This window comes from Qipengyuania oceanensis (assembly GCF_009827535.1).
Lineage (GTDB): Bacteria > Pseudomonadota > Alphaproteobacteria > Sphingomonadales > Sphingomonadaceae > Qipengyuania_C > Qipengyuania_C oceanensis.
Genome location: NZ_WTYN01000001.1, coordinates 1 through 57,279 on the forward strand (window position 1 = coordinate 1; position 57,279 = coordinate 57,279).

The following is a 57,279-nucleotide window of genomic DNA, read 5'->3' on the forward strand; positions in this document are numbered from 1 at the left end:
GCCCTATCCTTCGAAAGCTTCCTCAACCTCGCAGCCGCCCGCCTATGGCTGAAATCTTATGTCAACACGGCCTAGTTTTCAAAAGCTGGAGTGGAATTGGAAAGGCGGGCCACGCGACCTCTGGCAAGCTGTGATTCAATTCCGCGCGTCAGGTATCAGGGCGAAGCGCCCAACCGCCGCACCTTCGCTCGTCGCGCTAACTACCAGTCAGGTGCCGGTTATCCCGTGGGAGCGTCGCTACATGACGATGCGCGAGTGTGCACGCCTGCAAAGCATGGGCGAACTGCCTCACCTGCCCGAAAACCAAGGGGCTGCGCACAAGGCGCTGGGCAACGCCGTCAATGTCGATGTGATCCACGCCGTTGCGACAGCATTGCTGCCGCCTATCGACGAGGGCGATGACGACAGGCTTCTCCATCTTGCACAGGTGGAGAGCAGCCTTGCCGCCTGAGGACGCCGCAGGCCAATCAGTCGCTGCCGTTCCGATCCGCCCAGGCGTGAGTGTTCTCTCGATCCTGCGCCACCTGAATTACAAGACGTGGTTTGCGCTTGCTGAATTCGTGGACAATTCGGTGCAGAGCTATCTCGCGAACAAGGACCGCCTTGAGGCGATCCACGGCCCAGACTTTCGCCTGAAAGTCGGAATCACCGTCGAGAACACCGCGCCAGCGCGTATTGTGATCCGCGACAATGCCGCCGGGATTGCACTGCGCGATTTTCCTCGCGCCTTCCGCCCCGCTGCCATCCCACCAGATCGCAGTGGCTTGTCTGAATTTGGCATGGGCATGAAAAGTGCCGCGTGCTGGTTTGCACCACGTTGGTCGGTGCGCACCAAGGCGCTAGGCGAAGATGCCGAGCGGACAGTCAGGTTTGATGTCGCGACCATCGTGCGCGACCAACTCGAAGAACTCGACATCGACGATGCGCCAGCGCAAGCGGACACGCATTTTACCGAGATCGTGCTCGACGATCCATTCCACCTTCCAGTTGGACGCACCCTTGGAAAGATCAAGGATCACCTCACCGATATTTACCGCGTTTATGTGCGCGACGGCGTCCTCGAGCTTCGGCTGAATCGCGAATTGCTCGAATACACGCCACCTCGCATCCTGACCGCGCCAAATGTGCGCAAGCCCGATGACGGAGCGAGGGAGTGGCGGCAGGACATTCGCTTTGACCTGGGCGGTGGCCTGACAGCACACGGCTTCGCAGGCCTAATGGACCCGATGAACACCAACCGATCAGGCTTTGCGCTGTTCCGACGTGGACGCCTGATCGAAGGCAGCGGCGATGAGGGCTACCGACCGCCCTATATTTTCGGCCAGCCGGGCAATTTTCGCTGGCGCAGGCTCTTTGGCGAACTTCACCTTGAAGGCTTTGATGTCAGCCACACCAAGGACGGCTTTCGCTGGGACGAAAACGAGCAGCCATTCCTCGAATTGCTCCGCGACGAACTCGACAAGGACGAACTGCCGCTGTTGCGGCAAGCGGATTTGTATCGTGTGCAGGCCGCGCGCAACGAGCTTGCGGAGGCGGCGCAAAAGGCGATAACGCGCGCAGTCGATGCCATGCATGCAGGACTGCCCGAGGCACTTCCCGGCGTCGCCAGCGAACCGCCCGTTGAAACCCCCGCAGCACCCTTGGTGCCGGAGCCCGCAATCCTTGCGGCGAGGGAACTTGCAGTCAATTTCCGCGATCAGAAATGGTTGCTACGTGTTGAACTCACCAGTGATCCCGCACAGGGCGAATGGCTAGCGGTGAGCGACCAGCCAGCACAAGCCGACAGTGTTCAAGTGCTTGAAATGCGTCTCTCGCTTGTGCACCCCTTTATGGTCAGCTTCGCGCAAACCGACCCCGAAAATGTCGAAGCATTGTTGCGCGTCGCGGCAGGATTGGCCTTGTCCGAAAAGCTCGCGCGCGGCACGGGCGTCAGGTTAGCGGGCACTATTCGCCGCAATCTCAACGAGTTGTTGCGCGCAGCACTCGCGAAACCATAGGTTGCTCGAATGACGAACGGTTCAGCAGTCATTACTCCCCTTGATGTGGCACATCGGCCCGGTGCCAATTGGAACCCGCATATCGGCGACGAAGCCCAAGAACTTGTCACCCGAAAGCTCGGACACGAGAGCCAGGAGGCGCGCAACGCCGTCCTTAGTTCAGCCGCTTCGATACTTTCAAAGTGTGTCGATCCACGGGCAGAGACCGGAAGCGAGACTGGCCTCGTTGTTGGCTACGTGCAGAGCGGCAAGACATTGTCGTTTACGACCGTCATGGCGCTGGCGCGTGACAACGGATTTCAACTCGTCATCGTGGTTGCGGGCACCTCCAAACTGCTCTTGAAGCAATCGACCGACCGCCTTCGCAAGGACCTCCAAATCGAGGAGATTGAAGGCTCACTGCAATGGAAACTCTACACCAACCCTCTGGACAACGAGACCAACCGCAGGCATTTCCAGCAAACGCTGGCTGAGTGGAACGACCCCGATGTGGCGCAAAGTGAGCGCGCCACCATTCTCGTGACGGTCATGAAACAGCACCGCTGGCTGAGAGCCTTGGTCGGCCTGTTGCAAAATCTTGAGCTGGCTGGTGTTCCAACCCTCATCATCGACGACGAGGCCGATCAGGCAAGCCTAAATACTTTGGTCAGGCAACAGCGTCAGAGCACCACCTATCAGCGCCTGCTCGACGTGCGCGATGCTGTCCCGCATCACAGCTTCCTGCAATATACAGCCACCCCGCAAGCCCCGCTGCTCATCAACATCATTGATGCTCTTTCCCCGAGCTTCGTCGAGGTGCTTGAACCCGGCACGGGCTATGTCGGTGGGCAGTCGTTTTTCTCCGGCAATATGCCTCTGGTGCGCGTCATCGACCCTTTGGACATCTCAACCGACGACAACCCGCTTGTCGATCCGCCCGAGCCGCTGCGCGAAGCTTTGCGTGTCTTTTTACTCGGTGTCGCAGCTGGATTAGTCGAAGGGCAGAGTGCACGGAATCCGCGCCGCTCCATGCTGGTTCATCCTTCGCAGCGCACCGATTCCCATGCGGAATACTGGCGCTGGATCAGCGGCATGTTTGATGACTGGCAACGCATTCTTGAGCTTCCGGACACCGATGCGGACAAACAAGATCTGCTCCAGGAGTTTCAGCAGGAATACGCCGACCTGGCCGATACGGTAGAGAATCCCCCTGCGTTTGTGGAACTTGCGCGTCGCCTACCGCGCGCTTTTCGCAAAACCAAGATCGAACAGGTCAATGCACGGGGCGGCAAAACCCCTGAGATTGACTGGAGCCAGTCATACGGCTGGATATTGGTAGGCGGTCAGGCAATGGATCGCGGCTTCACCGTCGAAGGCCTGACGGTCACTTACATGCCGCGCGGCCCCGGTATCGGTAATGCCGATACCGTCCAGCAGCGCGGTCGCTTTTTTGGCTATAAGCAACGTTATCTCGGTTATTGTCGAGTCTATTTAGAGCAAGACGCCCTTAATGCGTTTGAGGACTATGTTGCGCATGAGGAGGACATGCGTCGTCAGCTTCAAGAGGTTCAGCGAAGGGGCGACCCACTGAGCGCGTGGAAGCGTGCTTTCGTTCTATCGCCCGACCTTCAGGCCTGTCGCCGCAACGTAATTGACTACGACTACGTGCGTGGCAACTACGCCAATCAATGGTTTTATCCTGGAATTGCCGAAGCACCGGAGGAAGTGCTCGAGTCCAACCGGAAGGGCGCCGAGCGATTCCTTGCCAGCATCCCGCTCTCGGTAGACCCTGACCTTGCAGACCGCGAACCAGCCCAGAGACATAGGGTGTGTCGCGGCCTGTCCCTTGCGCATGTTGTCAGCGATCTCATCGTGCCTTTCAGGGTCACGGGTGCGGCCGACTCGCGCAACCTAGTTGGCCTTTTGCTCCAACTCTCGAAGGCGTTAGAAGACAACGGCGACGAGCAGTGCACCGTCTATCATGTTAGTCCCGAATTTCCGCGTTCACGCGCGATCGACGCCAACGGCAAGATGAATGAACTGTTTCAGGGTGCAACGCGGCTCGTGGGCGGTGGCTATAGCTACCCTGGCGACGCGGCGTTTCGCGATGGTGATACAGTGACGGTCCAACTCCACTCGTTGCGGCTGCGGCGTAACAATGCGGTGGTCGCCGAAGACGTTCCCGTCATCGCGATCTGGGTTCCACGACGCCTCGCATTGGCATGGGTTTCCCAGCACCAGCATGAGCAGAATGACTGATACCTCGCTGACCGCATTGCTTGACGCGATCGAGCCGTCAACGCGAGATGCAGGCGAAGGGACATTCCGCGTTATCGCCATACCCGGCTGTGACCGGCACTACGTTGGATGGAACACTCAGGGGCATCCATGCCTTTTGCTCGGCAGTGAGCCAGGCGCATTCTATGCGCCTGTGCGGTTGGCCTTGCTTGAGGCGCACTTTGGCAATCTACACCGCATCCATCCGGTTAATGGCGCTCAGCGCGAGGAGTTGCTGTCAGTCATCACCTGCACATCCCAAGACATGCAGGCGCAAACCTACTTTCTCCATGTTTGTGAGACGATCCTGCGCATCGTAGGAGCCCAGCCTACTCTCAATGCTGTTGTGCAGTCAGTGCAGCGACTAATTGAGATATTCCGCAGCCTCTCGCGCCCTCCTAAACGCTCCCTCAATGGCCTCGCCGGAGAGCTTTTCCTGATCGCCGCCAGCCGTAACCCAGCCGCCTCTGTAGCCGCATGGCGCAGTTCGGATGTGGACCGTTTTGATTTTTCGAGCGGCAATGTGAGACTGGATGTCAAAGCTTCTGCGGAGAGGTTGCGCATCCATCACTTGTCAGCAGAACAGTGCCAGCCTCCATCTGGAACTGTCGGACTGTTGGCATCTGTGTTCATCGAAGCGAGCGGTGGCGGTCAATCGCTGCGCGAACTAGTGGAGCAAATCGAAACACTATTGGTTGGCGACGCCAATCTAATCCTGAAGGTACAACAGACAGTTGCAGAGACGTTGGGCGATGGATTGGCGTCGGCGTTGGCAGCAAGGTTTGACGATAGGCTGGCGATCACATCCCTGCGCTTCTTTGACTTGGCGACGGTTCCAGCCATCCGCGACGGAATCCCAGCCGAAGTAAGCGGGGTGCATTTTCGATCTGATTTGTCGCAGACAAATCAGATGGAAGAACGCGAGATCGGTAAGGTGGCAGAGTTGGCGTTAAATTTCCTTCCTCGATAGGCACCATCGTCCCATGTGACCATGCCAAGCAGAGCGAACCTTGGAAGCATCGACCAGCCAGATGGCGCGTGCCCAGAAAAACTTGCTGTGAATTAGAATACCGTTTTACGGCTAGCTTCACGCCCTAGAGGTCAATCCAGCGTCGCTGGCCTCGGTCGAAGAGCGCAAATCCGATGGGGCCAAATTCAAGCAGGCGGGGCAGATTGCAGATCGTGTCGTCCGGCATGTCGGCCATACCGTCCAAGAAGCGCAGAAGCCTCACCTTACCTGGTCGGATGCTCAGCTCCGTAGTGAGCACCGATGCAGCGACATCTGGGTTGGGTGCGATCCCGAATACATTTCCGCCTTTGTCGTCGATGGTGCGGTAGAGCTTCAACTGCTGAACCGGCGTCCTAGGTCACCGACCAGCCACGCTTTTCGTCCCAGGCAAGCATACCGATCACCCCAAACTCGATGAGCTCTTCAATTTCGTGCTTCTGCCTGTCGGTCAAAGAGGTCGCCAGGGCAACCTTGGCATATTTCGTCTGCGGCGCTTCCGTTGGTTTCGACCAGAATTCGATCGCCATTGCGACATCTGCATTGGGGGCTAGAACGAAACGCGGTTGTGCGCGGTCCCTCTGGACCGAGAAGAGCTGGACTTCGGGATGCACTTGGCCATGAATGAACCAGCCAATGGTCGGATGGCGACTGGCGAAGCCTGTCGGTCCATGCCGCAGCAATTGTCCCAAGCCGCCGGATTCTTGCTCCGGCATTTGATCATCGACGCGCGTGACACTGATCCGCGTGACGCGCCGTCTAGAGGTCTTCTCGTGATCCTTGATAAAGTCGATAGCGGCTCGGGTTGTGGGAGCGGTGACATAAGCCATCATCGTACCATGAGAGCCGAGGATCTCGGCGGAATATAGGTTCATACGCATAGTGACATCCTTCTTTTGAGTGATGTCTCAGCGTATTCGAGACCCGTGTTGGATGCGGGCGGGAAATGGTACAGAAACCGTCTGTTTTTAGTCCTCGTGCTTCCTCATTACTCTGGCGACTTGAGTTGGACTCCATCGACCACCCCTTGGGGCTGGGAGCCTCATTTGGTTAAGTCGCTCGGCGATACCACTAAGGCTCGTCACTCCGCTGGTCTGAATACGCGCAATCGTCTGCATTGTCCGATGGTTTCGGCTATCGGCAGCAAGCCGCCGAGCCTCCGCACTAGCTACCGGCCCGAGCTTCAAGTTTCTGGGATCTCCGCGCATGCCACCCAATCTTTGCCCTGCTGCCTTGGCGTTCGAAAGCGCGGCAGAGATGCTTTGGCCGCGTCGAAGGCGCCGCGAGTGGTCCTCATTATAGAGCTTCCAAAAATGGTCTCGGCAGAAATGGGGGATGTCGGCTGCAAGCACTGAGATCCCTTGGCCGTGAATCCTTTGCAGCCACTTGATTTGATTGCGCATGCGGAGGAGTCTACCGAACACCAAGGTCGCATTCCTTGCTTTGCAGGCGGCGATTGCCGCTTCCAGTTCCGGTCGCTCGCCGTCGATCAGAGGTTCGGTCTCAACGTAAACAGCGATTTCACGCGCCGGCCTGTCTGAGACGAGCTTCGCGATGGCTCTCAGCTGCGCCAAACTGTCGAGTCGAGTGAACGGACGATCGGAGACTCTTAGATACGAAATATACTTCCCGCGGAGCTTCAAGCGAAACGGGTTTTGGTCATGAGAAGTTGCCATAAACGTAAAGCGGGGGTCTTTTTACGACGATGTACGAAGCCGATGCATCTCTAGGAAAATACAGGTGAAAATGAAAGCCTGTCACGCCACTCCGCCGGATCAAAACCGGAACGAAATTTGCCATGCGACGTCACGAAAAATATGCGCAGAATAAGTGGCTCCTCAAGCGGGAGCAAGGTGCTCCTGCCAACATAGGAGTTACGATTATGACTAATATTCCTTACAAACTTTCCTGCGATCCATACGACGGAGCAAGACTGGCCTATTTCGCTATTCATCCCGATCATACCGATGCCGATTGGGATGATTACGTTCACCGGATTTCTGCGAGGCCAAGCGGAGTGTTCGATAATTTCTGCGAACTCGCGGAGCTTTGCCGCGAGGCGCTCGAGCACGCCGGTACAGGTACTGACGACAGCTTGGCAATTAGCTACGCTCATGGCGCTTTCGGGGCGTTCAATCTGATCTTTGACGGCCTCGGCGATGTGATGCCGATCAGTGCCCGTGTATCGCATCACTTTGAGCGTTATCGAGTTAGCCTATTGCGTTCTCCAGAGCGTCACCAGCACGAGATTTAGTCCCGCCGATGGATGGCGCTGAATGAAAAACCCCCGGGATTTTGGCGCCATCCGGGTTGCTTGAGCGAGCCGTTTCTAGGACTTTAATAATTTCAGCGGACAGGTAAGCACAAAGCTTCTGAGTGATATGTATAACTGGATATGCGGTGATTGAAAATTTTTTGGACTTCGAATTCTTTTTAGTTTATTCAGTGAAGTCGTCATCTTATTCCCGTTCGCTGACTTTTCGCAGCCTCTCGTATAGCTGGACTGGCCCCAACAGCACATCGTGCAGCCCCTCACGCACCATCGCCGAGCTCAGTGCTTGCGAACTCATGTTTTTGTGCCCGCCCCCATCCAAAAAAAATCTGCGCCCCGTCGCTGAGCTCCTCACACTTAGCATCTGTCGCGCCCTACAGCTATCGACCGCTTTGCGCCTCAATTTCGGACGTTCAGGCTCTCCCAGCGAATGCCTGAAAGCGGACCGGCGGCTTTGCTCCGGCAATGAGCACCGCTAATGTCCGCTATTGGGTGGAAAGCGGACATCAGCCACTCAATCTCGCTGCCTGCGAAGATAGACCACATAGCAGTAGCTTGTCACAAGAATGAAGATCGCGGCTGAAGCTGCCACAGCACTCGCTTGCTGAAATCCGGCGCGGTTCATCCCCTCGCCAAATAGGATGACCGCAATCATGAGCGACCAGCTAAATAGGCCCCACGCTGCCGGTATCGCGAGCAAAAGGCTAACAGGCCTTGGCCAGATGCTCCCGGTATCCCGCTTTGCTTCCACCCAAAGCAGGAAGGCCAAAGCCAATGGCCCGCAAACTAGGGCTATTGGAAAGAAGGGGTCGAGCATTGTCTAGCTTGTCGCAAAAATCGTCAACGTCAGCAATTGGGTCGTTAGCGGACGTTCGCTGATTTTCCCGCTCGAATGTCCGCTAATGGGTGGAAAGCGGAAGCTAGAGGCGGTTTGGGTTTTCGGGATTGGAAGCACGGCGCTGCCACAAGCCCCAAACGGTCTGAACGACATTCACAACGAGCAGCAGTGTCAAGACAGGCCAAAGCCAAGTGTCGGAGATTCCCTCCAGCAAATGGAAGTGGAGGCAAGCCCAGAAGGCACCGAAGAACACTAGGGTGCTCAACCAGAGATAAACCGAATTGCGTGCGTCTTCGCTCATCAACCTCGCCCAACCATGCCCACAGGAAAGTGGCATGCATATTCAATGTCCGCAACTGGGTCGTTAGCAGACGTTCACTGATTCTCTCGCCCGAATGTCTGCAATCGGGTCGTTAGCGGACGTTCGAGCGACCCAGACCTGGGCCAGTCTGGACGACGGCATTTACATTGTTCACGCTATCGCTATCGAAGCAGACGGTCCTCGGCTCTCAGTCCGCAACAGGAGCCAGAACTGAAAACCCCGCCACATGCTCTGGCGGGGTTTTCTTCATCCGGCTCATGCCAATCCGCCTTGCTGGATTTCCGAGTTCCGCACACCGCACTTCTGGCACCGAAATCGACGCGCTGCCTGATCAACCTTGATCGGCCACCGTCGGCGGAGAAACAACCAGTAAAGGTTCGTCGGATCGAAGCTGATCTGGTGTCCGCACGATCGGCACCTGACGCCCACCAGCACCCCGTGATGCATATAGTCAGCGATGGTGTTGAGGCGAATCGAGGACACCCGTTCAAGTAGAACGAATGCGGAACATATGGCTGGGTTGTTTTGCCTCTGTGTCAGAAGGGGCGTCCGGTTTGTCCCGTGGTCTCGATGGTGAAGGTGCCATCGCCATTGTCGCGCACTGGCAACCCGCCTTCGGTCGCGAGCCGCTCCATTCCTGGCGCAGTCGACTTCGGATCAGCGGCCTCAGCAGCATCTGTTTTCGTGACGAACTCGAGAACGCGGAAGACAGCGCCATCATTCATTCGAATATGAAATTCGTTCTTGAGCAATTCCACGTTTGTCTCCCAAGGCATGGTTATTTGCTAGAGCATTACACGCACCTATAGCATAAGTGCACGAGACTTCGCGGGCTTTGGATGCCGAGCGTCTCGCTTTAAACTGGCGATGATGGTGTTGTGACTGTTTCGCAGTTTCGTTTACGCCCAGCGACTGCGGCCCAGACCGTGCTCTAACCTGAATCAGCGCGCTTAGGACAGGTCAGCCGGATGCACGCTCCGCAGGCCATCGCCTTGCCTCGAAGCAGTAAGCTAAGTCGAGGCAAGGCGTTTCCAGAAAGCTGTTTCCGGTAAGCTCGTTCTAGTAAGTGTCGACCTGCCAGCCGTCGCCGTCCCAGACGGGAAAGCCAATGGGGCCGAACTCCAACGTGCGCTCCATGTCTGGGATCTGCTCGTCGGCAAGGCCAAGAATGCCGTCGTGAATGGTGCATTCGATCTGTCTACCGTTAGACAAATCCCACTGCGAGCTGGCCAAGAACAGGGCGACATCCGGGTTCGGGGCGATCACGAGCGTTTCGCTGTTCATCGTATCGATGCGGTAGAGTTTCAGCCGATGCACAGGACCGGTGTGTGTCATCCAGCCGACCGGCTTGCAGAAGCTGGCAAGACCAATGGGAGCATTCATGAGCAGACCATCAAGTCCCAGTCGCTCATCGCCGTCGAGCTCTCCGTCGATGCGTCGTAGCGTGGCTGGCTCCTGGGGCAGGCCGAGCGCTTCGAAATGATCGCGTAGGAATGCTTCAGCTCGCGCTTGGTCTGTAGCGACGATGCAGGTCTCGTGCGGAATGTCAGCGCCGACGAACAGGATCTCGAACAATTGCAATTTCATCTTGAACTACCTTTCTTCGTTGGTGGTGCTCGATGATTAAACGCTGTTCTGGATGGATGCGGGTGGCTTCGTGCTGGCCAAAGCCAATTGGCACAATGCGTGCTTCTCTTCTCGGTGTACGCCTTCTTCGCCACCTTTGCGGCACACCGGACCTCGCTTCAAATTTTAATCGAACCCCGAGGCATTTTGTAATCTGTTTGGATGGGATGGCATAAAATGAAGGGAGCTTATCTAATGTAAGACTCCCATTTAGCATGTGGACGTATTTTCTAGATATTAAAGACCGCAGAAAACCTACGTTCTCGGAGTTCGTATCGAAGTAGGGCAGTCACTGCCGGCGTGGACGAGGGGTGTGAAATCTAGACCCTAGCGACATGCATGAACGAACTCATTTTCTAGACGGTTGTAATGCGGCTCTGTGGACTAGCCACCGCTTGGGAATTCGTTCTGACGGTCAAGGGGAGGGAGCAGGATCTCGTTGCGCCAATGCGCTCTTTCGAGCTTTTCAATGCGCTGCAGATCCTTGGCAACACGGGAAGAAAGCGAACTGTGGTTCTTGCTTGTATTGGATCGCCCAGTTCTCGCGATCCACCGCGCTATGCTCGGCGCGTTGTCCTTCGTTTTCATTGCTCTGAGAATTTCCCTGCCAAGCCACACTTCGAGCAGTTCTTTAAGTGATTTCTGTGGAAGTCGGCTCAAAACGCGAGGGCATTCAGGATCCTTGCGAAATTCGACGAGAGCGACGGCTCTTTTTATGGCCGCCTTCTTCAGCAGCTCCTCGTCGAACTCGTCAATTTCGCCGTTGCGCCTGGCTCTACGTCTGTTCTGTGCTTGACGCTCTTTGTCCTTTTCCCGAGCGATCCGATCCTTCTCCGCGTATGCTGTCGCGACGTGCTGATCATTTGCGGAAGTAAAATGCACCTGCCGTAGTTCGCGGCAAAGTTCGACCCAGGAACGTTGCTGGCCTGAACCTTTGTAGTTCGGCATGCTGAACATGCTCGGCCCGCCCTCTTGCAGCCACGAGGTCCAGGAGCGCTCAAGGCTGGGAACTGATTTGAGGCGGTTCGTGACAACCCAACGGCAAGCGTCTTTCGCTTTGCACGTGTGGCATCGGCCTGCCGGCATAGCACCACGCCCTTTTACATAACGCGTGGCGTACTCGTACCGAAGCAAAGCGGTCGCAATTCCAAAGCACGGTCGTCCAACTAGTGGTTTGGCCTTCGTGATGTTTCCATCGACGACAATGAGATCTCCGACACGATAGTCGGGATTCTCGAAGCGTAGGCTCGTGCCGCCGGGGTTCCATGCATCGTCGCGCAGCCAATGTCTTATCTTGGCGAGGTAATCGAGATGATCAAGCTCTCGTACGGTGAGCGAGGGGCGATGTTGGAGCGGAATTGCTCCGGCGTCATTGAAGGTCATATATGTTGCGGTAATATCTCTTGGTCGCATGCGCTAAAAAGTTGAATCGATCAACCAGCCTATAATTTGCGGCTCGATTAAAACGCAAGTTTTACAGCCATTTGCCTGATTCCAGTTGAAGGGCAGAAGATAGCTGCGAAGGTTGATCAACCTGATTAACACCCAGCGTCGTGCATATTGACGTAGCTACGTAGACGTCCATAGAGGCTCCATGGCTAATGAAATTAAACGTGACAATGCATACTGGCTTGGGCGCCTCGAAAAGGACGGTCGGACCGATCTTCTCGGTATGATCAATGATGGTGACATCACCGTATACCGCGCGACCATTGACGCGGGGTATCGAAAGTCAAGAGCGGCATCTTCAAGGGCGGAGCAAATCTCATACCATTATTCACGTGCCACCCTTGCCGAGAAGAGGCGCTTCATCGCCGATAACTGGTCTAGCGTCGCACGCATTGTCACTGATTTTGCGCGACGGAAAAGAGAAAGCGAAGAGGCGCAAAAACCCAGCGCGTAGGCTGAGAAAGAGCCCGACTGGGAAGTCTGGATGAGCTAGAATAGCGGGATAAACCAACCGCTTAGGATTATGCTCAATGACTACCCCCACTGACGTCATAACCATCTCAGAAGCCGCACAGATCTGGCTTGCCAGGTGTGAGCTAGAACGGCTCGAACGCGCTACGCTTCACTCTTATCGCGGGCATGTGAAGAACCACATTGAGCCGAAGATAGGGCATCTGCTGCTCACTCAGCTCTCGGCAGTCCATGTTCGCGATTTTCTCGATGCGATGCTTCGTGACAGCACACGGGCTATGGCAAAGAAGTGCCTGACCACCCTCCGCTCCATTATAAGCACTGCCCAGGAGCGAGGAGTGGTCCAACACAATGTTGCCCGCGATGTGAAACTGCGGCGAGCAGAACGTCATGACCCTGATCGCGTTTTTCCGACCAAAGATGAGATCAAAGCTCTGATCTCGAACGTACCGGAGCGACATAAACCCCTGATCATGACGGCCATGCTTACTGGTATGCGTATGTCGGAGTTACGGGGCCTCACATGGGCGGCAATCGACTTCCAGCGCAACCTTATTACGGTCCGGCAACGCGCCGATCGCTACTGCGAAATGGGCAACACGAAGAGCAGGTCTGGTCGTCGTGAGATCCCAATGGGACCACAGCTCGCCGGCGTGCTGAAGGCGTGGAAGGTTGCATGCCCAAAGGGTGATCTTGACCTGGTGTTCCCGAACGGCGTGGGCAACGTTGAGACACACTCGAACATCTATAACCGCATTTTCAAACCACTCGTGCTCAAATGCGGCATCGTGGATGGGGAGGGCGCTCCGAGGTTCTCACTGCACGCCATGCGTCATGCTGCCGCTTCGCTGTTCATTGAGCAGGGGTGGCCGCCGAAGAAGATCCAGGCGATGCTGGGACACTCGTCAATCACCATGACGTATGACGTTTATGGGCACCTATTTCACGACCCCGCGAAGGACGTCGACCTCATGGGCGAGATGGAGCGGGGGCTGCTTGCTGCATGAGCCTCTAGCCTTGCACAGCATCACGTGAGGATACCTAAAACTCGCGCTTGAGCGGAAGACGAGCAACCTCTCTTTTAAGCTTCTCGATGGTTTCTGCAGGATTTCCGTTGAGGGCTGAATCTAAAATAGCAACGAGGTCTTTATCAAATGCCGCATTGTTGATCGGGGATCCTTGGGGAGCAATCACAAAGTTATAAGGCGTTACATATCTGACCCTGAGTTCAGTTTGACCAATCGTATCGACATATGAACCATCTAGATAGGTGCCGCCGTCGTCATATTCATCGCGGGTTATCGCGTGCTCGCCTTTAAATAATCCATACTCCTCGGTGATGTAACTACGGTCTCGCAATCGTTCCTCAAGAGGGTATTCGGCGTAGTCATACAGCCCGGTGGGCTCCATCGCATCCGTCTCGACGTATACGAAATCCCATTTGTAGGTTTGACCAGGCACTGCGGCCGCGCGACGAACCTTCAATTCGTCGTGATTCATTATAGCCACCCCAGAGCCGACTTGCTTGAATTCTTCGATCTGGAAATTTCCGCCTCTCCACCACCAAATAGGCGAGGCATCTGCGAATTTGATTGGATCTTTTAGTAGGCGCCCCAGCCGGTCCAAAATATCATCTGGATCATCAAACCAAGTGGTTTCCCGGACGCCAGGAAAGGCTTGCCGGAACCGATCACTAAAAAAAGCTAGAGTTGACTGGGTCTTGAATGCGGGGGGCGCCGATGACGGATCCGAGATTGCTTTCAGCGTATCCTTTTCCCCTTCAATCTGCTCACTCGATGCACTGCTAGATGGCCTTTCAGGACGTTTGGTTTCCGCTTGAGGAGTGGCTGGGATAGGTTCTTTAGCAGCCCGATTATTTTTCGACAAAGCTCCGCCCGATCCACCTGGCGGTGTAGTAGTGGTGTCGTCCTCCCTAGTAGCTAATTCATAAACAATCTCTGCTAGAAGAAGTTGATCGGCTTCTGTGAGTGGGCCACCATGGCCGCGTCCCCCGCGCCGTTCTGAAACGATTTTGTTTAGATTATGTAGCCGTTCGGAGCTGCTCTCATTCGCCAACAAATACTGGGTCACGTAGTCGAGACCGAGTCGTAGATCGTATTCCGAACCGTTTTCTGCCGCGCTGACTGCCAGTCTCCGCGCCATTGCGGCGGCGCGCATGATTGGCTTCGGAATGGGATCCCCGCCGCTATAAGGCTCAAGCAACAGCCGTCGGGTATTCGCTGCTACGCCTAAGAACCTATGACGCATGCTTTGAGTCATACTCAAGCTGCCGGCTACGAAGCGATGACAGGGCATTGTTCTTGCGCCGGCGAGGCCGTCGGTGCGAATATCGGCAACAAGGTCGAGGAATTGGTTGGCGGAATAAAACTCAGGTAGATTCTGCTTGTGTAAGTCGCGGTCTATTTCAAGTTGAGTAACTGGGACTACACTGGAGAAAGGTTCTTCAATTACATTGCGTTGGAGAACTTTTAAAAGGTCTGACTCTAGGCTCTCCTTATGAGGATAAAAAGCTTCGAGCCATTCTGTTCTCGCAACTGGCCCTTCAAGAGTTTTGGGAACGATAATTACGAGGTCAATGTCGCTCGAAGAGGTTAGCTGCTCTCCGTCAAGGTAGACCAGGCTGCCGAATGCAAACGCCCCGTCTGCACCATAAGTCGCTACTGCTTCCCGGCCCCAAGCGGCCAAAAGCTCTAATAATTTCTCTGCGCCTGACATCTACAACCCTTGCTTCCGACGGTTGCCTGAGCACATGCCGGAGTAAAATTGCGTCATCAAGCGTTGGCAGCGTTAAAAATCGGGATACTCTTGTTTCATTCCAGGCTGATCTCATAGCTCGGAGAGATCTGCCCTACTTGTCAATTTAAAGTCATACGTTTCGCCCCACATCTCAAAATAAACATGTCGTCCGAGATTGAGGGGGGCACCGTGAATTCGGATTGTGCCGTATCGTTCGGTTTGATTGGTTTCTTCATCACTTCCCGTATCAACCTGCCCGGTTGAATGGACAACAATCGGAAGGAAATCAGTAGACCCTATTTTTCCCCACCATCCGCAGAAAGGCACGCCATCTTTTGGAATGTCGTTTTCATCCGCGATGACGTCCAATGTAATGTTATTTCGACTGTCACCGTCTTCATCGAGATAAATTCGATATACCTTTGTCATATGCATTCCTAAATAGAGCGGATGACAGATCCGTCGATGCGCCAAATCCAAGATTAGTTTTAGATTGAGGGGTTTCTACAAACTTTCTTTGATGCGCTTGGCTTCCTCGGATGGGAGATCGCGAGCGACTTGGATTATAAGGTCTGCTATTCTTCGCGCTCGATTGTCTTCGTCTCTAGAAATACGATCGCGAAGATATTGTGTGGGCACATTCAAGCGAATTGCTGAGCTTGGAAGCTTTGCATACCGAGCAAGGAATGCATTTAATGCTTGGTAGAGATCCTCAAACATTCGATCTGATTCTGGCACGACGCTGAACCATTTCTGGAGCTGCTTCTCTGTGCGCCGACCATCCCTTGGTTCATCATTAACATACTCCTCAGCGGTCATATTCTCGTAACCGCAAAATTTGGATGGTGCGAAGTTCCAAGTGCCGCCGCTCCGAGGGGCTGCATACCAAGCGCGTGCAAAAGCTAAGCGACGCTGCAACTCATCGCTCTTGCCCAGCTCATCTTGGAAGCGTTCAATGTTGTCCAAAGCCTGCTGCTGAGACGTTACGATGATGGACATACAATTTCCCTAGCTTCACGATATACGAGATGTGTGTGAAGTTATTACACAAGATAACGGGGCGTATGTCAATTCATCCGCAACGCGCAGGCACAAACCGATGTCCACAAACGACGGGAAATTTGAATCGCGCTCGTCCTAAGCGTAAACGCCCAATCACAGCAACGTAGACGCGTCTACCACCCGTTTCCGTTGGAATCATAATCCGCGTGTCGGGGGTTCAAGTCCCTCCTCCGCTACCATTCCTTGATCCGGAAGCTTCCACTAGCTTCCGCATTTTTCCAAGAATCGAAAGAAAAGCAGAGGTTTGCGGGTGATTCGCGTCCGCATGCGCCCATGGTCTTCCACATGCAGCCAGATTTGGTGTGGGGGTATTTTGGGGGTATTTTCGCGGAGTATCGGAAAGGAGCGATACCCCCAATGCCTCTCACGGAGATTCAGGCCCGAAATTCCAAGCCACGCGAGCGCGCCTACAAGATGGCCGACGGGGAGGGCTTATTCCTGTTCGTACAGCCGAACGGGTCAAAGTTATGGCGGATGAAGTACCGCTTCGCGGGCAAGGAGAAGTTGCTCTCGTTCGGCGCTTACCCAGATCTCGGGATAGCTGCCGCGCGCGACAAGCGCACAGCCGCAAAGGCGTTGCTAGCCGAGGGCAAGGATCCAATGAAATCCAAGGGAGAAGTGATCTCGCAGGAAGGAGCCACCTTCCTCGAGGTCGCAAAGCGCTGGCATGAAAATCGAAAGAGCGCGTTGAATGCCGCGCACGCCGAACGCGTCTGGTCGCGCATGGAAAGGGACGTCTTTCCAGTCATCGGCGAAAAACTCGTGAATGAAATCATGGCACCCGACGTCCTGGCAATGATCCGCAAGATCGAAGCAAGAGGCGCGCTCGATATCAGCCGGCGTGCGAAACAAGGGGTGGGGCAAGTCTTCCAGTTCGCAATCGCGTGTGGTCTGGCGTCGAACGATCCGACGACACATTTGCGTGGGGCGCTAAAGCCGCGACCAAGAGTGAAGCATATGAGCCGGTTGCCGCTCAGCGAATTGCCCGCATTTATCGAGAAGCTGCATGCCTATCAGGAAGAGGGCGAACGACGGTCCGCGATCACCCGTGACGCAGTTCTCTTTGCGCTCCTGACTTGGGTTCGAACCAAGGAACTGCGTTTCGCCGCCAAATCCGAGTTTGAAGACCTGGGCGGAAAATCACCCGTCTGGCGCATACCAGCCGAGCGAATGAAGATGGGACGAGAGCATTTGGTACCCCTCTCGCAGCAGGCAACGCACATCGCGAAATCCATGATAGCAGCAGCGCCTGGCGAGTTTCTCTTCCCGGGCAACGGCCCGAACAAGCCGCTTTCAGAGAACACAATGATCTACGCGCTCTATCGCCTCGGATACCACAGCCGCCAAACCGTACACGGCTTCCGGGGCTTGGCGAGCACCTGGGCCAATGAGCAGTTGGTCGAGTTCGGTAAGCCGCCCATGTGGATCAGGAAATACCATGAGGATTGGGTCGAACTACAGCTCGCGCATTCGGAGAAAAACGACGTGCGTGGAGCTTATAATGCCGCTGAATACCTGGCTCCCCGGCGCCGGATGATGCAGGACTGGGCTGACTATCTGAGCGGCGGGAAGGTGATCGACATCAAGAAGGCAGGGAAGCGCGCAGCCTGATAACTATGGCTTCGATCAGACCGGTCCAATCCAGTCTGCGCGCAAACGATCTCGACCTGCGACAACCCCCTCGACAATCACCTCTGATCCGACGAATTCGTATTCGGGTTCTTCGCTCTCGATGATCCAGACGACTTCGTCTGTCGTGGTCAGGAACATCCCGCGTCTACCGCGGCTTAAAATTCCCGAGACGCGTATTCGACCCGCGCTCACAACACCCCCCGTTCAAAAACGCCAATGGCGCAGCACTTCGCGCACATAGGCCGGCGTCTCGCCATTGCGAGGAATACCGCCTGCGCGCTCGACGGCACCTGGACCTGCGTTGTATGCGGCGAGGGCCAGATGAACCACCCCGAACTTGTCCAGCATCTGGCGTAGGTATCGGGCCGCACCCAAGATGTTTGCCTTGGGATCGGAGCGATTTGAAACGCCAAGGTCCCGCGCTGTCCCTGGCATCAATTGCCCCAAGCCTGCGGCCCCGGCCTTGCTGATGGCCATCGGATTATATCGTGATTCCGTCCATACAAGAGCGTCGAGAAGGCCGCTTGGTAGCGAGTATTGAGCCTCAGCAGCGTAAACATGAGGAAGGTAGCTTGCCCGACGGAAGCCCGATGGCGCGCTGCCTTGGGGCTTTGGATATCGATAGGGCAGATGGGTTCGACCCGCATCGGTAGCCGGCGGCTCGGACGAGGCCGTTGGAGGCTTTCTCCAAATGCCATGTTCGACGAGAAGGAAGCCATCGGTTCCTTCTGCAACGCGGAAGCCGTCGGTCGTCAACTCCGAGGCAACGGTCATCTGATTGGGCTCAAGTTCCTGCGCGTGAGCGGGGAGGACGAACCCAAGTCCTGCCGTTGCCACTGCGGCTACTGCCCATTTCAGTCTCATTCCCGAATCCTTTAATGGTCGAATCGGGAAAGAACATATATAGAACATCTGATGTAGGAAAATGAAACGTCAGCGACGCAGAGCGGAGGCTGCGCGGGTGGAGGCACGTTACGATGGAGATGCCCCATGCACCAACACCGATCATCCCGATTCCAAGGCGGGCAACTGGAAAACCGCGCGCGCAAGATAGTCGAGCAGCTGGGCGGTGCCTGGTCGCGTTCGCGCGGAATGTGCTGCTGCCCGGCCCACGACGACCGTACTCCTTCGCTAAGCATCACACTCGGCAAGCGCGCAATTCTTGTTCATTGCTTTGCCGGCTGCACGAACGAGGCGGTGATAGAAGCCATGGCCGGGCTCGGAATACGAATTGCGGACCTGTTCGATGGCACGAGTGGTCCGATCGTGGCCGAACCGCGCGAGGAAATCGCCAATCGCAATGCGCTGAGGCTCTGGCGTGAGGCGTCGACCATCGCTGGCAGCCCCGCCGAGAAGTACCTCGTGTCCAGAGGCATCACGATTTCTTCGCCGGAGCTGCGTTTCCACCCGCATATGCCGCTGGGGCCAAAGGGTGCTGTCCGGTTTCTACCCGCGATGGTGGCGGCCGTGCGCAATGATGCCGGAATTCTGGCGCTGCACCGCTCCTTCCTTGACCTCGACAAAACCAGCTTGGCTTCTTTCGATCAGCCCAGGCGTGCGTTAGGCAGCCCCGGTTCTGGGGCGGTGCGTTTCGCGTACCCGAATGGGGGACGCCTTGGCCTCGCAGAGGGAAACGAAACGGCCCTCTCAGCGATGCAAATGTTCAAGGTTCCCTGCTGGGTGACGCTGGGAAACGAACGCTTCGGCCTGGCCACAATCCCGGAATCGGTGCGGCAGCTGTATCTCTTTGTCGACAATGATGCGGGCGGGCGCCTTGCCGAAGAGCGTGCGCGAAAGGCTTACGCTTGCGAAGGGCGGCTGATTGTCACCAGGCGTCCGGAGCTAACCGGCGACGACTGGAATGATGTACTCATGCGCTCAGTCCGAGCTGCGGTCTGAATGTCGGTGAGAGGAAAGCGGGCTTGGGGCCTTGTGAGGCCCCCGGACGGATCCATCTGAACGGACACCCGGACAAACCCAGGGCCTCTTCAGGAGGTCTCCCATGTCACACGCAAATACCGCTTTCGCATTCTCCGATCCAGCCGAGCCGCAAGTGTTGGCAGCGGCGAGAGCGCTGGCCGCGCGGCTTGCTGCAGATCAAGCAATCTCACGGCTCACTGTGAATGCAACAATGGCCGATCACTTCGGCGGTAGCGACGCCGAAGGACGCTGGTCCGTACGCGATGCCCATGCCGCACTTGAATTGGCGCAGGTGCTGTTCCTGGCGCAGGCAACTGAATTCTCACCTGCAATGTCATCCAGCTTTGCCGATGAGGCTTTCACGCGCCTTGAAGGTCTGGTCCCGACCCAGTCCAACCGGAGCGACGAGCAGATCGAGTGGCAACAATTCGCGACGCCGCCCCGTCTGGCCTGGATGGCTGCAAAGGCATGCGCGATTTCTGCCGCTGAATTGGTTCTCGAACCGTCGGCCGGGACCGGGATGCTGGGCGTATGGGCAGCAAAGGCGACTGCGCGTCTTGCTCTCAACGAGATATCGCCGCTGCGCCGCGAATGCCTAGGCGTCGTGTTTCCGGAGGCGACAGTCACGGGATTTGACGGGGAACTGATCGACGAACTTCTCACGCCCGACGTGGGTCCGAGCGTGGTGCTGATGAACCCGCCCTATTCACACGGAATCGAAAGGGGCCACGATAGTCGCACTGGCGATCGGCACTTGCGTTCTGCCTGGAAGCGCCTTCTGCCCGGTGGCCGCCTGGTCGCAGTGATGCCCGAATGGTTCGAGCTTCCGAAGTTACTTGTCGGGATCGCCGGTCCCGTCTCGTTGCGCCTCAACGCGACGATCGTGCGCGGTTTCGTCAAGCAGGGCACCTCTATCTCAACCCGGCTCTTGGTTCTCGACAAGGCTAAGGATGGTACCAGCCCGATCATCGCCCAGCCGGCAAACTTTGCCGAGCTTCATCTGCTGATCGATATGCTGCCTGATCGGGTAAGCCTGCCCGCCGAGCCCAGCATCGGCATCAAGCCAGCATTGCCGCTTCGGCTGGTTGCGAACAGGACGAAGCCGGTTCCGCCAGGGGGCCATCCAGCCGCTGCGGGGCCGTCGATACTGCCGCTTGAATTTTCTCCACTCGAAGCACCTGCGCCGATCGAAAGCCAGGTTGGGCATTATTTGCCCTACCGGCCGAGCCGGATCTCAATTGCAGATGCGGTATCCCACCCGACTCCGCTGGTCGAATCCGTCGCAATGGGTTCGATAACCGCCCCCGTGCCCGAAGTGGTGCCTCAGCTTCCTTCGAGTATCATTGCTGGAGGCGTCCTATCCGCTGCGCAGGCCGAGACCCTGATCTATGCCGCAAGCGCGCATGCCCGCGATCTGCCAGGCCGGTTCGAGCCAGACGACAAGGGCTGCGCCTTGAAAGCGAGCGCCGAGGGGCACGCCTACCGCATGGGCTACTTTCTTGGTGACGGAACTGGTGCAGGCAAAGGCCGGCAAGTCGCTTCCGTCATCCTCGACCGGTGGGTGAGAGGCGAACGACGCCACATCTGGATTTCCAAGAACGAAGCTTTGCTCGAAGATGCCCGCCGCGATTGGAGCGCGCTCGGCGGCCTTCCCATCGACGTCCAGCCCCTTGGCCAATGGAAGCTCGGTGTGCCGATCGGGATGCGCGAAGGCATACTCTTTGTGACTTATCCGACACTACGCTCGGGCCGCAGCGACGCGACACGGCTCGAGCAGATTCTCGAATGGGCAGGGGAGGACTTCGACGGGCTCATTGTCTTTGACGAAGCCCATGCGATGGCCAACGCCGCTGGCGGGGAAGGCTCACGTGGTAAGGTCAAAGGATCGGAACAGGGCATTGCCGGTGTTCGCATCCAGAATCTGCTGCCTCGCGCCCGCGTGCTCTACGCATCGGCGACCGGGGCATCCGACGTCAATAATCTCGCCTATGCCACCCGTCTTGGCCTTTGGGGGCCCGAGACGGCTTTTGCCAGTCGCGAAGCCTTCGTCGCAGATATCCGCGATGGCGGTATCGCTGCAATGGAACTGGTCGCGCGCGATCTGAAGTCACTGGGGCTGTATGCGGCGAGGGCACTTTCATTCGCAGGAGTTGAGTACGAGATTCTCGAGCATTGCCTGACCCCCGACCAGGTAGCGGTTTATGACGCCTATGCAGACGCCTGGGCAATCATTCATGCCAACCTGCGCGAAGCTCTCGAGGCAACGCGGATCGTCGACAATGACAGTGGCGAGACACTCAATTCAGGTGCCAAATCGGCTGCGCTTTCGGTGTTTGAAGGCACCAAGCAGCGCTTCTTCGCGCAGCTCCTTCTATCCATGAAGCTGCCGAGCCTGCTGCCTGCGATTGATACGGCACTTGCCGACGGCAACGCTGTTGTAGTGCAACTCGTCTCGACCGCCGAAGCCATGCTCAATCGCCGCCTCGCCGATCTCTCCGATGCAGAACGCGAAGCGCTCGAAATCGATCTCTCCCCCCGCGAATACGTGGTCGATTACCTCACCAAAAGCTTTCCGGTGCGGTTGATGTCCGTGTTTACGGACGAGAACGGAAATGCTCGGTCCGAACCGATGAGTGATGAGAATGGTGCTCCTGTTCTCTGTCGTTCGGCGCTTGCCGCGCGCGACCGCATGATCGAGCAGCTCTGTGCCTTGCCGCCGATCGCGACGGCGCTCGATGCGATCATCGAACGCTTCGGTGTCGATCAGGTCGCCGAAGTCACCGGTCGTACCCGCCGCCTGATCGTCGGACGCGATGGACGCCAGGTGCTCCGGTCGCGCTCTCCGCGCGCCAATGTCGCCGAAACGCGAGATTTTATGGACGGGACAAAGCGGATTCTGGTTTTCTCCGATGCCGGTGGCACCGGCCGCAGTTATCATGCCGACCTTGCGGCAAAGAACCAGATGCGCCGGGTCCACTTCCTGCTTGAGCCGGGCTGGCGGGCCGATGCCGCAATTCAGGGCCTTGGCCGTACCAACCGCACCAATCAGGCGTCGGCCCCACTGTTTCGCCCGGTGACCACCGACGTGCGTGGCGAACGGCGGTTTATATCGACCATTGCAAGGCGGCTCGACAGCCTCGGGGCACTGACCCGCGGGCAGCGCCAGACGGGAGGGCAGAACCTCTTCGATCCTGCCGACAATCTCGAGAGTACATACGCCAAGGAGGCGCTTCATCGCTGGTTCGGCCTGTTGTTCGCAGGCAAGCTGGAAGCCGTTACGCTTTCTCGGTTTGAGGAATTGAGCGGGCTCAGGGTCGAGGGGCCCGACGGCGGGATGGTCGATGACCTGCCAACAATCCAGCGCTGGCTCAATCGCATCCTCGCGTTGCCGATTGCTTTGCAAAACGGCATATTTGACGAGTTTCTCGGTCTCGTCGAAGCGCGGATCGATGCAGCACGCCAAGCGGGCACGCTCGACATTGGGGTCGAGACCATTGCGGTCGAGCATTACGAGGTGCTGACCGACACGCTACTGCGCACCGATGCGCTGTCGGGTGCGACTACGCATCTCCTGGAACTCGAGATCGCCCGCGCGCTCAAGCCTTTGCGTCTCGAACGGCTCGAGGAGCTCTACGGCTTGTCAGGTGCGCGTCAGCAACTTCTGCGTAATGCGCGCTCAGGCCGGATCGGGCTGCTTGTCCCGGCGCGTAGTCTGCTCACCGACGAAGGTATGCGTGTGGCCCGCTTCGAGCTTGTCCGTCCCTTGAAGCATGGACACATCACCGCCGATCAACTCGAGGAGAGCAACTGGGAAACGGTGGATCCAACCGAATTTCGCCGCCTCTGGCAGGTGGAGGTCGATGACGCCGCCACAAATCACAAGCGCGAGCGCCTGCATCTTGCAACCGGCCTGCTGCTTCCGGTGTGGGACAAACTCCCTTCCGACTATGTTCGGGTCAGCCGGATCTCGGCGCGAGACGGACGCTCGCTGTTAGGTCGGGAGGTTCCGCTTCATTGCGTGCCCGAACTATGCCAGGCACTTGGGCTTGAAGACGAACATGCCTTTTCGGCAGAGCAAACCGTCCATGCGGTGCTCGGGACAGGGCGGCCGATGCAAATCAAAAGCCGCGAAGCGCTGACGCTCAAGCGCAGCCTCGTCAACGGCGCGCAGCGGCTCGAACTGGCAGGTTGGTCGGCGCCGCGGCTCGACTGGTACAAAGCACATGGGTGTTTCACCGAGATCATCCGCTATCAGACGCGGCTTTTCGTCCCGACGACAAGCGCAGTGTCGGTCTTGGCGCGACTTGCCGGCTGAAATTTGCTAACTTGCCAAATGGCAGCAAAAAGGTTATATAATGCCATATGGAGATTAGTTATGTTGGCACTGCAACCCGTTGATACCGTCCCCCATGCCTTCCGGCCCGATCCTGTAACCCAGGAGGAAGCAGCGGCGATGTTCCGCGCCGTAGTGAACCTGTTTGGGAAATGGGAACTCACAGACGAGCAGGCCGCGACTTTGCTCGACATGCCGGTTCGCTCCTATCGGCGGTGGAAGGCTGAGGGTGCAGGCCGTGTCTCGCGCGATGGCGCGGCGCGCCTTTCCAACCTGATGGGTATCCACAAGGCGCTGAGGATCATCTTTTCAGAAGCCCAGCGTGGCTACGCCTGGATCAAGGCAGGTAACGCCGCCTTTGCCGGAGCGAGCGGGCTCGACGTCATGCTTGGCGGCGAGCTGACTGATATCATGCGGGTGCGGCGCTATCTTGATGCCGAACGTGGTGCCTGGTGATTGATCCCAAGGCAATTCCGATTGCCCAGGTGGAGTGGAAAGGTGCTGTGCGGATTATCCGCAGTGCTTTTCCACCGATCGACCTGTTCGAAGATATTGCAGACCCTGCAGATTGGCCGCTGCTGATCTCTGCCGAGCAAAAAACCAACCCTCGCATCATGGCGACGATTGGCAATCTCGATCTGGTTCCTGCTGACCGCCGGGTAGGGGGCAACGGCGCATCCTATCTGATGGCCCCGTTCACGCATGTCAGCACTGACCGACCAAGTCGCTTCACCGATGGGACCTACGGCGTACTATACGCGGGGGATACATTCGAAACTGCGCTGTTCGAGACAATCCATCACCATGCCCGCTTCATGGTTCGCACTGTAGAAGCGCCAGGCTGGACTTCACAGTTCCGTGAGATCATCCTTTCGGTAAGCGCCGATCTTCACGATCTCAGGAGCCTTGCGGCAGGCGATCCCGCGCTTGATCCCGACAACTATGCTGCATCGCAATCCCTCGCTGTTGAGCTCAAAGAACGTGGGGCCGAAGGTCTTGTCTATCCGAGTATCCGGCATCCTGGCGGCGAATGTGTCGGCTTGTTCTACCCCGATTGTGCATCCGACCCCATTCAGGGACGTCACCTCGACTACCACTGGGATGGAACGGGTGTCGATCTGGTTCGAGACACTGGCACAGGGGCGGTGTTTCGGGTGGTGGATGCTGTGTAGACTGAAAATCCGAACTTCGGATTTCGCTGTGCACATTCCGGTCGCTCCGCACCCTAAAAGCGGCCATTCACTTGACCGGTATGCTATCCGAATCCTGCCGTTCGTTCATAAGGAGGGCGATCGATGCGACTTCCGGAGAACGGACTGCCGCCACGGTACGTCAGACCATCATAGGCGACAGCTCAATTCGGGCATGTAGCCGGCAGCCTTGCGCCAACATCGCCCCTGACCAAACGTCTCGCTTGATGAACACCACGATTGAGATCGAGCACTGAACATGCCAGAAACAACCTCGACGGTGATAACGCTCGGGAAGAAAATGACGAGTTTAGTCTATCAATGGGGGCCAGACGATTGGGAGGAATTCTCCCATAGCCTTTTGCAAAGCCGTCACGGTGTATTGAATGTGCACAAAGTTCCCGCGAACCACAGCGGAGATCTGGGCATTGACTATTATTGTCTGACCGAACTCGTCATTTATCAGTGTTACGCGCCTGAAGAGCCCCTTGATATATCGGTGCGAGCTGATCGTCAGAAAAACAAAATGACGACCGATCTTGCCAAACTCATCAAAGGTGCTGCCGAAGTTTCCAAGCTCTTGCTCGGTCAAAAATTAAGGTCCTGGGTGCTGCTTGTTCCCAATCATGACAGTAAGGATCTGAACCTTCATTGCGCGAAGAAAACCAGCGATCTGCGCAAGCAAGGACTGTCATTGCTGGACGATAATTTCGAGGTCTGTATTCAGGACCAGACCCATTTCCCGGGGAGAGCGGTGCAGGACGCGATAGCTGGGCTCACCAACCTCTCGCTAAGTGTCGCTTCACCCAGCAAAGAAGAGCTGAAGAATTGGGAGGCTGGCTCCGCCGATCTCGTGGCAAATGCCACTGTTAAGTTGGGAAAGCGGGCCAGCGGCCAGGAATTGGGCGGGGCAGTGGAACACGGAATAGAGGCGTTTCTCCGAGGAAATGGTCTCCTTGATGCTCTGCGCAACAATGCGCCCGATATGCATGAGAAGGTCGCCGCCGCAATCCAAGTCCGCGCGCGCACCCTCACGTTCGCCGGACCACAAGGAGGCACCTTACCTAGCAGTATTCTGAACACCGAGATTATCTCACTCACGCAGGCGATCAAAGCCGCTGCTCCGACGCTATCGGACGATAATGCGCAAGAAATTGCGCTTGGCACCATCTCCGAATGGATCATGCGGTGCCCACTCGATTTCCCAGATGCCGCCTGAAAGCCCGTTCCTCAAAGCATTGGAGGGCGCCAACTTCTCCTTCACCGCGCGACCGGAGCCGGTCGCCGGTGACCTTCGCATGTCGTGGGGAATTGCGGTTGTTCTCCTGAGTTTGTTCCACAGCCGCGGTAAAAAAGCGAGCTTCTTGAAGCTGCAATTCCTCGCGCACTCGATCCGCACCGAGGACAGTCGGGAGCAGGTCCACGCCGTGCTGCGCGGCGAACGGAAGACTAGCGAACTTCAGGTTCGTGTGGAGCCCTGGCTGAACCGGGCAGTCGCTTTCGCTCATGGCCTCAAATACGTGGACGTGAGTAAAGGCAAAACGATCACGCTGACGCCTTTAGGGCAAGATGTTGCAGCAGCAATCGACGCAACTTCCGACGTGCTTCATCATGAGCGCACGTTCCTGACAAACGTCGCTAAACGAGCGACTGAAAATATCGTAACCCGCATTTGGCGGATGGAGACGCTGCTTTGACTCTTCGGCTTAGGCACTTGCGATTGCGCGCCTTCACACAAGACGGTCCCTACGGTGCCGATCTACCATTCGAGGACGGTCTAAACGTAATCTGGGCCGACAATACGAAGGGTAAATCAACTAGCATGCAGGCGCTGCTCTACGTGCTCGGCATGGAAAAAATGCTCAGCCCAAGCCGTGAGGTGCCGGTGCCTCACGCGTTGACGACTTTCCTAATGAGGGATGATGAGAGCGAACTAGCCATCACCAACTCTTTCGTCGAACTCGAAATTGAGAATGGGGCAGGCACCATTGTAACGGTCCGCAGGCCGATTAAGGAAGCTGGCATCGACACGCGCCTTGTTACGGTGTGGTTCGGTCCTATGCTGACTGAACCGTCTAAGACTGCGGCCTCACGACAGTTCTTCGTACGCGATCCAGGCGCCTTCAAGCGCGAGGATGGATTTCTGCACTTTCTCGAAGCCTTCATCGGCTGGGATATGCCGGTCGTGCGGAAATATGAAGGCCCTGAGGGCAAACTCCCGTTAGAAACAGTCTTCCCACTCTTTTGGGTCGAACAAAAACGCGGCTGGTCCACAATCCCGGCTGCAATCCCGACATATATGCGTGTTCGCGACGTCCAAAAACGTGCGGTCGAATTCATTCTAGATCTCGACGTGCATAAGCTCGAACTGCAGCGCCAACGATTGAAAGAAAGGATTGAGGATAATGCCCGCAACTGGACAAGCGTCATCGACGAGATGATGCGCATTGCGCGGCGCGCTGGCGGCACATTGACTGGCCTTCCCCCTCGACCGACGGCAGACACTGACAGTCTCGAACGCTGGACAATCTCTCTCGTTCAGAATGACGAGACCGTAGTGATCGAAACGTTATTGGCTGCATTACGGGCCCGGGTCGCTGTTCTCGCCGAGGCTAAGGTACCTCAGGTCGGCGAAACAGCCGACGCCCTAACGGCAGAGCTTGAAGAGCTTGGTAAGGAAATCGACGCGCGCAACCAAAAACGCATCGAAGTCCACAAGGCGCGGCAGCTGAAGGAGGCTGATATTGCATCTCTCGAGCGTCGTATTGCTCAGCTAGGAGAAGATTTACAGAAGAACCAGGACGTCCAAAGACTTCAGCGCTACGCCGGAACGGCCGGGAATCTAACGCCAGACCAGTGCCCCACCTGCGAGCAAAGTCTCGTCGATGCTCTGATTTCGCAAGAAGTCCTTGAGGCAGTAATGCCGATTGAGGACAACATCGAATACGTTCGGTCACAGCTCAAGATGTTCGAAGATATCTTACAGCGGGAGCAGGCCGAGCAGCGGCGGCTTGAGGATCTTGGTGCAGTCGCCACAACTGAAATTAATCAGCTGTACACTCGCGTCCGAACGATACGAAGCGACCTGCTAGGCCCGTCAAGTGCGCCATCTGCGGCGGTCGTCGAAGAGCGGGTACGCATCGAGGCTCGAATTCGCGATCTGGAGGCTTTGATCGCGTCGCTCGCCGATACTGCAAACCGGCTGCACACGTTGTCGGCAGAATTCGCAGAGTTGTTGAATGCGGGCCGGCTCATACCATCAGACAAAATGACCGAGGACGACAAGCACAAGCTCGACGCGCTCACAGGCTCGATGCGAGAATTGGCTGAGGCCTTCGGGTTCACGACTTTCGCCCCAAAAGATTTGACGATCGACGAAGACAGCTACCGCCCCCAGAAGGAGGGCTATGAAATCGGTTTCGAGACTTCAGCGAGCGATGCCATTCGCCTTAAATGGGCATATCAATTGGGCCTATTGGAGCTCGCTCGGAAATACGCCACCAATCATCCAGGCTTGCTACTGCTAGACGAGCCGCGCCAGCAATCTTCTTCGAAGGTGAGTTTCGGGCAGTTGCTTGAGCATGCGGCAAAGCATCGAGGGGCGCAGCAGCAGGTCATTGTTTCAACCAGCGAAGACATCGACACATTGAGTCCGATCCTTGCTCGCCTAGAATGCAAGAGGATTATCTTTAACGGTTATGTACTCCAGCCCGTGCAGCCTCAAACAAACGCCTAGCCTATAGCCCCTGACATGGCTCGATTTTGACGATCAGCTGTAAGTCGCAATGAACGGTCGATCGCCCGGTCGCTGAAAAATACGGCTTCAGCTACCGGCTCGCCCCGGCCGAAGACTGACTGGCAGGAATGGCCCGCTAGGCTAGCCGCTTTGCAAAACTCCGAATCAACTGGATCGGCTTGTGGAAGCGGGCAGACTAAAGCCGGCCTACCTGCAGTTATAGAAAGGGAAGGGAGCTTGCTTCTGTTTGAGCCGAATGAGCGTCGACGGTCGATGCCGAGGCTCGCAATCAGGAGTAAGTCCAATGATCAAGTCGATCCCGCTGACCAAGTTGGTCCAGTCCCCTCGCAACGTGCGCCGTCACGGTGACCCAGCCGCAGATTCCGAACTGAAAGCGAGCATTGCAGCCCATGGGTTGTTGCAGAACCTCATCGTTCGGCCTGCGGCTCGTGGCAAATTCGAGGTCGAAACCGGAGAGCGCCGCCGCTGCGCCTTGCTGGCGCTTGCCGAAGAGAAAGTCCTGCCGAAGGGCTACGAGGTTACCTGCCTCGTGCTTGAGGACGATGCGGAAATCGCAGTCGAAACGAGCCTGGCCGAGAACTTCCATCGCCTCGCGATGAACCCCGCCGACGAAGCGCAGGCGTTCGCTGCCCTTATTGATGCTGGTGCCTCGACGGAAGATGTCGCGCGCAGGTTCGGACTGACGGTCCGCTTCGTCGAAGGCCGGCTGCGTCTCGCGACCCTCTCGCCTGTCGTCTTCGATGCTCTGGCATCCGGTGAAATCACTCTCGATCTCGCCAAAGCTTTCGGCGCGACCTCCGACCAGGAGATTCAGGCTCGCGTCTATGAACAGGCGTCCTCGGGCTATTATGCGCCCAGCGCCGACAGCATCCGGCGCATGGTGCTCTCAGGCACGGTTCGCGGCAGCGATGCTCGGGCCCGTCTTGTCGGTCGCGACGCATATACCGCTGCAGGTGGCCGGATCGAACGCGAACTCTTCGACGACGATGACAGCGAGTCCTGGGTTGATGTCGCGCTTCTGGAAACCCTCGCCTCGGAGGAGATGGAAAGGCGCGCCAAGGCGCTCGCAGCAGAGCAGGGTCTTGCCTGGGTCAAGCCTACGCTTGACGCCTATGCCAGTCACGATCTCGTAGAAGGTCTCATTCGCCTTCCGGCCGAGCCGGCTCCGTTGACTGACGCCGAACTGGCCCGCCTTGACGAACTCGATGCTTCTTACGACGAGCATGCGGCCATTCTCGAGGATGAAGACAGCGCAGAAGAAGCAATTGCTGCGGCCGAGGCGACGATCGAAGCGATTGAGCGCGAATGCCAGGACATTCGGGCAAAGCCCCCGGAGCTGGCGCCCGAACTGAAGGCCGATGCCGGAATGATCCTCGCTCTCTCGCGCGACGGCACACCGGTCCTCCAGCCGGTGTTCTATGGCGAGCGCGATATCGAAGTCGTTGGTGACGACGATGTCGTCGAAGTCGTGGCGAGTGTCGGCAGTGATGGCAAACGTCGTGCAGCGCTTTCCAAGCGTCTGGTCGACGAACTTGCGATGCAACGTCGTGACGTGCTCGCGCTCCACGTGGCATCGGATCCCGGCCTTTCGCTCGACATCATGGTCTTCACCCTCGCGGATGTCGACACCCACGACTGGCGGTCACGCGCGGCCACGACCCTGCGTGGCGGCGTCCCTGCGGGTCCGATTGTCGGGTTCGAAGCGAAGGATGCGCCGGCAAGCGCATCCCTTGCGGACCTGCGCTCTGGTCTCGATGAGAGCTGGCGATCTGGCGAAGACGCTTCGTCGCGCTTCAAGATGTTTCGGGCACTCGCCGATGAAAGCCGCGCAGCATGGCTCGGCTTCGTCGTCGCTCGCACGCTCGAGGCGAGCCTCAACATGGCAGGCGAACGTCAGATCACGTTCCAGGATCATCTGGGCAGCACGATCGGCATTGACATAGCGCAATGGTGGCGTCCGACCGCGGCAAACTACTTCGACCGCGTCTCAAAGCAGGTCATCCTTGATGCGCTCACCGATGTTGGCGGTTTGGAACTGTCCTCACGCTTCGCATCGGTGAAAAAGGGCGATCTTGCGATGAGCGCCGAGCGCGTCTTCGCGGGGACCTACATCACCGAGGTCGAAGTTCGGGAAAGGGCCCTCGCCTGGGTGCCTGAAGTCATGCGCTTTGCCGACCAGCCGGAAATTCCTGCCGATAACGAAGCGCAAAGTCCCGACGCGGATTTCGTCGCCAACGACGACAAGCAGCCCCCGAGCGAGTTGGCCGCCTGACCTCCTCCTGACAGGAACGGCTGCTCGCCACCGTGAAGCGGTCCTCCGGCACATGCCGGGGGGCCGCTTCCTTCATGGAAAGAGAGCGGAGGGGGCTCCGGGACCTCCGGCACTGACCGACGGAACTGTCGTCAGGCCATTTCAGGAGACCCAACATGGCCTATCGCAAGGGACAAAGCGGCGGAATGTCGCCTGCTACCCGTATTACACAGGAAATCATCGCCCGCCTCGAGTCCGGCACGAAGCCGTGGATCAAGCCATGGCGCGGTGTGCCAGTCTCACGCCCATTGCGCGCGTGCGGCGTCCCTTATCGCGGCATGAATGTATTCTGGCTCTGGATGGTTGCCGACATGTGCGGTTACGCCTCGCCGTTCTGGATGACCTACAATCAGGCCAAAGAACTGGGCGCGCAGGTGCGCAAGGGCGAAAAATCCACCATCGCCATCTTCTACAAGAGCTACACCAAGGAAGTCGAAGCCCCCGACACCGGCGAAAAAACCGACGAAAGTCGTCGCGTGTTGAAGGCCTATCCGGTTTTCAATGCTGATCAGGTCGAAGGTCTTCCGGAACGTTTCCATCCCGCCGCGACGCTTGAGGTGGTGGAGCCCGAGGGCCGTCAGGCTGAACTCGACTCATTCTTTGCCAGTATTCCGGCCGTCCTGCGTCATCAGGGCGACGAAGCCTATTATGAACCAGTGGCTGACCGGGTGACAATGCCGCCCGCCCATCTCTTCTCGGGCTTCGACCACTATTACGCGACGCTCGCGCACGAGCTGTCGCATTGGACCGGCCATGCCAGTCGCCTCGACCGCAATCTCAAGAACCGATTTGGTTCTGCAGCTTACGCCGCCGAGGAACTCATCGCTGAACTTTCGAGCGCCATGCTTGGCGCTGAACTCGGTCTGCCAGTCACCCACCTCGATAGCCATGCGAGCTATATCGAGCACTGGCTCAAGCTCCTGAAGCAGGATGACCGTGCCATTCTCACCGCTGCCGCAAAGGCGGAGGAAGCATCAAGGCTTCTGCTCAAACTCGCAGGACGGATCTCTGCCGAAGATACCGACGAAGCGTCTGCCGACGCTGCGTTGGCCGCCTGAAGGAGGGTGTCATGGGCCGATCGGTTAGCTCCCCCAGCGGGGCCATCGTGGCCTTCACGGTGCTCGAAGTCGAAAACGACGACGATTGGGATTTCGAATATGAGTGGCTCCGCGAGGAACTGCGCGAGCGCGCTGGGCAGGCCTTCCCTTCACTGATCGCGCACGACGGTTGGCGGGGGTGCGAAGACCGCATCCTCATGCGCAATGCCTACGCGGATTTCGGCGTGTCGGTTTACGCCGGCCTGGTTGCGGTGTGGATCGTCGAGCGTGACGATGGCGCCTATTGGGATGCCGATTGGCGCACGGCCAGATCGCCGAGGGCACAACGCTGGCTGTCCCAGATCGCCTCCCGCTTTGAAGCGTTGTTCGGCGACTACGTCTGCCTCGGTCACATGTCGAACGGTGAGGGCGTCTACGCAAAACGGGTAGCCTGATGCGCCAGTCACTTTGGTCGTGGCGAAGTGCCTGTCCTCCCTGACGAAGCTTGCTTTTGCACTCATGGTCTGAAGCCATGCGAGAGAGGCCCTGGGCCAGCCGCCAGTCTGCCGCAACCCGGCTTGCGCAGGCCCGAGTTGGCCCGGCCCTTTGGGCCGTTGGCCTGCCCGCGCCAGCCTGCCCAAGCGGGTTTCCCCCTGTCGGGTGCGGAGACTGCCTCAAGCTGGCCCTGACGGGCTCTCGCTGGCGCAGCCATGAGCGGGTGCGTCAGCCTCACGCCAGTCAGGAGGACAATACCCATGCACTCATCATTTTCCGAGCAACTTGCCGGCCTCGACCTTTCCGGTTTTTCGATTGGTCCTGCCCCGGTTTCCACCAATGATTTTCCGGTCCACGAAGCGGTCGTCCAGACTCTCGAAGCGGTCTGGTCCGATCTATTTGCGATGGTCTCTGGGACTGCGCTGGAGGCCGATGCCGAGGACCTCGGTTGGGCGTTCGTCAACATCTTCCATCGTTCCGCGACCCGCAAATCGGCCGCAGTCGACCGCGCAACCGACGAGGTCCGAGCACTCCTCGCCACTGCCGATGGATCCGAAATTCACACCCATGAACTCGAGACCCAGGTTGAGCGTGCGCAGTGTGCCGAAGGCGCCATGCTTGCTCTCGAAGAGATGCGTGAGGTGGCCGCTGCCCTCTATCTCAACGAGTTCGGATCTTCGTGGAAACCTGTGTCGAGCTCGCGCTTCAATCACAGTGCCATGCTGACTTCTGCGCTTGTCGAGGGCCGCGAGTTCGTCCGAGCTCGGTCCGAAGCGAAACGCCGCGCCGCCATGCCAGAAGGTACGCCGGTGATATTTGCCGGTGGCCGCACACGCCATCCAAACGAGCAGGACGCTCTCACTTTTGCCAACAACGTCTGGGCTACTCTGGACAAGGTTCACGACCGGGTTCCTGACATGGTTCTTGTCCACGGCGGTGATACCAAGGGCGTTGACCGTCTGGCATCTTCATGGGCGGAACGACGCAACATCCCGCAAATCAGCTTCTCCCTCGACATGCGCCTGGGGGCACGCGCAGGCTTCAAGCGCAACGAGCGTATGCTCTCGCTCGACCCCCGTTATGTCGTCGCCTTTCCCGGAAACGGAGTCCTGGAGCGCCTCGTCATCGAAGCCAAATCCCGTCGGATCACGGTTGTAGATCGCCGTGGTCCGCTGGGCACTTCCCCCAAGCGCGCGGCGCAGGATACCGACTGATGCGTCGGGCATCGCGCCAGCGCTATCGGCGCTGGCGCAGCCCGTCAGAGGAAAGAGATCGCTTGTTATCGTGGGCAAGACGATTGGTGCTTGCCCGCACATATCAGGAGATTTCTCATGACTGATTTTCAGGCAATCATGGCGGACTTTGCTGTCCGCCAGGCCGAACGCGCGGCGCAGGCGCAAAGTGAAATCCAACGGCTCAAGGCAGCTATCATTGACCCGCTGCGCAATGCCGAAATTGCCCGCGTAGAAATCCGCTTCGATGGGTGCGGCGACAGCGGTGCGGTCGAAGAATGCGTCTTCTCTGATGCCGTCGGGGCGAGTGTTCCGTGTCCCGAAGTGACGATCGACTATGCTGGAGAAGGCGACGACCAGAGCCTCCATTCCGCCATCGAGCAACTGACGTACCTTGCTCTCGAACGCCATCATCCCGGATGGGAAATCAATGATGGTGCCTGCGGCGAACTGATCATCGACGTGGCTACGCCGAGTTTCGTTCTGGACTGCCAGCTGCGTTACACGGCGACCGACGACCATTCGACTGATCTCTAGGAGAAGTGCGATGGCTCATTGCTATTATCACGCCCTATCGTCGGTCCGGAAATGGGGAGGGGTGGTGGAAGATTACCTGCCGCTCCACCAATGGTTTGACCAGTCGAAGGCGATCTTTGCTGATCCGCGGCACCGGGCCCTCCGGCACCATGCCGAAGGCATCTTCATGCTCGAGACGCTGTTCGGGCCTACTATCGTCAACGCCGACAGCCGTGTCGTGCCCGTTCGCCTTGTAGGCGAGCAGCACGTCCGCGAGGACTTGGGTACGATTCCTTCCTTTGCGGATTGGGGGCGCCTAATCACGCCCCAAGACTGGATGTTGCGGGGTCATCGTTTGGACGAGCCTATGCATCTTGGTACTGTGGAGACTGGTGCTGGCAGTGCGTTTTCGGGTGGTCTTTCGCCCGCTTCGGGAGGAGCTTTCGTTGTCGAGATATGATGCAGCCTTCGAGGCGGGCAAGGTCAGGGGGTACGTCGCAGCCCGTTAACGCGAAAAGTCATGGCTTGGCCTGTGCAAGGCACTCGGGACCAACCCGGCCTGTAAGCAAACCTTTCCTGAAGCATCCCCGTCGAGACGCGCAACCCCGATCAGGTCCGGCCGAGTTGCCGGGCTGCGCCCGGCTGCCCGCACCACCCGAACCAGATCGAGGTTTCCCTTCGGTGCGCTTCGCCGTGGCCGCTTCCTAGTCGGGTTTGCAGCCGGGATGGACCCGGAATGCTCGATCAGGAGAAAGACCATGACCAATCTCGTAATCCTCGTTGGCCGCATCGCCCGCGATCCCGAAACCCGCACCACCCAGGGCGGCACCAACATCACCTCGATCTCGGTCGTCACCGACCGTCCCGCCCGCAAGGACGGCAAGACCTACAAGGACGAAAACGGCTACACCGCCAAGGACAGCGAATTCCACCGAGTGACCTGCTTCAACGGTCTCGGCCAGAACGTCGCCAAGTACTGCACCAAGGGCCAGCTCGTGACGGTTGAGGGGCGCATCCACTATACGCAGTGGGAAGACCAGGACGGCGCCAAGCGCTACGGCTGCGAGATCATCGCTGACAAGGTGGACTTCCTCACCAAGGGGCGGGCGTCGAACAATGAGGGTGCGCCCGACATCGATGAGGACTGAGCGCCTTCCGCAAACAACAAGGCTCCGATGGTTCGCGCCATCGGGGCCTTTTTTGTGATCGCTGGCGTGAACGGCGGGGCGGGGCATCGAGCCCACACCCCGCCGCGGTTGAAGTGTCAGGCGGGGGAAAGCCGCTTGAGAGCATCGCCGATCCCGATGGTAAGCGATGCGCGGATGAGCTGCTTCAGTTGCGCGGGTTCGATCGTCTCGGCTCCGCATTCAAGAAGAACCTTGCCCAGTTCGCCGGCTGCTTCATCACGGAGCCTGGCCTCCTGTGCATCGAGTTCTTCGCGCTGCTCGCGCAGCTTCTTGAGCGCATTACGCGCGCTCGGTTTGGACCTGGCCATCAGATTGTCCTTTCGCTGGCCGTTGGTCCCCTCCACGCGCGACAGTGCCAGCATGGGGCCATGTAGGAAAACGGTTTTTGCCGCGATGCTAGTGCTTCTCACGCTGACGTTGGAGAGGTCTCTCTCGCAGAAAGTCCAAGTGTGATGCGGGCTTTGGGGCCGCGTCAAGGACGACGGGGCCCCACCATTTTTACCGGGCAAGCCCGGCAAAAATCGTTTCCCCCATCGCCGCTTCGCGGCCGCGCTATGCGCGGTCCCTGACCCGGCCCGTCACCCACATCCTCGCAGCTCCTGATGCGACGCATCGAACATCAGGAGGAAAGATCATGTACGCTTCACTGAATATCGCGCAGGGTTCATTCCAGGCAGATCAGGCAGCCTTCGTTGCCGCACTCGACAAGGCTCATGCCCGGTCCCTTCACAGCTACTTCACCCAATATGTCCTGACCGATGGTGAGGCAGGTTACATCGCGGTCGATGAGGGCGATTACGGCGCACTGCCCAAGGCCATGCTGGACCGGGTCATCGACACAGTGCCTGGAAAGCTGAGCGATGAATTCTGATGCCACACAAAAGGAGGAAGTCCGTCAGGGCTTCCTCCTTTCTTTTTGCTCGGGTCCCGTATTGTCGCTCCCGTAGGCATCGCGCGAGCATTCCCTGCAGCATCAGCCCTCGGCGGTAGACGCATCGATTTCCTCCAGCCGATCGGGCAACTCGAGTACCTTCATGGCCGCTGCTGAAATGGCTTCGGCCTTCGTCGGAAAGGCTTCCGCCGAACTGATCGATACGCCGTCGGAATAGGTCACGGTTGCCTGGAAACCATTGCCTTTGGGTGTCGCGCTCAGTGTTACGTCACCTGGTGGGTCTGCGAATGCTGGACCAGCACATGAACTATCGCGACATGGCGCACGGCGGCGTTCTGTCGACCTTTGCCGATGTCGCGATGAGCTGGCAGGTGCACGCCAGCGAAGACCCGCCGCTGCCGGTTTCGACGATCACGCTTGCGGTCAATTTTCTCGCGCCTGCGCGGCTGGGCGACTGGCTGGTCGCCGACATGCGGATCGACCGGCTGGGCAAGCGGGTCGCCTATTGCTCGGGCCACATCCTGCGCGGGGAAGAAGTGCTCGCGACGGCCACGGCGAGCTTCGCGGTAATCCGCAGGATTTAGCGGGCGCCTCGCCACGGGGCGGCGACCGGCGTCGAAGGATCGCGATCGTCGTGATACCCTGCCGCTCCCTCGGGCACTTCGGACAGGTCGATTCCTTCCAGTTCGCGATATTCGCGCCAGTCGTAGAGACCCTTGCGGCTGGCGATCCGCCATGCGCCGCCACGCCGTTCGAACCGGTCGACATACCGCCCGGCAATGACCGCCGAATAGGTCCTGCCCTTGTCGGGGAACACGTCGGTCGTCGCATATCCTGCCGGTACGGTGTGCATGGCGGTCATGTAGGTCTCGCAATGCGCGATGTCGGCATCGGCGAAGGTGATGATCGTCTGGCCGAGCTGGTGCTGGGTAGCGAGGCACGGGTCGATGACTGCTTTGGCCTGCTCGACGAAGCCTTGCCAGTCTCCCTCGATCGGGCCGAAACCGAACAGGGCATCGGCGTGGAACAGCTTCTCCATCATGTCCCAGCGCCGCCGGTCGATGGCATGGGCATAGAGCGTGATGATCTCGCGGATTGCCTCGCGGTCCTCGATCCTGCCGTCGAATGCCTGTGTCATTGATCGAGCTCCACGATGACCTTGCCGATATTGCCGCCGGTGAACAGCTTCGCATATGCGGAGAGCACATTCTCGAGACCCCGCGTCGTATCGTAGGGCATGATCAGTTCGCCAGCCTCGTGCCACTGTTTCAGGCGCACAGTCAGTTCCGGCCCGTGCTGCATGAAATCGGGCGAGAAGAAGCCCTCGATCCGCAGTCGCCGCATCAGCACCTGGTCGAATTCCTGCGGCGCGGTGCGGCTGCCGCCGTAATCCGCCAACAGGCCACACACTGCGATCCGGCCATAGTGGTTCATCCGGGTGAGAACATCGTCGAGCATCGCACCGCCGACATTGTCGAAGTAGACGTCGATCCCGCCGATCGCATCGAGAGCTTGGCCGATATTGCCGGCCTTGTAGTCGATCGCCCCTGCCAGCCCGAGTTCGCCGGTCAGGTAAGCACATTTTTCCGGCCCTCCTGCGATGCCCCAGGTCTCGCAGCCGAGCAGCCTTGCGATCTCCACCGCGAGAATCCCGGTCGCGCCCGCTGCGGCGGAGATCAGCACTTTCTCTCCCGGCTTTGCCGCACCGGTTTTCTCGATGCCCCACAGCGCGGTCCACCCGTTCATGCCGAGCGGGCCGAACCAGGCGCGCTTGTCGGCCACATCCTCGTCCAGCAGGACCGCGCCCGACATCACCGCGTCGACGCAACTGTAATCGGCCCAATTGCCGAATGTTCGCACCAGCGCGCCCTCGGGGAAAGCCTCGTAGCGCGAAGCGACGACGCGACCGATCGCGAGCCCGACCATCGGCGTACCGAGCGGCAGGGGCGGCTGGTATCCGTCTTCCCGCGCGGTCATCCACATGCGGGTGCCCGCGTCCATCGAAAGCAATTCGTTGCGGATGAGGATTTCGCCGTCCCCGGGTTCCGGCACGGGGGCGGACTGCAGCGACAGGGCCGAAGCAAAGCCATTGCCTTCGGGGCGTGCGTCGAGGCGCCAGAAGCGATTGTTCATGGACACTCGCATGCGGGCGAGCGCCGGGCGGGAGCAATCCTGTTTTTCGCTAGGGCGCTATCAAAATGGTCCGGCGCGCGGGGTGCCCGGGCGGGTTAGCAACGCGCATGATCCGCAAGAGATCGGGAGAGAATTGATATGGCATTGGTTACCGTTATCGGCGCATCCGGGCGGCAAGGCATGGCGCAGGTGAGGCAGGCGCTCGAAGCGGGTTACGACGTGCGCGCCATCTCGCGCAGTCAGGATCCGTTCGCCGGCGAGAAGATCAACGGCATCGACAAGGTCGAGATCCGCCCCATGGACCTCTACGACACATCGACCTTCAAGGATGCGCTCGAAGGCAGCGATTACATCTTCTACACCCACCCGCTGCAGGCACGCGCCGATCGCGCGGTGCTGGTCGGGCAGGTCGGCGCCGCGGCAGCCGATCTGGGCGTCAAGCGGGTCGTGTGGAACACCTCCAGCTGGATCCCCGACAAGCCGGGTGATGCGCACACCTATGCCGGCAATACCGCGGGAATCAACGCGCTGTGGCGCTCGGGTGCGCCGGGCACGGTCTTCGGTTCCGTGCTGTTCATGGACAATCTGCTGACCAACTGGGCGCGACCCTTCATCGTGAACGAAGGGCGCTACGTCTATCCGCACAATCCGCAGCTCGAAGCGAACTGGATCAGCCTCGACGACGTCGCGAAGTTCATGCTTGCCAGCTTGGAGCGGCCCGACATGGAAGGCGCCTGGCTCAATATCGGCGGACCCGAGCGCCTGCGCGGACCCGATGTCGCGAAGACCCTGTCCAAGGCGCTCGACAAGGAAATCGCCTACAATCCGTGCACGCCGGAAGAATTCGGGCGGTACCTGGTCGAAGCCGCGGGCGACGACATGCCCGAGGAAATGCGCGACGAGTTCGCCAAGGGCATCCAGGCATTCTACGAATACAACAACACCGCGCCGACCAAGCCCTTCGAGGTCGACATGGACCACGTCTACGAGCGTTTTCCGGAACTGGAAGGCAAGCTCGAACCGTTGCAGGAATGGGCGGACCGGCAGGACTGGGGCGAAAGCAACCACCGCCCGGCTTTCGGGTAGGCTCGGCTTCCAGGCGCGAGAGACAGGACGGGGGGCGCCGGACAGCGCCCCCCTTTTCTGTTGGTTGCGAGGCCTAGGGGCGGATCTCGTCATGCGGCAGTTGTGGTGCCGCGTCCTCGCCGTGGCGGGTCTTCCACAGCGAGTAGAGCACGCCGCCTGCGATCAGCGCCGCGGTGACCCCCAGGCTCAACGCCGGCGGGAACTTGCCGCCGTCGAGCAGGAAGTCGGAGACGAAGATCTTCGACCCGATGAATACCAGCACCGCAGCAAGCGCATACTTGAGGTAGTAGAACCGGTGGATCATGGCTGAGAGCGCGAAGTAGAGCGCCCTGAGGCCCAGGATCGCCATGATATTGCTGGTGTAGACGATGAACGTGTCGGTCGTGATCGCGAAGATCGCCGGCACGCTGTCGACCGCGAAGACGAGGTCGGCGAGGTTGATCACCACCAGCGCGAGGAACAGCGGGGTCGCCGCGCGCACCATCTTGCCGGTCCTCTCGTCGGGCACCTTCACGAAGAAGTGCTGCGCGTGCAGTTCCTTCGTCACCCGCATGTGGGTGGAGATCCACTTCACCACCCGGTTGTTCGCGATGTCGGGATCGTGATCGCCCGCGAAAAACATCTTGATGCCGGTGAAAATCAGGAAGGCGGCGAAGATGTAGAGCACCCAGTAGGCCTGCTCGACCAGCGCGGCGCCGCCCGCGATCATCAGTCCGCGAAGAACGATGACCGCGATGATGCCCCACAGCAGGGCGCGGTACTGGTACTTCGGCGGGATCGCGAAGAAGGTGAAGATCAGGCTGATCACGAAGACATTGTCGATCGACAGCGCCTTCTCGATGAAGAAGCCGGTGTAATATTGCATTCCAAACTCGGCGCCGCGCTCGAACCAAATCCAGGCGCCGAAGGCCATGGCGATGGCGATGTAGAAGGCGGTCAGCTTCAGGCTTTCGCCGATCCCCATTTCGCGGTCCTCCTTGTGGAGGACGCCGAGGTCGAACGCGGTCAGGCCGGCGACAATCGCGAGGAAAGCCAGCCAGAACCAGGCAGGGGTGCCGAGGAAATCGGCAGTCAGAAATTCCATTGTATCGCTCCCGAACAGGATAGCTGGCGGGGAGCGTTCCGGCTCCCCGCCACGGCGGGCGTCATGCGCCGGCTGGCATGTTTCGCAGGGACGCCGTCCTCATCCGGCGCCTGATGGCCATCTCGAACGTCTTGAGCCGCAGGATCCGAAACGGATCGCCATTTGACCTTTGAAGCTCTGCACGCAGCAGGCGATCGAGCTTCTGGTGGCGCTCCAGCAGTCTGAAAAGATAATCGGACACGAGTCGATACTCCCTATCGAACGGGGTTGGTTCGATCGGATGGTCCGACGTGACTGGAAGGGGGGAAAGCCGATCCGGGCCACATCGGATAGATCCGATGCGGTCCGACATCACGCATGCATCGCCTTCAGGCCGATGCGACGCGCCAGAGGGGCCCGGTCCGCAAGATCAATCTAGTGTGCGCGCGCCCTTTGACAAGATGTCTAACGCGCCGAGCGGCAGCCAGCAGCGCATGGGCGCTTTCGGGGTTCGGAGATGTCTATTCGGCGGCTTCGGCCATCTCGCGCCTGAAAATGCCCTGCAGATCGTCGTCGCTCGCGTTGACGAGCTTGTCGACCCACTGGTGGAAGACCTGGCCGCCTTTCTCGTTTCGACCGAACAGGACGTGCTCCATCATGCCGGACTGCAACGCCTCGTGCTGGCGCTTGCCGGTCTTGTAGTCCTCGTCCCGCACGACGATCTCGAGGAAGTCGAACTGTTCGTGCGCGGCCTTGATCTTGGCCTCGTCGTCCGGCTCCTGTTCCATGACGTAATACTGGGTGGTGAAGCTCTCGCCGACCTCGCTGCCGGGAAACAGCTGGCTGATCATCGCGCCGCGCAGACCGCCGCCGTAGAAGCTGGCGATGGAGATGTGCGGGAAAATGGTCCAGACGCCCTGGACCAGCACTTCGTAGGACAGGTCCTCGTCCGCGATCTGTGTGAGGTCGATCTGCTGGTCGTCGTCCGACTGGACCTTGACGGCGAACTTGGTCGGCGTGGACAGCCGCTGGTGGGGGCCGAAGGCGAAGTAGTTCGCGCGGTTGTAGAAATCCGCGCCGAACGTGTCCTTGTGCAGCACCGGCAGGTGGTAGAAATCGAGATATCCGTCGTAGGCCGTCTTCCAGTTCGGGCCGGGCAGGGTGCGCTGGCTGAACAGGTGCCAGTTCTCGAAGCCGAAGGCGGACAGCAGTTCGTCATAGCCGCACAGGTAATCCGCGATATCGAGCTTGGACTTCGGGTCGAGGGTCGCCCAGATCAGCCCGGCGCTTTCGTAACAGGGAAAGCGCGTGAGGCAGTGCGCGGCCTTGTCGATCTTGCCGAAATCCTGCGGGCTGGCGACACCAAGAAGCTCGCCGTTGTTCTTGAAAGTCCAGCCGTGATAGCCGCACAGGAAGCGGCTCGCGTTGCCGATACCCTCGGCGATCGGATTGCCACGGTGCGTACACATGTTGAGAAATGCGGCGACCGTGCCGTCCTTCTGGCGGGTCAACAGCAGCGGTACGCCGCAAATGTCCATCGCCTTGTAATCGCCCGGTTCCGGCAGTTCGCACGACGGCGCGACCATGAGCGGCAGACGTTTGAAAATCTGCTTCTTCTCGCGTTCGAACAGCTGGGGATCGGTGTAGCTGGAGACAGGAATGCGGACGACCTCGTCGGCGTACTCCATCGTGTCCGCCTCGCCGTGCGCGACCAGCGAGCGGGTCATCTCGATAAGCTTGTGCTGCGTCATGGGTCGATCCTGCTGATTTATTTCGATTCCTCGCAACTGTGCGCCGCCCAGGTCGCTGCGGCAATGATCACTTTTGCAAGGGGGAGGGCTACGGAAACAGAACGGGCGGACTTCCGGAGAAGCCCGCCCGCGGTGTGTTCGAAGTGCGTTCGATCAGAACTTGAAGCTGCCTTCGACGAAGATCTGACGACCGCGGTTCTGGGTGAGGATCAGGTCGTCGCCGACGCCGGGTTCGAGGAACGGGCGGCCGCTCGCGGTATTGGTCCACAGCTTGTCGGTCAGGTTGACGCCGATCAGCGAGAGCTTCCACAGGCCATCGGGATGGCCGATCGAGGCCGAGGCATCGAAGGCGACGTAGCTGTCCTGGATGTATTCGTAGAGCGTATTACCCGCGTAATAGCTGTCCGAATAGATCGCGTTGCCGCTCAGGCCCAGCTCCAGCGTATCGCCGAGCGGGATGCTCCAGTCGGCAGCGATGTTGCCCGACCATTCCGGCGCGCGCGCAACGTCGCGGCCTTCCAGATCGATGCCTTCGCCGACCGGGAAGCTCTTGGTGAACTTGCCGTCGAGCCAGGCGATGTTGCCGGAAAGCGAAAGCCCTTCGACCGGCGTTTCCCAACCCCAGCCGATGTCGACGCCCTTGGTCGTGACTTCACCCGCGTTCAGCGTGATGAACTGCACCGTCTGGGCATTGAAGTTCTGCACCTGCAGGTCGTCGAAGACGTAGTAGTAGGCGGTCACATTCAGGGTGACGTCGCGGTTCGAGAACTGCGACTTGACGCCGACTTCGCCGCCGATCGCGGTTTCGGACTGGTACTTCAGGCCGTCGGCGACTGCCTGGCGCACTGCCGGATCGGGATCGTTGAAGCCGAGCAGCGAGTTCGACGGCAGCGCCGAGTTGTCGATGCCGCCTGACTTAAAGCCGGTCTTGAACGAAGCGAAGACGTTCACGTCCGGGTTGATCTCGTACTTGATGGTGGCTTCGGGCGACCAGTTCTTGTCGCTGAACTCGATCGGGCCAGAGAAGAACCCGCTGCTGATGAAGGCGGGCGTCGCCGACAGGAAGGCATGGACGTAAGGCACCGAGATGCGCGAGGTCTTCTTCTCGTCGGTCCAGCGGACACCGCCGGAAATTTCCAGCCGGTCCGTGACGTCGAAGATGATGCTGCCGAACAGCGACGTCGCTTCAGTCTTGGTCGACTGCGCCTTGTCCCAGTCGAAAGTGTAGCCCGTGATCGGATCAGGTGCGACGAAGGAGATGTTCACGCCCTGCTGGGAGGTGTCGAACAGGAACTTGCGCCATTCATAGAACGCACCGAACATGACGTTGAACGGTCCGTCATTGTCGGTTTCGAGGCGGATTTCCTGGCTGTACTGCTTGAGGGTATTGCGCGGATCGCTCGTCCCTGCGCCTCCGGGAATGCCCGGTGCCAGCGTACCGCCGTAGGAATAGTTGTCCACGTCGGTCGCATCGAGATCGAGGAAGCCGGTCGTCGAGACGATGTTCACGTTATCGGTGATGCCGAAGTTCAGCGCGAGGCGACCGAACCACATCTCGGTCTCGCCGAACGGGACGCCGTTGAAGCCCTGAGCCAGCGTGGGACCGGTCGCGAGCGGGACCGACTGAGCGAGCGGCGGAGCGGTGTCGGGCAGGTAGTAGAGGCCGTCGTGATCGTTACAGTCGTAGCCACCCGGATATACGAGGCCGCCCTGCAACAGGTAGACGGGATCGGCGATGCCGTTGGGACCGCAATAGATGTCGTCGTTGCCGATCGCACCGTCGTTGGTGTTCTTGACGTATTGCACCTTGAGGTTCGCGTCGAAGCCGACGACCGGCTCCCAGGCAAGCGTGGCGCGCGCGACGACATTCTTCTGGCCGCGAACCAGATTGGTCGCCGGGGTGTCCGGCTGCAGCTTGGTGAATTCGTCGATCTTGTTCCACTGGCCGGCGAGGCGGATGCCGAGCGTGTCTGTAATCGGACCCGAGACGAAGCCGCCGACGGTCCAGCCCTTTTCCTCGAACTCGTAGCTGGCCTTGCCGCCCGCGCTCCAGTTGGGCGTCGGGTCGGCGGAGCGGATCGAGAAGACGCCGGCCGACGCGCTCTTGCCGAAGAACAGCGACTGCGGCCCCTTGAGAACGTCGATCTGCTGGACATCGAAGAAACCGGCCTGGACCATGCGCATGGTCGAGACCTGCACGCCGTCGAAGTCGAAGGCGACGGCGGAATCGAAAGCTGCGGAAATGGCCGAGGAACCGACGCCGCGAAGGCTCAGCTGGCCGCCCGATCCCGAGCCGCCGACCTGCACGTTGAGAGTGGGCACGCGGCTGACCACGTCGGCGACCTGGTCGACATTGTACTTGTCCAGCGTCTCGCTGCTGACAGAGGTGATGGTGACCGGCACTTCCTGCAGGGTTTCCGCCTGGCGACGCGCGAGGACGATGATCTCGTTGCCGACCGGCTGTGCGGCGGTCGCGCTGTCGGGCGTGCCCGCGTCCCCGGCGGCATCCTGGGCCGCCGCGGTCGAAGGGATGGCGGCGATGCCGATAACTGCCGCCGTGCCGAGAAGAGCCTCGCGCAGGTGACGGATTCCGAATGCAGATTGCTTCATGGTCATCCTCCCGTTCGGGCTCCTGCCGCTTCATACGGCATGTCTGGCCCGGGTTTCGTTGCTCCTTTCCGGAGCGTGGCTTTTACCTAGGCAGCGGCGACCGACCGCTCATCTAGCAAAAGCGCTAGTAAGCGAATTGTCGCTACGTAATCGTGGCTTTTGGGTATCATTCCGCAGCTTCCCGCGGTGCTTCCATTTGAGCGGTGCGCGGGTCGTTCGGCCACATCCAGTCGTCGCCGATCACCTGTTCGACTCGCAATTCCGGCGGAATGCGACCGAGCCCGATCATGCGGTCGAGATGCTGGTGGAAATGGTAGATGCGCGCTTCCTGGTAGCTCAGCGGAACGCTCTGGAAACCAGCGCTCTCCATCGACTTCTGGATCGCCTCGCCGAACTGCGTATCCTCGTGGATCAGCGGCACCATGTCGCGGCCGTTGGGCCTGGTTTCGTCGGGTACGGTCCACAGATCGGGGGCAGGGCCGTCTCCCCAGTCAGGCGCCATGGTCACGAGTTCCAGCCGGCACGTGTCCAGCCCGGTCGGCCAGAACAGCAGGGGCGGGACGAAGTAGTTGGAAATCGGCGCGACCCAGTTGGGGAAGATCGTGTAACTCTGCGTCGCGGTGCGGCCGAACTCGCCGACCGTCTCGATCGTCTGCCACTGCGGCGGGTGATCGATGGCGCGCACGCTCTCGCGATCGAAATCGCGCGGAGCAGGGGCGAGCATCCGCCCGTGTCCTTCGGGGTAAAGCGTGTTTACGTTGCGCAAGGCATCGACCAGCGGCGCGACCGTTTCGGGATGGATATACGGAACGTGGTAGACCTCCATGTTCGCTTCCATCGCCACCTTCCAGTTGCACTTGAGATCGAAGCTGTGGCGCGCTGCGAGGCGCAGCTTGTCGAACTGGAATTCCTCCCACTCTTCCGCCACCGGGCCGAGATACTCGAGCAGCGGCACTGCGTCGGGGTCGAAGTTCACGAAAACGAGGTTGCCGAGCATCTCGCATCTCACGGCGAGCAATGCGCGGCACGACATGTCGAAATCGGGTCCGAAATCCTGCTTTTGCGGAATGCCGATCAGGGTGCCGTCGGTCTTGTAGGTCCAGTGGTGGTAGGCGCACATCAGCCGGTTCGACTTGCCGCGATCCTCGGTGACGACCGGCGCGCCGCGATGCCGACAGGTGTTGTAGAAGGCGCGCACGATGCCATCCATGCCGTGGACGATGACGATCGGGTCGCCGGCATTGTGCCAGCGCATGTAGCAGCCGGGTTCGGGGATCTCGTCGATGTGTCCGGCGAAGAGCCAGCTCTTGCGGAACACGTGGGCCTGTTCGAGCTCGTAGAACTCGCCGGACGTGTAACGGGCGGCCGGCATGTCGGGCAGCGAAGGAAAACCCTCGGGCGGGGCGCTCCGCTCGCCCTCCCATTCCATCAGACGTTTCAGCCGTGCAATTTCTGCTTCGTCCATCGACCCTCTCCCGTGTTTGTGGCCATTCTAATCCGGGGCGGCAGCGGGAAACGACTGGCGAAACTGACATCCCTCGTTGTTGTGACAGTTTGGCTGGGCCGGACCGGCCGATACATCCCGTTGAGAAACAAGCATGGGAGAGATGCGAATGGCCGGACGGGTCGAAGGCAAGGTGGCGCTCGTCACCGGCGGGGCGATGGGCCTCGGCAAGGCGGATTGCGAACGGCTCGCGGGCGAAGGCGCGAAAGTCATCGTGACCGACCGCCAAGTCGAGCAGGCGCACAAGGTCGCCGAAGCGATCGGCGGTGACGCCATGGCGCTCGATGTGACCGACGAAGTGCAATGGAAAGACGTGATGAAGGCTGTCGAAGAGCGCCACGGCGGGCTCGAGATCCTCGTCAACAATGCCGGCAACGTGATTTTCGAGAATATCGAGGAATGTTCGTCGGACCATTTCCGGCTCCATTTCGACATTCACGTCATGGGGACGTTTCTCGGCTGCAAATACGCCCTTCCTCTGATGAAGAACCGGGGCGGCAGTTCGATCATCAACATGGCCTCCACAGCCGCGCTGATGGGATATCCGGCGATTCCCGCCTATACTGCGGCCAAGGGCGCCATCGCGGCTATGACCCGCTCGATCGCCATCCATTGCCAGGACGAAGGCTGCGGCATCCGGTGCAATGCACTCGCGCCCGGCGGGATCGAAACGCCGATGGTGCGGGACATCTCCGGCCGCCAGGGTCAGGAGCTGATGGACATTCCCGACGGGCCGTTGCCTGCCGACGCGCTGGGCGCTCCGCGCGATGTAGCCAATGCCGTGCTGTATCTTGCCAGCGACGAGTCACGCTTCATCAACGGGGTCGTCCTGCCGGTCGACAACGGCCTCGATGCCCGACCCCACCACTGATCCGGCGACGGTCATAAAGGACGCATCCTCGCCATCGCGCGAGGGCGGCTATCGCTGGTATGTGCTGGGCCTCCTGACGCTCACGAGCCTGTTCAGCGTTGCCGATCGGCTGGTATTCTCGATCCTGCTGGAAGACATCAAGGCCGAGTTCGACTTCACCGATTTCGAGCTCGGCCTGCTCGGAGGGCTGGCGTTCACCGCGACCTATGTGCTGATCGGCTTTCCGGCCGCGCGGCTGGCCGACCGGTCCATCCGCAAGAATATCATCGCTTCGGCGATCACCTTCTGGAGTTTGATGACGGCGCTGTGCGGCGCTGCTGTCGGCTTTGTCACCCTGTTTCTCGCCCGCACCGGAGTGGGCGTTGGCGAAGGATGCAGCGGACCGGCATCGCAATCGCTCATGGCCGACTACTTCCGGCGCGACGAACTGGCGCGGGCGATGGGTTTCCTGACCTGGGGGGCTACGCTGGGCACGGTGACCGGCCTGATGGCCGGCGGTCTGCTCGCCGAAGCCTACGGCTGGCGGATGGCCTTTGTCCTGATGGCGCTGCCAGGGGTAGTGCTCGGCGCCTTTCTCTATTTCACGGTTCGCGAGCCGCAGCGCGGTCGTTTCGCTCCGGCAGGCTCGCGGATCGAGCAGACCTCCCTGAAAGAAACCGTGTCCTCGCTCCTGCGCAACCGGGTCTTCATGGGACTGTCGGTCGGCTGGGCGGTGCAGATCATGATCGGCTATGCGCTAGCGTTCTGGATGGCCGCGGTAATGCTGCGGAACTTCGACGTCTCGACCGCCGACGTCGCGGTATATCTCGGGCTTGCGTTCCTGATCGGCGGGATCCCGGGGCCGGTGCTGGGCGGTTTCCTGACCGACTGGCTGACCCGCTACGACGAGCGCTGGCGCGCGTGGCTCCCAGGTGTCGTCAGCCTTCTGTGCGTCGCGCCGCTGACCTTGAGCCTCTATTCTAGCGGCTTCTGGCAGTTTCTCGGTTTTTTTGCCGTGGCCTACGGAATCTACGTGGCGAGCCAGGCTCCGATCATGTCGGGCGTGCAGAATGCCGTCGAGCCTTCCCAGCGCGGCTTCGCCGTCGCGATCGCGCTATTCTTTAACAATCTTGTCGGGCAGGCGTTGGGGCTGGCCGTCATCGGCTGGGTTAGCGACTGGCTTGCACCGACCCAAGGCGGCTTTGCCTTGTCCATCGCGGTGCTGGGCGTGTGCTTGGCATCGGGTGTTATCGCTCTCGGGCTCTTCGTATGGACGGCTGCGCAGATGCGGGGTTCAGGTTACCTCGACAAGATGGCCGCGGGCTAGAAACCCGGGTGGATCGACAGCGCGCCGCCGTCCACCAACAGCTCCGCACCGGTCATGAATGGACACTCGTCGGAGGCCAGGAAAGCGATCGCCGCAGCGGTTTCGGACGGATCGGCGAGCCGGTTCATCGGCGAGGTCTTAGCGACCTGCGCCTTGAAACCGGGCATCGCCGCCTCGGTCGCATCGAGGATGCCGGTCTCCGTCGCGCCGGGGATCACTGTGTTGCAGCGGATCGCATAGCCCTGCTGCGCACACCAGGTCGCGACCGATTTCGACAGCACCCTGACGCCGCCCTTGCTTGCCGAATAACCGACATCGGTAGGCAATGGTGATATCGCCGTGGTCGAGGCGATGTTCACGATCGAACCCGACGGGCCGTCCGGATTGGCCGTCATCGCCTTGATGGCTGCTCGGCACCCGGCCATCGTCCCGCTGAGGTTGATTGCAATGACCCGGTCCCAGGCCGCGAAGACCGCCTCGTCGTCCTCGTCTCCGATGCTCGCTCCCGACACGATGCCGGCGTTGTTCACGAGGATGTCGAGCCGGCCGAAGCGCTCCGTGGCGAGAGCGACGACTTCGGCCCAGCGGTCGCGGTCGGAGACGTCCTGGGCCGCAAACATCGCGCCGCAATTATCCGCTTCCGCCTCACCCTTGGCGGCATCGACATCGGTGCCGACGACTTCGGCCCCATCGGCGCGCAGCCGCTCCATCGCCGCCTTGCCGATACCGCTCGCGCAGCCGGTGACGAGGGCGACCTTGCCCGCAAGATCGGGCATTATTCCGCCTGCTGCCAAATCTTCGCGCTCTCGCGCTTGTTATGGGTTTCGATGAAGCGCGCGAGATTGTCGGTTCCCTCGGGCAGCTTCCATCCGACGGTGAAGCCGAAGTTCGCGAAGCAGAAGGTAATCAGATCGGCGAGCGTGAACCGGTCGCAGCAGATGTTGTCCCGGTCGCCGAGTTGCTTGTCGAGCCAGCGCCACTTGTCGTTGGCCATATCGGTCATTTCCGCGCCGGCGCTCTCGCTGACGACTTTCATGCGCGGTTCGAACATCGGCCGCCCGCCGGTCGCACGGAACCCGATGGTCATCGGGACGACGACGTCCTGGTCGAACCAGCGCACCCACTTGCGGATCTCCGCACGCTCGAGCGCGTCGCGGCCGATCAGGTTCGGATCCGGGTGCAGTTCCTCGATGTACTCGCAGATCGGCCAGCTTTCGGTCAGGGTCGTGCCGTCGTCGAGTTCCAGCACCGGAAGCGTCTGAAGCGGGTTCTTGCCGGTCAGTTCGGCGCTCTGCCGGTTCTCGCCCGAGATGATGTCGTAATGGACACGCTCGACGGCTTCCCCTTCCGCGAGCCCTTTCTCGATCAGAAACATGCGGACGAGGCGGGGGTTGGGGCCGAGGCTGGAATGGAGTTTCATGGCAGTTCCTTGGATGAGTTTGCAGTGTCGAGGGTCAATGGGTTCCGGCGATGCGCAGGCACTGGCCGGTGACCCATTCGCTGGCCGGGCTGACGAGATAGAGGACGCAGGCTGCGATGTCCTGCGGCGTTCCGAGCCGCCCGGCGGGCAGCTTGAGTTGTTCGAGAAGCGGACCGAAATCCTCGTCTTCCATCGATAGCGCTTCCTTCACCGTCCGCGTTGGGACGAAGCCGGGCATTACCGAGTTCACGCGGATGCCCTGCGGCCCCAGCTCATGCGCCAACGTCTTGGTGAGCATGTTCACGCCCGCCTTGGCGGCGCTGTAATGACCGCTGCCGGCAAAAGGCTCCTCCGCAGCCATCGACGAGGTGTTCACGATCGCCCCGCCGTCTTTCATGTGGCGGACTGCGGCGCGCACGCCGAAGAAAACCGATGTGAGGTTGACCGCGAGGGTCTTGTCCCATTCCTCGAGCGGGAGCTCGGCCAGCGGCGCGGAGACGAGCGATCCGCCAGCATTGTTCACCCAGACGTCGAGCCGGCCGAATTCGTCGACCGCGCGCTGGGCAAGGGCATCCATGTCTTCCTCGCGGGACACGTCGGTCTTCTGGAAGATGGCTCTCCCGCCGCTGTTCGCATAGTTGATGGCCTTGGCGGTCTGTTCGATCTCGTCGGTGGAGCGGGCGGCGCACACGACGTTCGCGCCGGCTTCGGCGAGCAGCGTGGCGATCCCTTCGCCGATGCCGCGCCCCGCGCCGGTGATGACGGCGGTCTTGCCTTCGAGCGAATACAGATCGATCAAGCCTTCTCTCCCGAAAGAATGTTTTGCGGCAGGCTAACCAGTGCAAGCACCGGCTTCCAGTTGCATAATTGATAAGCGTACGGACGAAAGGCGCGACCCGATCCTCCGTCGATAGAAGCGCGCTATGCCTTCGCAGCGCAATGAGCATTTGCGCCGAGCCACGACGGGCCTAGTGTCGGCGCAGGATATCGGGGGCGCGGGCACATTGTCGATCGACACGGATAGCGATACGGCGGCACGCTCGACGCCGCTCATTCCGCAGCGCCGCTTGCTGCCGCTTTACCTGCTGCTGGGATTTTCGGCCGGCCTGCCGTTCTACATGTTCAACGCCGTGCTGTTGCTGCGGCTCTCGCGGAACGGCATCGACATCGTCGTCATCGGGTTCTTCGCCTGGGTGGCACTGCTCCCGACGTTCAAGTTCCTTTGGGCGCCGATCGTCGACCGCCTGAGCGTGCCGGGATTTGCCGCCTTCTGGGGCCGGCGGCGCGGCTGGATCATGCTCTCTCAGCTCGGTATTTTCGCCTCGCTTGTTGCGATGGCATTCACGGCGGACGACACGAACCTGCCGCTGGTCGCGCTGTTCGCCATCGTGCTCGCCTTCTGGACCACGACGCTGGAAGTTGCGGCCGATGGTTGGCGGATCGAGCTTGCACCCTCGCAGGCCGAGCAGGGGCCGATCGTGGCCGCGAACCTGTGGGGCTATCGCAGCGCCATGGTCGCTGCGGGCAGCGGCGCTGCGCTGTTGGCGGCGCGAGCGGCCTGGACGTGGGCCTATCTCGCGATTGCCGCGCTGGCTTTCCTGCCGTTTCCCGTGCTGGCCGCGATGCGCGCCGATCCCGGTGCGAGCGCAGGGCGCCTGCGATCTCTGGCGGTCGGAGTGGTTGCTACGGCCGCCATCCTCGTGACTACCGCCGCACTGACGGCGCTGGTTGGATGGGTCGTTCTGTCCGCGTTCGCCTCGGCGGGAATAACCTCTGAAAGCAATATCACGCCCTACGTGCTGGTCGCCTGCCTGCTACCGTTTCTCGCGCTCGCATTCGCGCTGCCGAAGATCCGCCGCATGGGGCCGGACGCGCCATGGCGCACATCGCCGGCAATCGGACCTTACGTCGACATCTTCTGGCGCTACGGCTTCGCGACTCTGCTCGTGCTCGGCTTCGTCTCGCTCTACCGCGTCGGCGACGTGCTGGCGCTGACCCTGTCGCACCCGATGTGGGACGAGCGCGGCTATTCGCTCGACCAGATCGGCATCGCGGACGGCGCGGTGGCATTGCCGGCGAGCATGCTCGGCGTAGCCATCGGTGGTTGGATCGCGGCCAAGTGGCGGCTCGGCTGGGCACTCGCCCTTGGTGCCGTGGTCGCCGCGCTCGGCAACTGGGTCTACGTATGGTTATGGCAAAGCGAGCCGGAGGGCTGGATCCTCTACGCAAGTGTCGCTGCCGACCAGTTCGGCAACGGCATGGCCGGGGCAGTCTTCGTCGTCTATCTCTCGATGCTCGTGAACCCGCGTTTCCCCTCCGCACAATACGCTTTCCTGTCCGGCTTCGCATTTCTACTGGCGCGATTGCTGGCCGGCGCGTCGGGAGACATGCAGCAATCGTTTGGCTACGACGGGTTCTTCCTGCTGGCCGGTGGCGCTAGCCTGTCCGCCGTGCTGTTGCTTCCGCTGCTTGCGCGGGTCATACCGCGCGGTCACTCGGCCGGACCGGAGAGACCCGTATGATCGACCAGGTTTGCGAAACGGCGTTCGGAACGGCGGCGGGCTACGTCGAGGACGGCCGCGTGCCATGCGCCGCGCTCGGCATGGTCGACATGGCGGGAAACAGCGCGGTCAGGCTCGCAGGCGATGCTGCCAAGGAGCCGGACGCGGAAAAGCTGACGCGCGATCACTGGTTCGACCTTGCCTCGGTCAGCAAGGTGATCGCCACGACCACCATGGTGCTCAAGCTCGCCGAGCAGGGACGCCTCGATCTCGACCGGCCGCTGACCGATGCCATCGCGGACCTTCGGCAATACGATATCGCCCACGCGCCTGAGCGGCGGCTGACCTTTCGCGACTGCTTGGCACATCGCAGTTTCTTTCCGGCCGTGTTCCCCATCTACACTTATGGCGGCGATCCCGACACGCTGCGCGCCTTCGTGTTGCAACGCGCTTGGGAGATCGGCCCGCCGGTTTACTCGGACATTAATTTCATGCTGCTGGGCATTGCGATCGAGCGGATCACCGGCGAGCCACTGAGCGCCTGGCCGCTGGGGGAAGGGCTGTCCTACGGCCCGCCTCCGGGGCCCGCGGTCCCGACCGAGCGATGCTCCTGGCGTGGCCGCATTTGCCGCGGCGAAGTGCACGACGAGAATGCCTTCGCGATGGGCGGCGCAACGGGCCATGCAGGCTTGTTCGGGACGATCGACGGCGTACTCGGCTTCGCGCGCGACCTGATGCAGGGCACGGTCCTCTCGCCCGAGAGCATGGATGCGATCCGCACGCCGCTCGACCAGAGCCGCACCTGCGGCTGGGAAAGCGCTTATGGCGGATGGCCCGGCGGGGAGAAGTGCTCGCGCGATACGATCGGCCATACCGGCTTCACCGGGACCGGCCTGTGGATCGACTTCGAGCGTGGCCTCGCGTGGAGCCTGCTGACCAACCGCGTCCACCCGACGCGGCATGGGCCGATGCACATCAAGCCGATGCGCCGCGAAACGGGCGATGCGGTCATCGCGGCCTGGGATGCAGCGCTTGCAGACCGTGACCGATCATAACCCCCCGGCATGACGCTCGCCCGTGCCAGATCTTGTGACGGTGTTTGCGCGACGCGTAGGCATTGCAGCATGACTGCAATCGCATCCCGTGCGCTGGCCGCGCTCTTCGCACTCCTCGCGATCCTCGTTGCCCAGGCCGTGCCTCTCGCCGCGCAGGAGAGCGCGGCTGACCGGCGTTTCGCCGAGCAACTTGGCTTTCCTTTCCAGTCGGGGCTCGTCGGAGCAGAAAATGCGCCGGTTTTCGCCTGGGTGATCGACGAGGGCGGCGTGCGCAACATCTGGGTAGCGCGTGCGGGTGAGCCGGCGCGCCGGATTACCGGCTACACCGAGGATGACGGGATCCAGATCTCCGGCCTCACACTCGATGCAAACGGCACGAAACTGGTGTTCGTGCGCGGCGGCGATGCCGACGAGCCGGATGCGAGCCTGCCCAATCCGGGGCTTGCGCTGACTGCGCCACGGCAGACGCTAAACGTGATCGATGTCGCCGGTGCAGCGTTGCCCTCGCTGATCGGCGAGGGGCACGGCGCAGTCTTCGCGCCCGACGGCAGCACACTGGCCTATACGAGCAAGGGCGCGATCTACCTTTGGTCGCCGGACGGCAAGCCGCGCAAACTTGCCCAGCTCGACGGTCGGGTGGCCGAACTGGTCTGGTCACCGGATGGCCGCAAGCTGGCGTTCCAGGAGAACCGCCAGGGCCAGAGCCTCGTCGGCGTTATCGACATCGCGGTCGGGCGGCTCGGCTATCTCGGCACCGCCTTTGCCTACGCCGAGGATCCCGCTTTTTCGCCCGATGGCAGCGAAGTCGCCTTCATCCAGTACCGCGAGCCGCCGGCCGCACTGGAAGATAGCCGGGCTTCCTTCTGGTCGGTGGTCGCCGCCGATGTCTCCAGCGGCGCAATCCGGACCGTCTGGCAGGCGCCGGAAGGCGAGGGCGGCCAGTTCTACGGCACACGCGGGCGCAACTTGTTCTGGCTCGATGGCGGGCAAATCCTGTTCCCGTGGGAGCGGACCGGCTGGCTGCACGTCTATGCGGTCGACGCGAAGGACGGGGGCGCTGCGCGTGATCTCACACCCTCCGCCAACGAGGTCGAGAATTTCCGACCTGCTCCTGACGGAACATGGATCGCCTTCACGGCCAATCCCGGCGACCTCGACAGCCGCCGGATGCTGCGGGTCGATATCGCATCCGGCAAGACCGACAGCCTGACCGGACCGGAGGTGTTCGCCTATTACCCGGTATTCGGCGGCGATCGCCTCGCCGCGACCGTTACCGACGCGCAGACGCCTGCGCACATGGTGCTTCTGGACGCGATGCAGCTGCTCGGTCCGAAGCACGGCACACCAGGCTATCAGACGCCGGAAAACGTCACTTTTACCGCAGCCGACGGCCTGCAGGTGCACGGCCAGCTCTTCCGGGGCACTGGCGCGGGCAAGCGCCCGGCCCTCGTCTACGTCCACGGCGGACCGCGCCGCCAGCTGCTCGCCGGCTACAGCCCGATGTATTATTACAGCCTGGCCTATGCTGTGAACCAGGAGCTGGCCGCGCGCGGCTTTACGGTTCTCTCGGTGAATTATCGCAGCGGCACGAATTACGGCCGCGCCTTTCGCGAGGCGCCGGAGAAAGCGCGGGCCGGGGCTTCGGAGTATCGCGATGTGCTGGCAGCCGGAAAATGGCTCGCCGCGCGCAGCGACGTCGACGAAGAACGGATCGGTATCTGGGGCGGTAGCTGGGGGGGCTACCTCACGGCGCTGGCGCTTGCGCGCGACAGCGACCTGTTCAAGGCTGGGGTCGACCTGCACGGCGTGCACCAGATGGTTCGCCCGGTCGCCGAAACCTTTTCGCCGACGGAGCGCCTTCGCCAGCAGCAGCTGCAATGGAATTCCTCGCCGATGGGCTCGATCGGGACTTGGCGCTCGCCGGTGCTGCTGATCCACGGCGACGACGATTACAACGTGCCTTACGGGCAGTCGCTGCTTCTCGCTCGCGAACTGACCGCGCGTGGCGTACCGTTCGAGGAACTCGCCTTTCCCAACGAACGCCATGACTTCTTCCGGTTCGCCAACTGGCTGACGAGCTATCGCGCCACCATCGACTTCTTCGAACGCAAGCTGGGCGACGGGCGATGAAGCACTGGCTCGCCGGCCTCGCCGCGCTGGCGGCTTTGTTGATGCTGGTTGTCGGCAATCAGCTTGCCGCGGCGCGAACGGGGCACGAGCCGGAAACGCTGATCCGCAACGCCCGCATCTTCGATGCAACCGGCGCGGCTGCCTATCGGGGCGATGTCCTCGTGCGCGAAGGCAGGATCGCCGCGGTCGGCCCGCGTCTGAAGAAGCCACGCGGTGCGCGCGTCGTCGACGCCAGGGGCATGACGCTGATCCCGGGCCTCCACGATCTCCACACCCACTTGCGATCGACCGGCGCGCGCGGGCCCGAAGATCTGGGCAAGTCCTATGCCGGCCACTTGCTGCGCGGCGTCACGACGGTGAACGACTATTCGGTGTCGGGTGAAATGCTCGCACCGATCCGCGCCATGACACGGCAGCCCGGCGGCCTGTGGGCGCCGCGGCTCAATCTGGCCATCCGTACCGGAGTTCCGGGCGGGCACGGGACCGAATACGGCTGGGGCGATTTCTTCACCCTGAAGGCGACGACGCCGCGAGCCGCGCGTCTCGCCCTGGGGCGGGCGCTGCCGTACAAGCCCGACGTGATCAAGGTCTTCGCCGATGGCTGGCGCTATGATCGCGACCCCGACTTGAACTCCATGAACCGCGAAACGCTCGCCGCGATCGTGGATGAAGCCCACGCGAAGGGCGTGCCGGTGGTCACCCACACGGTGACGCTCGATGGCGCCAAGCTGGCTGCACGCGCCGGGGTCGATGCCATCGTCCACGGGATCGGCGATGAGCCGGTCGATGACGAACTGGTGGCGCTGATGAAGGCGAGCGGGACCGCCTATGTCGCGACGATGGTCGTTTACGAACCGCAGCAGGATCGCGAGTTTTCAGAAGGCGAATGGGCGAGTTTCGCACCCGCCGAACGTGCGCGCGAATTGGCTCGGCTGGCGGCACCGATCGCGCGCGTTCCCGAATACGAGGCCCGCCGCTGGGAGATCCTGCAGGCGAACCTGCGGCGCCTGAATGCCGAAGGGGTGGCGATCGGGATCGGCACCGATGCGGGGATCGGCGGCGTCTATCAGGGATCGTCTGCCATCCGCGAGATCACCTGGCTAACGCGGCTCGGCTTCACTCCGGCCGAGGCAATCGTCGCGGCGACCCGGACGAGCGCGGCGATCATGTACCAAGAAGAACGGCAGGGTACGATCGAGACCGGAAAACGCGCCGACCTCGTGCTGATCGACGGGCGGCCCGACGAGAATATCGAAGATCTCTGGAAGGTCGCGCGCGTCTGGGTGGAGGG

The 57,279-nt window shown here is 60.1% G+C and carries 53 protein-coding genes (1 of these 53 only partly in view); 31 read left to right on the forward strand and 22 right to left on the reverse strand.

The annotated features are described in order from the left end of the window. Nucleotides 1-58: 58 nt before the first annotated feature. The 4 genes from GRI48_RS00005 to GRI48_RS00020 are packed head-to-tail and all read left to right on the forward strand — an operon-like array spanning nt 59 to nt 5,223. Complete coding sequence (locus tag GRI48_RS00005; RefSeq protein ID WP_237451664.1) at nt 59-451, forward strand: DNA cytosine methyltransferase; 393 nt, start codon at nt 59-61, stop codon at nt 449-451. Nucleotides 452-497: 46 nt separating this feature from the next. Then, entirely contained in the window at nt 498-1,997 is a 1,500-nt protein-coding gene (locus GRI48_RS00010; protein ID WP_202389148.1) for an ATP-binding protein, read from the forward strand. 9 nt (nt 1,998-2,006) lie between these two features. Continuing rightward, nucleotides 2,007-4,235, forward strand: coding sequence for a Z1 domain-containing protein (locus GRI48_RS00015; RefSeq protein ID WP_160669562.1), 2,229 nt, complete (start codon nt 2,007-2,009; stop codon nt 4,233-4,235). Beyond that, nucleotides 4,228-5,223: a PD-(D/E)XK motif protein gene (locus GRI48_RS00020; protein WP_160669564.1), complete on the forward strand. Its 996-nt coding sequence runs from the start codon at nt 4,228-4,230 to the stop codon at nt 5,221-5,223. Before GRI48_RS00015 ends, GRI48_RS00020 begins: the two co-directional genes overlap by 8 nt. A gap of 124 nt (nt 5,224-5,347) precedes the next feature. Here the strand turns inward: GRI48_RS00020 and GRI48_RS00025 are convergent, their stop codons facing one another. Both GRI48_RS00025 and GRI48_RS00030 read right to left on the reverse strand, forming a co-directional pair. Next, the gene (locus GRI48_RS00025) at nt 5,348-5,599 is read right to left on the reverse strand and encodes a hypothetical protein (RefSeq protein WP_160669566.1); all 252 of its coding nucleotides are present in this window, start codon (nt 5,597-5,599) and stop codon (nt 5,348-5,350) included. A 16-nt stretch (nt 5,600-5,615) separates the two neighbouring features. After that, nucleotides 5,616-6,140 (reverse strand): hypothetical protein, encoded by a 525-nt coding sequence (locus GRI48_RS00030; RefSeq protein WP_160669568.1) that lies wholly within the window; start codon nt 6,138-6,140, stop codon nt 5,616-5,618. Nucleotides 6,141-7,141: 1,001 nt separating this feature from the next. Here GRI48_RS00030 and GRI48_RS00035 point away from each other — a divergent pair. Further along, nucleotides 7,142-7,513, forward strand: coding sequence for a hypothetical protein (locus GRI48_RS00035; protein ID WP_160669570.1), 372 nt, complete (start codon nt 7,142-7,144; stop codon nt 7,511-7,513). 1,714 nt (nt 7,514-9,227) lie between these two features. On the opposite strand, the gene GRI48_RS00040 is transcribed toward GRI48_RS00035, so the two are convergent. The 3 genes from GRI48_RS00040 to GRI48_RS00050 all read right to left on the reverse strand — a co-directional run bounded on the left by GRI48_RS00040 (nt 9,228) and on the right by GRI48_RS00050 (nt 11,700). Continuing rightward, on the reverse strand, nt 9,228-9,449 hold the full coding sequence (locus GRI48_RS00040) for a hypothetical protein (protein WP_160669572.1): 222 nt from the start codon (nt 9,447-9,449) through the stop codon (nt 9,228-9,230). A gap of 301 nt (nt 9,450-9,750) precedes the next feature. Further along, complete coding sequence (locus GRI48_RS00045; RefSeq protein ID WP_160669574.1) at nt 9,751-10,278, reverse strand: hypothetical protein; 528 nt, start codon at nt 10,276-10,278, stop codon at nt 9,751-9,753. A gap of 423 nt (nt 10,279-10,701) precedes the next feature. Continuing rightward, complete coding sequence (locus GRI48_RS00050; protein ID WP_160669576.1) at nt 10,702-11,700, reverse strand: hypothetical protein; 999 nt, start codon at nt 11,698-11,700, stop codon at nt 10,702-10,704. A gap of 211 nt (nt 11,701-11,911) precedes the next feature. Here GRI48_RS00050 and GRI48_RS00055 point away from each other — a divergent pair, with 211 nt between their 5' ends. Continuing rightward, entirely contained in the window at nt 11,912-12,220 is a 309-nt protein-coding gene (locus GRI48_RS00055) for a hypothetical protein (RefSeq protein WP_160669578.1), read from the forward strand. 76 nt (nt 12,221-12,296) lie between these two features. Further along, complete coding sequence (locus tag GRI48_RS00060) at nt 12,297-13,244, forward strand: tyrosine-type recombinase/integrase (protein WP_160669580.1); 948 nt, start codon at nt 12,297-12,299, stop codon at nt 13,242-13,244. 34 nt (nt 13,245-13,278) lie between these two features. Here GRI48_RS00060 and GRI48_RS00065 read toward each other — a convergent pair whose 3' ends face one another. From GRI48_RS00065 to GRI48_RS00075, 3 genes are all read right to left on the reverse strand, one after another. Beyond that, nucleotides 13,279-14,973, reverse strand: a complete 1,695-nt coding sequence (locus GRI48_RS00065) for a hypothetical protein (protein ID WP_160669582.1) — start codon at nt 14,971-14,973, stop codon at nt 13,279-13,281. A gap of 111 nt (nt 14,974-15,084) precedes the next feature. Beyond that, complete coding sequence (locus GRI48_RS00070; protein WP_160669584.1) at nt 15,085-15,423, reverse strand: hypothetical protein; 339 nt, start codon at nt 15,421-15,423, stop codon at nt 15,085-15,087. Nucleotides 15,424-15,498: 75 nt separating this feature from the next. Then, nucleotides 15,499-15,993 (reverse strand): hypothetical protein, encoded by a 495-nt coding sequence (locus GRI48_RS00075; protein WP_160669586.1) that lies wholly within the window; start codon nt 15,991-15,993, stop codon nt 15,499-15,501. Nucleotides 15,994-16,413: 420 nt separating this feature from the next. Here GRI48_RS00075 and GRI48_RS00080 point away from each other — a divergent pair, with 420 nt between their 5' ends. Beyond that, nucleotides 16,414-17,667 (forward strand): tyrosine-type recombinase/integrase, encoded by a 1,254-nt coding sequence (locus tag GRI48_RS00080; RefSeq protein WP_160669588.1) that lies wholly within the window; start codon nt 16,414-16,416, stop codon nt 17,665-17,667. 15 nt (nt 17,668-17,682) lie between these two features. Here GRI48_RS00080 and GRI48_RS14145 read toward each other — a convergent pair whose 3' ends face one another. Then, entirely contained in the window at nt 17,683-17,880 is a 198-nt protein-coding gene (locus GRI48_RS14145) for a DUF5818 domain-containing protein (RefSeq protein WP_337190738.1), read from the reverse strand. Nucleotides 17,881-17,892: 12 nt separating this feature from the next. After that, on the reverse strand, nt 17,893-18,552 hold the full coding sequence (locus GRI48_RS00085; RefSeq protein WP_419956935.1) for a lytic transglycosylase domain-containing protein: 660 nt from the start codon (nt 18,550-18,552) through the stop codon (nt 17,893-17,895). A 126-nt stretch (nt 18,553-18,678) separates the two neighbouring features. On the opposite strand from GRI48_RS00085, the gene GRI48_RS00090 reads away from it, so the two are divergent. From GRI48_RS00090 to GRI48_RS00155, 14 genes are all read left to right on the forward strand, one after another. Continuing rightward, nucleotides 18,679-19,587, forward strand: a complete 909-nt coding sequence (locus GRI48_RS00090; RefSeq protein WP_160669590.1) for a DUF7146 domain-containing protein — start codon at nt 18,679-18,681, stop codon at nt 19,585-19,587. Nucleotides 19,588-19,690: 103 nt separating this feature from the next. Next, complete coding sequence (locus GRI48_RS00095) at nt 19,691-23,923, forward strand: strawberry notch family protein (RefSeq protein ID WP_160669592.1); 4,233 nt, start codon at nt 19,691-19,693, stop codon at nt 23,921-23,923. 60 nt (nt 23,924-23,983) lie between these two features. Next, on the forward strand, nt 23,984-24,397 hold the full coding sequence (locus GRI48_RS00100) for an MbcA/ParS/Xre antitoxin family protein (protein ID WP_160669594.1): 414 nt from the start codon (nt 23,984-23,986) through the stop codon (nt 24,395-24,397). After that, the gene (locus GRI48_RS00105; protein ID WP_160669596.1) at nt 24,394-25,113 is read left to right on the forward strand and encodes an RES domain-containing protein; all 720 of its coding nucleotides are present in this window, start codon (nt 24,394-24,396) and stop codon (nt 25,111-25,113) included. Before GRI48_RS00100 ends, GRI48_RS00105 begins: the two co-directional genes overlap by 4 nt. 277 nt (nt 25,114-25,390) lie before the next feature. Next, nucleotides 25,391-26,350 (forward strand): hypothetical protein, encoded by a 960-nt coding sequence (locus tag GRI48_RS00110; protein ID WP_202389150.1) that lies wholly within the window; start codon nt 25,391-25,393, stop codon nt 26,348-26,350. After that, complete coding sequence (locus tag GRI48_RS00115; protein WP_160669598.1) at nt 26,340-26,828, forward strand: hypothetical protein; 489 nt, start codon at nt 26,340-26,342, stop codon at nt 26,826-26,828. The genes GRI48_RS00110 and GRI48_RS00115 overlap by 11 nt, the downstream gene beginning before the upstream one ends. A gap of 125 nt (nt 26,829-26,953) precedes the next feature. After that, entirely contained in the window at nt 26,954-28,867 is a 1,914-nt protein-coding gene (locus GRI48_RS00120; protein ID WP_202389151.1) for a coiled-coil domain-containing protein, read from the forward strand. A gap of 304 nt (nt 28,868-29,171) precedes the next feature. Then, nucleotides 29,172-31,160 carry a ParB/RepB/Spo0J family partition protein gene (locus GRI48_RS00125; RefSeq protein ID WP_160669603.1) on the forward strand — a complete coding sequence of 663 codons (1,989 nt, stop codon included), beginning with the start codon at nt 29,172-29,174 and terminating at the stop codon, nt 31,158-31,160. Nucleotides 31,161-31,315: 155 nt separating this feature from the next. Continuing rightward, nucleotides 31,316-32,257, forward strand: coding sequence for an ArdC family protein (locus GRI48_RS00130; protein WP_160669606.1), 942 nt, complete (start codon nt 31,316-31,318; stop codon nt 32,255-32,257). Nucleotides 32,258-32,268: 11 nt separating this feature from the next. Then, complete coding sequence (locus GRI48_RS00135) at nt 32,269-32,691, forward strand: hypothetical protein (RefSeq protein WP_160669609.1); 423 nt, start codon at nt 32,269-32,271, stop codon at nt 32,689-32,691. A gap of 300 nt (nt 32,692-32,991) precedes the next feature. Then, a complete protein-coding gene (locus tag GRI48_RS00140; RefSeq protein ID WP_062912949.1) occupies nt 32,992-33,945 on the forward strand; it encodes a DUF2493 domain-containing protein in 954 nt (317 codons plus the stop codon). Between the two features lie 117 nt (nt 33,946-34,062). Continuing rightward, nucleotides 34,063-34,500, forward strand: coding sequence for a DUF6878 family protein (locus GRI48_RS00145; protein ID WP_062912962.1), 438 nt, complete (start codon nt 34,063-34,065; stop codon nt 34,498-34,500). A 10-nt stretch (nt 34,501-34,510) separates the two neighbouring features. After that, entirely contained in the window at nt 34,511-34,939 is a 429-nt protein-coding gene (locus tag GRI48_RS00150) for a DUF6915 family protein (RefSeq protein ID WP_160669612.1), read from the forward strand. A 298-nt stretch (nt 34,940-35,237) separates the two neighbouring features. Then, complete coding sequence (locus GRI48_RS00155; protein ID WP_062912947.1) at nt 35,238-35,627, forward strand: single-stranded DNA-binding protein; 390 nt, start codon at nt 35,238-35,240, stop codon at nt 35,625-35,627. Nucleotides 35,628-35,743: 116 nt separating this feature from the next. Here the strand turns inward: GRI48_RS00155 and GRI48_RS00160 are convergent, their stop codons facing one another. Next, nucleotides 35,744-35,974: a DUF6437 family protein gene (locus GRI48_RS00160; protein ID WP_160669620.1), complete on the reverse strand. Its 231-nt coding sequence runs from the start codon at nt 35,972-35,974 to the stop codon at nt 35,744-35,746. Nucleotides 35,975-36,300: 326 nt separating this feature from the next. Between GRI48_RS00160 and GRI48_RS00165 the strand changes: the two genes are divergently transcribed. Further along, nucleotides 36,301-36,537 (forward strand): hypothetical protein, encoded by a 237-nt coding sequence (locus GRI48_RS00165; RefSeq protein ID WP_013832744.1) that lies wholly within the window; start codon nt 36,301-36,303, stop codon nt 36,535-36,537. Between the two features lie 102 nt (nt 36,538-36,639). On the opposite strand, the gene GRI48_RS00170 is transcribed toward GRI48_RS00165, so the two are convergent. Further along, nucleotides 36,640-36,780: a hypothetical protein gene (locus tag GRI48_RS00170; protein ID WP_237451665.1), complete on the reverse strand. Its 141-nt coding sequence runs from the start codon at nt 36,778-36,780 to the stop codon at nt 36,640-36,642. A gap of 65 nt (nt 36,781-36,845) precedes the next feature. On the opposite strand from GRI48_RS00170, the gene GRI48_RS00175 reads away from it, so the two are divergent. Beyond that, nucleotides 36,846-37,142, forward strand: a complete 297-nt coding sequence (locus GRI48_RS00175) for a PaaI family thioesterase (RefSeq protein WP_160669623.1) — start codon at nt 36,846-36,848, stop codon at nt 37,140-37,142. On the opposite strand, the gene GRI48_RS00180 is transcribed toward GRI48_RS00175, so the two are convergent. Continuing rightward, nucleotides 37,139-37,696, reverse strand: coding sequence for a nuclear transport factor 2 family protein (locus GRI48_RS00180; RefSeq protein WP_160669626.1), 558 nt, complete (start codon nt 37,694-37,696; stop codon nt 37,139-37,141). The genes GRI48_RS00175 and GRI48_RS00180 overlap by 4 nt on opposite strands. Next, the gene (locus GRI48_RS00185) at nt 37,693-38,691 is read right to left on the reverse strand and encodes an NADP-dependent oxidoreductase (RefSeq protein WP_160669629.1); all 999 of its coding nucleotides are present in this window, start codon (nt 38,689-38,691) and stop codon (nt 37,693-37,695) included. Before GRI48_RS00185 ends, GRI48_RS00180 begins: the two co-directional genes overlap by 4 nt. A gap of 138 nt (nt 38,692-38,829) precedes the next feature. On the opposite strand from GRI48_RS00185, the gene GRI48_RS00190 reads away from it, so the two are divergent. Then, the gene (locus tag GRI48_RS00190) at nt 38,830-39,777 is read left to right on the forward strand and encodes an SDR family oxidoreductase (protein WP_160669632.1); all 948 of its coding nucleotides are present in this window, start codon (nt 38,830-38,832) and stop codon (nt 39,775-39,777) included. 73 nt (nt 39,778-39,850) lie between these two features. Here GRI48_RS00190 and GRI48_RS00195 read toward each other — a convergent pair whose 3' ends face one another. The 5 genes from GRI48_RS00195 to GRI48_RS00215 form a co-directional block, all read right to left on the reverse strand. Next, complete coding sequence (locus GRI48_RS00195; RefSeq protein WP_160669676.1) at nt 39,851-40,861, reverse strand: TerC family protein; 1,011 nt, start codon at nt 40,859-40,861, stop codon at nt 39,851-39,853. Between the two features lie 61 nt (nt 40,862-40,922). Next, entirely contained in the window at nt 40,923-41,102 is a 180-nt protein-coding gene (locus tag GRI48_RS00200) for a DUF465 domain-containing protein (protein ID WP_160669679.1), read from the reverse strand. Between the two features lie 259 nt (nt 41,103-41,361). Beyond that, nucleotides 41,362-42,591: an aromatic ring-hydroxylating oxygenase subunit alpha gene (locus GRI48_RS00205; protein WP_160669682.1), complete on the reverse strand. Its 1,230-nt coding sequence runs from the start codon at nt 42,589-42,591 to the stop codon at nt 41,362-41,364. 153 nt (nt 42,592-42,744) lie between these two features. Beyond that, on the reverse strand, nt 42,745-45,201 hold the full coding sequence (locus tag GRI48_RS00210; RefSeq protein ID WP_160669685.1) for a TonB-dependent receptor: 2,457 nt from the start codon (nt 45,199-45,201) through the stop codon (nt 42,745-42,747). Between the two features lie 166 nt (nt 45,202-45,367). Further along, on the reverse strand, nt 45,368-46,666 hold the full coding sequence (locus tag GRI48_RS00215) for an aromatic ring-hydroxylating oxygenase subunit alpha (RefSeq protein WP_160669688.1): 1,299 nt from the start codon (nt 46,664-46,666) through the stop codon (nt 45,368-45,370). 148 nt (nt 46,667-46,814) lie between these two features. Between GRI48_RS00215 and GRI48_RS00220 the strand changes: the two genes are divergently transcribed. Together GRI48_RS00220 and GRI48_RS00225 are read left to right on the forward strand one after the other, a co-directional pair. Beyond that, nucleotides 46,815-47,576, forward strand: coding sequence for an SDR family oxidoreductase (locus GRI48_RS00220; RefSeq protein ID WP_202389152.1), 762 nt, complete (start codon nt 46,815-46,817; stop codon nt 47,574-47,576). Continuing rightward, entirely contained in the window at nt 47,557-48,882 is a 1,326-nt protein-coding gene (locus GRI48_RS00225; RefSeq protein ID WP_160669694.1) for a spinster family MFS transporter, read from the forward strand. Before GRI48_RS00220 ends, GRI48_RS00225 begins: the two co-directional genes overlap by 20 nt. Here GRI48_RS00225 and GRI48_RS00230 read toward each other — a convergent pair. Genes GRI48_RS00230 through GRI48_RS00240 form a run of 3 tightly spaced genes read right to left on the reverse strand, consistent with a single transcriptional unit; the run spans nt 48,879 to nt 51,101 of the window. Then, nucleotides 48,879-49,658, reverse strand: a complete 780-nt coding sequence (locus GRI48_RS00230) for an SDR family NAD(P)-dependent oxidoreductase (RefSeq protein WP_160669697.1) — start codon at nt 49,656-49,658, stop codon at nt 48,879-48,881. The genes GRI48_RS00225 and GRI48_RS00230 overlap by 4 nt on opposite strands. Then, complete coding sequence (locus GRI48_RS00235) at nt 49,658-50,302, reverse strand: glutathione S-transferase family protein (RefSeq protein ID WP_160669700.1); 645 nt, start codon at nt 50,300-50,302, stop codon at nt 49,658-49,660. Before GRI48_RS00235 ends, GRI48_RS00230 begins: the two co-directional genes overlap by 1 nt. A 34-nt stretch (nt 50,303-50,336) precedes the next feature. Then, on the reverse strand, nt 50,337-51,101 hold the full coding sequence (locus GRI48_RS00240; protein ID WP_160669703.1) for an SDR family NAD(P)-dependent oxidoreductase: 765 nt from the start codon (nt 51,099-51,101) through the stop codon (nt 50,337-50,339). 172 nt (nt 51,102-51,273) lie between these two features. Between GRI48_RS00240 and GRI48_RS00245 the strand changes: the two genes are divergently transcribed. The 4 genes from GRI48_RS00245 to GRI48_RS00260 form a co-directional block, all read left to right on the forward strand. Continuing rightward, a complete protein-coding gene (locus GRI48_RS00245; protein ID WP_337190739.1) occupies nt 51,274-52,824 on the forward strand; it encodes an MFS transporter in 1,551 nt (516 codons plus the stop codon). Beyond that, nucleotides 52,821-53,858, forward strand: a complete 1,038-nt coding sequence (locus GRI48_RS00250) for a serine hydrolase domain-containing protein (RefSeq protein WP_160669706.1) — start codon at nt 52,821-52,823, stop codon at nt 53,856-53,858. The genes GRI48_RS00245 and GRI48_RS00250 overlap by 4 nt, the downstream gene beginning before the upstream one ends. A 69-nt stretch (nt 53,859-53,927) precedes the next feature. Beyond that, a complete protein-coding gene (locus GRI48_RS00255) occupies nt 53,928-55,988 on the forward strand; it encodes a S9 family peptidase (RefSeq protein ID WP_160669709.1) in 2,061 nt (686 codons plus the stop codon). Then, nucleotides 55,985-57,279: the 5' portion of an amidohydrolase family protein gene (locus GRI48_RS00260; protein ID WP_160669712.1), read on the forward strand. 577 nt of this gene lie beyond the right edge of the window; 1,295 of the gene's 1,872 nt are visible here — the first part of the coding sequence; its start codon is at nt 55,985-55,987; its stop codon lies off the right edge, out of view. Before GRI48_RS00255 ends, GRI48_RS00260 begins: the two co-directional genes overlap by 4 nt.

What these genes read in the sequence shown, in the direction of transcription:
- GRI48_RS00235 (WP_160669700.1), bottom strand. Translation starts at nt 50,302, where the DNA reads ATGAAACTCCATTCCAGCCTCGGCCCCAACCCCCGCCTCGTCCGCATG.
- GRI48_RS00230 (WP_160669697.1), bottom strand. Translation starts at nt 49,658, where the DNA reads ATGCCCGATCTTGCGGGCAAGGTCGCCCTCGTCACCGGCTGCGCGAGC.
- GRI48_RS00220 (WP_202389152.1), top strand. Translation starts at nt 46,815, where the DNA reads ATGGCCGGACGGGTCGAAGGCAAGGTGGCGCTCGTCACCGGCGGGGCG.
- GRI48_RS00205 (WP_160669682.1), bottom strand. Translation starts at nt 42,591, where the DNA reads ATGACGCAGCACAAGCTTATCGAGATGACCCGCTCGCTGGTCGCGCAC.
- GRI48_RS00165 (WP_013832744.1), top strand. Translation starts at nt 36,301, where the DNA reads ATGTACGCTTCACTGAATATCGCGCAGGGTTCATTCCAGGCAGATCAG.
- GRI48_RS00120 (WP_202389151.1), top strand. Translation starts at nt 26,954, where the DNA reads ATGCAGGCGCTGCTCTACGTGCTCGGCATGGAAAAAATGCTCAGCCCA.
- GRI48_RS00065 (WP_160669582.1), bottom strand. Translation starts at nt 14,973, where the DNA reads ATGTCAGGCGCAGAGAAATTATTAGAGCTTTTGGCCGCTTGGGGCCGG.
- GRI48_RS00100 (WP_160669594.1), top strand. Translation starts at nt 23,984, where the DNA reads ATGTTGGCACTGCAACCCGTTGATACCGTCCCCCATGCCTTCCGGCCC.
- GRI48_RS00140 (WP_062912949.1), top strand. Translation starts at nt 32,992, where the DNA reads ATGCACTCATCATTTTCCGAGCAACTTGCCGGCCTCGACCTTTCCGGT.
- GRI48_RS00215 (WP_160669688.1), bottom strand. Translation starts at nt 46,666, where the DNA reads ATGGACGAAGCAGAAATTGCACGGCTGAAACGTCTGATGGAATGGGAG.
- GRI48_RS00085 (WP_419956935.1), bottom strand. Translation starts at nt 18,552, where the DNA reads ATGAGACTGAAATGGGCAGTAGCCGCAGTGGCAACGGCAGGACTTGGG.
- GRI48_RS00195 (WP_160669676.1), bottom strand. Translation starts at nt 40,861, where the DNA reads ATGGAATTTCTGACTGCCGATTTCCTCGGCACCCCTGCCTGGTTCTGG.
- GRI48_RS00110 (WP_202389150.1), top strand. Translation starts at nt 25,391, where the DNA reads ATGCCAGAAACAACCTCGACGGTGATAACGCTCGGGAAGAAAATGACG.
- GRI48_RS00180 (WP_160669626.1), bottom strand. Translation starts at nt 37,696, where the DNA reads ATGACACAGGCATTCGACGGCAGGATCGAGGACCGCGAGGCAATCCGC.
- GRI48_RS00150 (WP_160669612.1), top strand. Translation starts at nt 34,511, where the DNA reads ATGGCTCATTGCTATTATCACGCCCTATCGTCGGTCCGGAAATGGGGA.
- GRI48_RS00255 (WP_160669709.1), top strand. Translation starts at nt 53,928, where the DNA reads ATGACTGCAATCGCATCCCGTGCGCTGGCCGCGCTCTTCGCACTCCTC.
- GRI48_RS00160 (WP_160669620.1), bottom strand. Translation starts at nt 35,974, where the DNA reads ATGGCCAGGTCCAAACCGAGCGCGCGTAATGCGCTCAAGAAGCTGCGC.
- GRI48_RS00175 (WP_160669623.1), top strand. Translation starts at nt 36,846, where the DNA reads ATGCTGGACCAGCACATGAACTATCGCGACATGGCGCACGGCGGCGTT.
- GRI48_RS00225 (WP_160669694.1), top strand. Translation starts at nt 47,557, where the DNA reads ATGCCCGACCCCACCACTGATCCGGCGACGGTCATAAAGGACGCATCC.
- GRI48_RS00145 (WP_062912962.1), top strand. Translation starts at nt 34,063, where the DNA reads ATGACTGATTTTCAGGCAATCATGGCGGACTTTGCTGTCCGCCAGGCC.
- GRI48_RS00015 (WP_160669562.1), top strand. Translation starts at nt 2,007, where the DNA reads ATGACGAACGGTTCAGCAGTCATTACTCCCCTTGATGTGGCACATCGG.
- GRI48_RS00070 (WP_160669584.1), bottom strand. Translation starts at nt 15,423, where the DNA reads ATGACAAAGGTATATCGAATTTATCTCGATGAAGACGGTGACAGTCGA.
- GRI48_RS00080 (WP_160669588.1), top strand. Translation starts at nt 16,414, where the DNA reads ATGCCTCTCACGGAGATTCAGGCCCGAAATTCCAAGCCACGCGAGCGC.
- GRI48_RS00090 (WP_160669590.1), top strand. Translation starts at nt 18,679, where the DNA reads ATGCACCAACACCGATCATCCCGATTCCAAGGCGGGCAACTGGAAAAC.
- GRI48_RS00075 (WP_160669586.1), bottom strand. Translation starts at nt 15,993, where the DNA reads ATGTCCATCATCGTAACGTCTCAGCAGCAGGCTTTGGACAACATTGAA.
- GRI48_RS00115 (WP_160669598.1), top strand. Translation starts at nt 26,340, where the DNA reads ATGCCGCCTGAAAGCCCGTTCCTCAAAGCATTGGAGGGCGCCAACTTC.
- GRI48_RS00050 (WP_160669576.1), bottom strand. Translation starts at nt 11,700, where the DNA reads ATGACCTTCAATGACGCCGGAGCAATTCCGCTCCAACATCGCCCCTCG.
- GRI48_RS00210 (WP_160669685.1), bottom strand. Translation starts at nt 45,201, where the DNA reads ATGAAGCAATCTGCATTCGGAATCCGTCACCTGCGCGAGGCTCTTCTC.
- GRI48_RS00130 (WP_160669606.1), top strand. Translation starts at nt 31,316, where the DNA reads ATGGCCTATCGCAAGGGACAAAGCGGCGGAATGTCGCCTGCTACCCGT.
- GRI48_RS00155 (WP_062912947.1), top strand. Translation starts at nt 35,238, where the DNA reads ATGACCAATCTCGTAATCCTCGTTGGCCGCATCGCCCGCGATCCCGAA.
- GRI48_RS00185 (WP_160669629.1), bottom strand. Translation starts at nt 38,691, where the DNA reads ATGAACAATCGCTTCTGGCGCCTCGACGCACGCCCCGAAGGCAATGGC.
- GRI48_RS00020 (WP_160669564.1), top strand. Translation starts at nt 4,228, where the DNA reads ATGACTGATACCTCGCTGACCGCATTGCTTGACGCGATCGAGCCGTCA.
- GRI48_RS00030 (WP_160669568.1), bottom strand. Translation starts at nt 6,140, where the DNA reads ATGCGTATGAACCTATATTCCGCCGAGATCCTCGGCTCTCATGGTACG.
- GRI48_RS00190 (WP_160669632.1), top strand. Translation starts at nt 38,830, where the DNA reads ATGGCATTGGTTACCGTTATCGGCGCATCCGGGCGGCAAGGCATGGCG.
- GRI48_RS00095 (WP_160669592.1), top strand. Translation starts at nt 19,691, where the DNA reads ATGTCACACGCAAATACCGCTTTCGCATTCTCCGATCCAGCCGAGCCG.
- GRI48_RS00060 (WP_160669580.1), top strand. Translation starts at nt 12,297, where the DNA reads ATGACTACCCCCACTGACGTCATAACCATCTCAGAAGCCGCACAGATC.
- GRI48_RS00045 (WP_160669574.1), bottom strand. Translation starts at nt 10,278, where the DNA reads ATGAAATTGCAATTGTTCGAGATCCTGTTCGTCGGCGCTGACATTCCG.
- GRI48_RS00005 (WP_237451664.1), top strand. Translation starts at nt 59, where the DNA reads ATGTCAACACGGCCTAGTTTTCAAAAGCTGGAGTGGAATTGGAAAGGC.
- GRI48_RS00055 (WP_160669578.1), top strand. Translation starts at nt 11,912, where the DNA reads ATGGCTAATGAAATTAAACGTGACAATGCATACTGGCTTGGGCGCCTC.
- GRI48_RS00125 (WP_160669603.1), top strand. Translation starts at nt 29,172, where the DNA reads ATGATCAAGTCGATCCCGCTGACCAAGTTGGTCCAGTCCCCTCGCAAC.
- GRI48_RS00135 (WP_160669609.1), top strand. Translation starts at nt 32,269, where the DNA reads ATGGGCCGATCGGTTAGCTCCCCCAGCGGGGCCATCGTGGCCTTCACG.
- GRI48_RS00035 (WP_160669570.1), top strand. Translation starts at nt 7,142, where the DNA reads ATGACTAATATTCCTTACAAACTTTCCTGCGATCCATACGACGGAGCA.
- GRI48_RS00250 (WP_160669706.1), top strand. Translation starts at nt 52,821, where the DNA reads ATGATCGACCAGGTTTGCGAAACGGCGTTCGGAACGGCGGCGGGCTAC.